General features: G+C 63.0%; 56 protein-coding genes and 4 tRNA genes (1 of these 60 only partly in view). 15 read left to right on the forward strand and 45 right to left on the reverse strand.

Annotated features, from left to right (window positions below):
• The first annotated feature begins 6 nt into the window (after positions 1–6).
• Positions 7–690 carry a hypothetical protein gene (locus tag LSO07_RS21670; RefSeq protein ID WP_151096542.1) on the forward strand — a complete coding sequence of 228 codons (684 nt, stop codon included), beginning with the start codon at positions 7–9 and terminating at the stop codon, positions 688–690.
• Positions 691–716: 26 nt separating this feature from the next.
• On the opposite strand, the gene LSO07_RS21675 is transcribed toward LSO07_RS21670, so the two are convergent.
• Positions 717–1094 (reverse strand): VOC family protein, encoded by a 378-nt coding sequence (locus tag LSO07_RS21675; RefSeq protein ID WP_092606235.1) that lies wholly within the window; start codon positions 1092–1094, stop codon positions 717–719.
• Complete coding sequence (locus LSO07_RS21680; protein WP_070255744.1) at positions 1091–1882, reverse strand: alpha/beta fold hydrolase; 792 nt, start codon at positions 1880–1882, stop codon at positions 1091–1093. Before LSO07_RS21680 ends, LSO07_RS21675 begins: the two co-directional genes overlap by 4 nt.
• A 325-nt stretch (positions 1883–2207) precedes the next feature.
• On the opposite strand from LSO07_RS21680, the gene LSO07_RS21685 reads away from it, so the two are divergent.
• On the forward strand, positions 2208–2591 hold the full coding sequence (locus LSO07_RS21685) for a hypothetical protein (protein WP_225317379.1): 384 nt from the start codon (positions 2208–2210) through the stop codon (positions 2589–2591).
• A gap of 152 nt (positions 2592–2743) precedes the next feature.
• On the opposite strand, the gene LSO07_RS21690 is transcribed toward LSO07_RS21685, so the two are convergent.
• Positions 2744–2819, reverse strand: a tRNA-Asn gene (locus LSO07_RS21690).
• Positions 2820–3079: 260 nt separating this feature from the next.
• Here LSO07_RS21690 and LSO07_RS21695 point away from each other — a divergent pair.
• Positions 3080–3787, forward strand: a complete 708-nt coding sequence (locus LSO07_RS21695) for a GntR family transcriptional regulator (protein ID WP_151096543.1) — start codon at positions 3080–3082, stop codon at positions 3785–3787.
• 109 nt (positions 3788–3896) lie between these two features.
• On the opposite strand, the gene LSO07_RS21700 is transcribed toward LSO07_RS21695, so the two are convergent.
• The 6 genes from LSO07_RS21700 to LSO07_RS21725 all read right to left on the reverse strand — a co-directional run bounded on the left by LSO07_RS21700 (position 3897) and on the right by LSO07_RS21725 (position 10739).
• Positions 3897–5195 carry an NCS2 family permease gene (locus tag LSO07_RS21700; RefSeq protein WP_092606241.1) on the reverse strand — a complete coding sequence of 433 codons (1299 nt, stop codon included), beginning with the start codon at positions 5193–5195 and terminating at the stop codon, positions 3897–3899.
• Positions 5196–5266: 71 nt separating this feature from the next.
• Positions 5267–5668 (reverse strand): GtrA family protein, encoded by a 402-nt coding sequence (locus LSO07_RS21705; RefSeq protein WP_034788967.1) that lies wholly within the window; start codon positions 5666–5668, stop codon positions 5267–5269.
• Between the two features lie 151 nt (positions 5669–5819).
• Positions 5820–7280 (reverse strand): c-type cytochrome, encoded by a 1461-nt coding sequence (locus LSO07_RS21710; protein ID WP_225317380.1) that lies wholly within the window; start codon positions 7278–7280, stop codon positions 5820–5822.
• Positions 7277–8935: a GMC family oxidoreductase gene (locus tag LSO07_RS21715; RefSeq protein ID WP_151096544.1), complete on the reverse strand. Its 1659-nt coding sequence runs from the start codon at positions 8933–8935 to the stop codon at positions 7277–7279. Before LSO07_RS21715 ends, LSO07_RS21710 begins: the two co-directional genes overlap by 4 nt.
• On the reverse strand, positions 8932–9591 hold the full coding sequence (locus LSO07_RS21720; RefSeq protein WP_151096545.1) for a sugar dehydrogenase complex small subunit: 660 nt from the start codon (positions 9589–9591) through the stop codon (positions 8932–8934). The genes LSO07_RS21715 and LSO07_RS21720 overlap by 4 nt, the downstream gene beginning before the upstream one ends.
• 119 nt (positions 9592–9710) lie before the next feature.
• Positions 9711–10739, reverse strand: coding sequence for a hypothetical protein (locus tag LSO07_RS21725; protein ID WP_151096546.1), 1029 nt, complete (start codon positions 10737–10739; stop codon positions 9711–9713).
• Positions 10740–10887: 148 nt separating this feature from the next.
• Between LSO07_RS21725 and LSO07_RS21730 the strand changes: the two genes are divergently transcribed.
• From LSO07_RS21730 to LSO07_RS21740, 3 genes are read left to right on the forward strand one after another with little or no spacing between them, the layout of a single operon-like run.
• Positions 10888–11406, forward strand: a complete 519-nt coding sequence (locus tag LSO07_RS21730; RefSeq protein ID WP_151096547.1) for a GNAT family N-acetyltransferase — start codon at positions 10888–10890, stop codon at positions 11404–11406.
• The gene (locus LSO07_RS21735; protein ID WP_151096548.1) at positions 11391–12134 is read left to right on the forward strand and encodes an aspartyl/asparaginyl beta-hydroxylase domain-containing protein; all 744 of its coding nucleotides are present in this window, start codon (positions 11391–11393) and stop codon (positions 12132–12134) included. Before LSO07_RS21730 ends, LSO07_RS21735 begins: the two co-directional genes overlap by 16 nt.
• The gene (locus LSO07_RS21740; protein WP_151096549.1) at positions 12131–13138 is read left to right on the forward strand and encodes a sulfotransferase; all 1008 of its coding nucleotides are present in this window, start codon (positions 12131–12133) and stop codon (positions 13136–13138) included. The genes LSO07_RS21735 and LSO07_RS21740 overlap by 4 nt, the downstream gene beginning before the upstream one ends.
• 124 nt (positions 13139–13262) lie before the next feature.
• Here LSO07_RS21740 and LSO07_RS21745 read toward each other — a convergent pair whose 3' ends face one another.
• From LSO07_RS21745 to LSO07_RS21755, 3 genes are all read right to left on the reverse strand, one after another.
• On the reverse strand, positions 13263–13883 hold the full coding sequence (locus LSO07_RS21745) for a choice-of-anchor C family PEP-CTERM protein (protein ID WP_151097864.1): 621 nt from the start codon (positions 13881–13883) through the stop codon (positions 13263–13265).
• Between the two features lie 266 nt (positions 13884–14149).
• Positions 14150–14225 (reverse strand) — tRNA-Asn (locus tag LSO07_RS21750).
• 73 nt (positions 14226–14298) lie between these two features.
• Positions 14299–14625 (reverse strand): Dabb family protein, encoded by a 327-nt coding sequence (locus LSO07_RS21755; protein WP_151096550.1) that lies wholly within the window; start codon positions 14623–14625, stop codon positions 14299–14301.
• A gap of 42 nt (positions 14626–14667) precedes the next feature.
• Here LSO07_RS21755 and LSO07_RS21760 point away from each other — a divergent pair, with 42 nt between their 5' ends.
• Positions 14668–15747, forward strand: coding sequence for an alpha/beta fold hydrolase (locus tag LSO07_RS21760; RefSeq protein WP_225317381.1), 1080 nt, complete (start codon positions 14668–14670; stop codon positions 15745–15747).
• A gap of 53 nt (positions 15748–15800) precedes the next feature.
• On the opposite strand, the gene LSO07_RS21765 is transcribed toward LSO07_RS21760, so the two are convergent.
• From LSO07_RS21765 to LSO07_RS21775, 3 genes are all read right to left on the reverse strand, one after another.
• Positions 15801–15876 (reverse strand) — tRNA-Asn (locus tag LSO07_RS21765).
• 135 nt (positions 15877–16011) lie between these two features.
• A tRNA-Asn gene (locus tag LSO07_RS21770) sits at positions 16012–16087 on the reverse strand.
• A gap of 131 nt (positions 16088–16218) precedes the next feature.
• On the reverse strand, positions 16219–17433 hold the full coding sequence (locus LSO07_RS21775; RefSeq protein WP_191909750.1) for an amino acid aminotransferase: 1215 nt from the start codon (positions 17431–17433) through the stop codon (positions 16219–16221).
• Positions 17434–17545: 112 nt separating this feature from the next.
• Here LSO07_RS21775 and uvrB point away from each other — a divergent pair, with 112 nt between their 5' ends.
• Positions 17546–19633: an excinuclease ABC subunit UvrB gene (gene uvrB, locus LSO07_RS21780; RefSeq protein WP_034788988.1), complete on the forward strand. Its 2088-nt coding sequence runs from the start codon at positions 17546–17548 to the stop codon at positions 19631–19633.
• 24 nt (positions 19634–19657) lie between these two features.
• Here uvrB and LSO07_RS21785 read toward each other — a convergent pair whose 3' ends face one another.
• Positions 19658–20155, reverse strand: a complete 498-nt coding sequence (locus LSO07_RS21785; protein ID WP_225317382.1) for a DUF3224 domain-containing protein — start codon at positions 20153–20155, stop codon at positions 19658–19660.
• A gap of 56 nt (positions 20156–20211) precedes the next feature.
• Here LSO07_RS21785 and LSO07_RS21790 point away from each other — a divergent pair, with 56 nt between their 5' ends.
• On the forward strand, positions 20212–21054 hold the full coding sequence (locus LSO07_RS21790) for a helix-turn-helix domain-containing protein (RefSeq protein WP_225317383.1): 843 nt from the start codon (positions 20212–20214) through the stop codon (positions 21052–21054).
• On the opposite strand, the gene denD is transcribed toward LSO07_RS21790, so the two are convergent.
• From denD to LSO07_RS21820, 6 genes are read right to left on the reverse strand one after another with little or no spacing between them, the layout of a single operon-like run.
• Complete coding sequence (gene denD / locus LSO07_RS21795) at positions 21051–22028, reverse strand: D-erythronate dehydrogenase (protein ID WP_151096551.1); 978 nt, start codon at positions 22026–22028, stop codon at positions 21051–21053. The genes LSO07_RS21790 and denD overlap by 4 nt on opposite strands.
• 2 nt (positions 22029–22030) lie before the next feature.
• A complete protein-coding gene (otnI, locus tag LSO07_RS21800; RefSeq protein WP_151096552.1) occupies positions 22031–22822 on the reverse strand; it encodes a 2-oxo-tetronate isomerase in 792 nt (263 codons plus the stop codon).
• Between the two features lie 20 nt (positions 22823–22842).
• On the reverse strand, positions 22843–23487 hold the full coding sequence (gene otnC / locus LSO07_RS21805) for a 3-oxo-tetronate 4-phosphate decarboxylase (RefSeq protein WP_099394294.1): 645 nt from the start codon (positions 23485–23487) through the stop codon (positions 22843–22845).
• Positions 23484–24785, reverse strand: coding sequence for a 3-oxo-tetronate kinase (otnK, locus tag LSO07_RS21810; protein WP_191909751.1), 1302 nt, complete (start codon positions 24783–24785; stop codon positions 23484–23486). The genes otnC and otnK overlap by 4 nt, the downstream gene beginning before the upstream one ends.
• A 20-nt stretch (positions 24786–24805) precedes the next feature.
• A complete protein-coding gene (gene ltnD, locus LSO07_RS21815) occupies positions 24806–25705 on the reverse strand; it encodes an L-threonate dehydrogenase (protein WP_151096554.1) in 900 nt (299 codons plus the stop codon).
• Between the two features lie 14 nt (positions 25706–25719).
• The gene (locus tag LSO07_RS21820; RefSeq protein ID WP_052140695.1) at positions 25720–27048 is read right to left on the reverse strand and encodes an MFS transporter; all 1329 of its coding nucleotides are present in this window, start codon (positions 27046–27048) and stop codon (positions 25720–25722) included.
• 190 nt (positions 27049–27238) lie between these two features.
• On the opposite strand from LSO07_RS21820, the gene LSO07_RS21825 reads away from it, so the two are divergent.
• Positions 27239–28051 carry a FadR/GntR family transcriptional regulator gene (locus LSO07_RS21825; protein WP_034789005.1) on the forward strand — a complete coding sequence of 271 codons (813 nt, stop codon included), beginning with the start codon at positions 27239–27241 and terminating at the stop codon, positions 28049–28051.
• A gap of 8 nt (positions 28052–28059) precedes the next feature.
• On the opposite strand, the gene LSO07_RS21830 is transcribed toward LSO07_RS21825, so the two are convergent.
• Positions 28060–28686: a flavin reductase family protein gene (locus LSO07_RS21830; RefSeq protein ID WP_151096555.1), complete on the reverse strand. Its 627-nt coding sequence runs from the start codon at positions 28684–28686 to the stop codon at positions 28060–28062.
• Between the two features lie 202 nt (positions 28687–28888).
• On the opposite strand from LSO07_RS21830, the gene LSO07_RS21835 reads away from it, so the two are divergent.
• The 4 genes from LSO07_RS21835 (at position 28889) to LSO07_RS21850 (ending at position 32989) form a co-directional block, all read left to right on the forward strand.
• Positions 28889–29950 carry an AI-2E family transporter gene (locus tag LSO07_RS21835; protein ID WP_151096556.1) on the forward strand — a complete coding sequence of 354 codons (1062 nt, stop codon included), beginning with the start codon at positions 28889–28891 and terminating at the stop codon, positions 29948–29950.
• A gap of 293 nt (positions 29951–30243) precedes the next feature.
• Positions 30244–30708 (forward strand): hypothetical protein, encoded by a 465-nt coding sequence (locus LSO07_RS21840; RefSeq protein ID WP_151096557.1) that lies wholly within the window; start codon positions 30244–30246, stop codon positions 30706–30708.
• 74 nt (positions 30709–30782) lie between these two features.
• Positions 30783–32210 (forward strand): Dyp-type peroxidase, encoded by a 1428-nt coding sequence (locus LSO07_RS21845; protein ID WP_151096558.1) that lies wholly within the window; start codon positions 30783–30785, stop codon positions 32208–32210.
• 119 nt (positions 32211–32329) lie between these two features.
• On the forward strand, positions 32330–32989 hold the full coding sequence (locus LSO07_RS21850; protein ID WP_151096559.1) for a glutathione S-transferase family protein: 660 nt from the start codon (positions 32330–32332) through the stop codon (positions 32987–32989).
• Positions 32990–32995: 6 nt separating this feature from the next.
• Here LSO07_RS21850 and LSO07_RS21855 read toward each other — a convergent pair whose 3' ends face one another.
• The 19 genes from LSO07_RS21855 to ndk all read right to left on the reverse strand — a co-directional run bounded on the left by LSO07_RS21855 (position 32996) and on the right by ndk (position 51714).
• On the reverse strand, positions 32996–33301 hold the full coding sequence (locus LSO07_RS21855) for an NIPSNAP family protein (RefSeq protein ID WP_034752016.1): 306 nt from the start codon (positions 33299–33301) through the stop codon (positions 32996–32998).
• Positions 33298–34224, reverse strand: a complete 927-nt coding sequence (locus LSO07_RS21860; protein ID WP_151096560.1) for a WD40 repeat domain-containing protein — start codon at positions 34222–34224, stop codon at positions 33298–33300. The genes LSO07_RS21855 and LSO07_RS21860 overlap by 4 nt, the downstream gene beginning before the upstream one ends.
• Positions 34221–34730, reverse strand: a complete 510-nt coding sequence (locus LSO07_RS21865) for a GNAT family N-acetyltransferase (protein WP_151096561.1) — start codon at positions 34728–34730, stop codon at positions 34221–34223. Before LSO07_RS21865 ends, LSO07_RS21860 begins: the two co-directional genes overlap by 4 nt.
• A gap of 65 nt (positions 34731–34795) precedes the next feature.
• Positions 34796–35341, reverse strand: a complete 546-nt coding sequence (locus tag LSO07_RS21870) for a phosphoribosyltransferase (RefSeq protein ID WP_034752020.1) — start codon at positions 35339–35341, stop codon at positions 34796–34798.
• Positions 35342–35407: 66 nt separating this feature from the next.
• The gene (locus tag LSO07_RS21875) at positions 35408–36721 is read right to left on the reverse strand and encodes an adenylosuccinate synthase (protein WP_151096562.1); all 1314 of its coding nucleotides are present in this window, start codon (positions 36719–36721) and stop codon (positions 35408–35410) included.
• Between the two features lie 3 nt (positions 36722–36724).
• Complete coding sequence (locus LSO07_RS21880; RefSeq protein ID WP_070254058.1) at positions 36725–37885, reverse strand: ATP phosphoribosyltransferase regulatory subunit; 1161 nt, start codon at positions 37883–37885, stop codon at positions 36725–36727.
• 271 nt (positions 37886–38156) lie between these two features.
• Positions 38157–39044 carry a protease modulator HflC gene (gene hflC / locus LSO07_RS21885; RefSeq protein WP_034789029.1) on the reverse strand — a complete coding sequence of 296 codons (888 nt, stop codon included), beginning with the start codon at positions 39042–39044 and terminating at the stop codon, positions 38157–38159.
• A complete protein-coding gene (gene hflK / locus LSO07_RS21890) occupies positions 39044–40336 on the reverse strand; it encodes an FtsH protease activity modulator HflK (RefSeq protein ID WP_070254060.1) in 1293 nt (430 codons plus the stop codon). The genes hflC and hflK overlap by 1 nt, the downstream gene beginning before the upstream one ends.
• Positions 40337–40338: 2 nt before the next feature.
• Positions 40339–41562, reverse strand: a complete 1224-nt coding sequence (gene hflX / locus LSO07_RS21895) for a GTPase HflX (protein WP_034752026.1) — start codon at positions 41560–41562, stop codon at positions 40339–40341.
• A 114-nt stretch (positions 41563–41676) separates the two neighbouring features.
• On the reverse strand, positions 41677–41913 hold the full coding sequence (gene hfq, locus LSO07_RS21900; protein ID WP_008450615.1) for an RNA chaperone Hfq: 237 nt from the start codon (positions 41911–41913) through the stop codon (positions 41677–41679).
• 241 nt (positions 41914–42154) lie between these two features.
• Positions 42155–43501 carry a ribosome biogenesis GTPase Der gene (gene der / locus LSO07_RS21905; protein WP_034752028.1) on the reverse strand — a complete coding sequence of 449 codons (1347 nt, stop codon included), beginning with the start codon at positions 43499–43501 and terminating at the stop codon, positions 42155–42157.
• A 4-nt stretch (positions 43502–43505) separates the two neighbouring features.
• Positions 43506–44651, reverse strand: coding sequence for an outer membrane protein assembly factor BamB (gene bamB, locus LSO07_RS21910; protein WP_070254062.1), 1146 nt, complete (start codon positions 44649–44651; stop codon positions 43506–43508).
• A gap of 85 nt (positions 44652–44736) precedes the next feature.
• Positions 44737–45405, reverse strand: coding sequence for a YfgM family protein (locus LSO07_RS21915; protein ID WP_151096563.1), 669 nt, complete (start codon positions 45403–45405; stop codon positions 44737–44739).
• 54 nt (positions 45406–45459) lie between these two features.
• Positions 45460–46821 (reverse strand): histidine--tRNA ligase, encoded by a 1362-nt coding sequence (hisS, locus tag LSO07_RS21920; RefSeq protein WP_151096564.1) that lies wholly within the window; start codon positions 46819–46821, stop codon positions 45460–45462.
• A gap of 83 nt (positions 46822–46904) precedes the next feature.
• Positions 46905–48179, reverse strand: coding sequence for a flavodoxin-dependent (E)-4-hydroxy-3-methylbut-2-enyl-diphosphate synthase (ispG, locus tag LSO07_RS21925; protein WP_034789045.1), 1275 nt, complete (start codon positions 48177–48179; stop codon positions 46905–46907).
• Positions 48180–48217: 38 nt separating this feature from the next.
• Positions 48218–49126 (reverse strand): helix-turn-helix domain-containing protein, encoded by a 909-nt coding sequence (locus tag LSO07_RS21930; RefSeq protein ID WP_318526600.1) that lies wholly within the window; start codon positions 49124–49126, stop codon positions 48218–48220.
• An 82-nt stretch (positions 49127–49208) separates the two neighbouring features.
• Positions 49209–49985, reverse strand: a complete 777-nt coding sequence (pilW, locus tag LSO07_RS21935; RefSeq protein WP_225317384.1) for a type IV pilus biogenesis/stability protein PilW — start codon at positions 49983–49985, stop codon at positions 49209–49211.
• An 11-nt stretch (positions 49986–49996) separates the two neighbouring features.
• Positions 49997–51172, reverse strand: coding sequence for a 23S rRNA (adenine(2503)-C(2))-methyltransferase RlmN (gene rlmN / locus LSO07_RS21940; RefSeq protein WP_034752035.1), 1176 nt, complete (start codon positions 51170–51172; stop codon positions 49997–49999).
• A gap of 125 nt (positions 51173–51297) precedes the next feature.
• Positions 51298–51714 carry a nucleoside-diphosphate kinase gene (gene ndk / locus LSO07_RS21945; RefSeq protein WP_034752036.1) on the reverse strand — a complete coding sequence of 139 codons (417 nt, stop codon included), beginning with the start codon at positions 51712–51714 and terminating at the stop codon, positions 51298–51300.
• Positions 51715–51935: 221 nt separating this feature from the next.
• On the opposite strand from ndk, the gene LSO07_RS21950 reads away from it, so the two are divergent.
• On the forward strand, positions 51936–52622 hold the full coding sequence (locus LSO07_RS21950) for a Bax inhibitor-1/YccA family protein (RefSeq protein WP_034752039.1): 687 nt from the start codon (positions 51936–51938) through the stop codon (positions 52620–52622).
• A 59-nt stretch (positions 52623–52681) separates the two neighbouring features.
• Here LSO07_RS21950 and LSO07_RS21955 read toward each other — a convergent pair whose 3' ends face one another.
• From LSO07_RS21955 to LSO07_RS21965, 3 genes are all read right to left on the reverse strand, one after another.
• Entirely contained in the window at positions 52682–53527 is an 846-nt protein-coding gene (locus LSO07_RS21955) for a LysR family transcriptional regulator (RefSeq protein WP_151096567.1), read from the reverse strand.
• A gap of 28 nt (positions 53528–53555) precedes the next feature.
• Positions 53556–54701: a cyclopropane fatty acyl phospholipid synthase gene (gene cfa, locus LSO07_RS21960; protein WP_151097874.1), complete on the reverse strand. Its 1146-nt coding sequence runs from the start codon at positions 54699–54701 to the stop codon at positions 53556–53558.
• Between the two features lie 286 nt (positions 54702–54987).
• Positions 54988–55756: the 3' portion of a cupin-like domain-containing protein gene (locus tag LSO07_RS21965; RefSeq protein WP_151096568.1), read on the reverse strand. It continues 278 nt past the right edge of the window; the window shows 769 of its 1047 coding nt (coding positions 279–1047); its start codon lies off the right edge, out of view — the gene reads right to left on this strand; it ends in the stop codon at positions 54988–54990.

Below are 55756 nucleotides of genomic sequence, written 5' to 3' on the forward strand. Positions count from 1 at the left end.
GATATTTTGTCTTTACTGAAAAACGGGGATGGCCAGGCGCGCAGCCCTGACCTGTTGAGCAAGACCGGCGCGGCTGGCGCGCGCATCGAAGGCAAGGGCATCCTGTCGCAGCTCGAACACGGTATCGCCGCGCCTGTGGCCAGGCCTGTACTGCGCTGGCGCCCCGGCTGGCGGCACTGGGCTGCTGGCGCGCTGTGCCTGGCGCTGCTGATCACGGCCGTGCTCGCGTATGACACGGACGTCCTGCCCCTGCCGCCGGCGCCCGTCACGGCCGTGACTGAGGCTCCGCCCGCAATGCCGGCGCCAACGGTGCCGCCGCACGCGGCGCAGGCGGCCACCATCGTCAATACGGCGGGACTGCCCTTGCCTGCCGCATCCGCCACGGCAGCAAGCGCGCCGCACAAGACGCTACCGCCCGTGCGCCAGGCGGCGGCCCGTCCACCAGGGCCGAGGCCGGTGACCGCGCCCGGCGACAGCGACGTGACCTTGCTGACGGCGATGGTGGCCCATGCGCACCGGCAAGAAAGCACGGCGGTGCCCTTGCGCGACGTGGTTCTGCGCCAGCGGGAGGGGGAACAGGAAACGGCGGAACTGTTGCGGCGCTGTCAGCAGTTGGGCCTGATCGAAGGCATGCTGTGCCGCTCGCGCATCTGCTCGGGCCGCTGGGACAGCGATCCCGCCTGCCATTGATGGGGGTTGCCGGCGGTTGACGAACCTCAGGCGCGTTCGGACACTTCGATCAGGTTGCGGTCCGGGTCGCGCAGATACACGGAGCGGATGGGCCAATTGGCGCCCGTGCGGGCAACCGGTCCCTCCTCGATGGCAATCCCCAGCGCCGCCAGGTGGGCGATGAACGCGTCCAGCGGCACGGCGGCGATGAAGCACAGGTCCAGCGAGCCGGGCGTGGGCAAGTCCGCCTTGGGCAGGAATTCCTTGCCGGCCTCATGCAGGTTGATTTTTTGCGCGCCAAACTTGAACGCATGGCGGCCGGCGCCAAACGTTTCCAGCTGCATGCCCAGCACGCGCGTATAGAAATCGATGCAGGCGGGCTTGTCGCGGGTGGTCAATACCAGGTGATCCAGGTGGTCTATCATACAGTTCTCGGGTGAGTGGCCGCGTCCATGCGGCCTTGCAAAAAGCCTTCCATCAGCGCCAGCAGTGCCTGCGGCTGCTCCTGATGCGGCGTATGGCCGCACTGCTCGACAATGGCGGGCACGGCGTTGAGCGCCTGCGCCACGATCGTGTCGACCTGGGCCGCGCTGCCGTACTGGTCCTCGCTGCCCTGCACCACCAGCGCCGGACATTCGACGGAGGGCAGCAGGTATTCGATGTTCCAGAACTGGAAACCATAACTGAGCCAGGTATCCGACCAGGCCTTGAAGATGGTCTCCGTCTTGTCGCCATGGTATTTCGCCAGCGCGCGCAGCTTGCCCGCGCCAAACGCCGCATCCGCCACGCGTATGCCATCGAGCGTGATGCCCTCGACAAACACGTGCGCCGCTTCGGTGATGATGCCGCGCAAGCGCGGCGGCTGCTGCGCCGCATAGATCAGGGCAATGCTGCCGCCATCGGAGTGGCCGACGAGAAAATGGTCCTGTCCCGGCAGCAGTGCGGCGAGCACCTGCGGCAGCTCGCACAGCGCGTAGTCGTGCAAATAATGGAGTTGGCGGCGCGCCGCCAGCGGCGACGACTGCCCATAGCCATGGCGGTCATACAGCAAGCCGCGGCACCCCGTCGCCTGGCATAGCTGCGCGGGAAAATCTTTCCACATCGCACAGCAACCGAGTCCCTCGTGCAGGAATACCAGGCAAGGCTTGGCGGGGTCGCCTTCGATCAATTCGTAATAGATATCGGTTTCGGCGCTCAGGTTCAGTATCGGCATGGGCTAGGCTCGCATCGGCAGGTCGGCTGGGCCTATTGTGCCATTGTCCTGCACGGCATGCGTGGCGCCCCGTAAAAATAGCCTGCTGGAAAAGATATTCCCGCCTGCCTGCAAGGTGTTTGCGCCAGCACAAGTGAGCGCCGTTTTTCCGGCGGCGCCGCGCGCTTTTTGCCCGCGCGTTTGCCTAGAATGGCTTACTCCAACAGCATGGAGCAGACGGCTACCTTATCAGCCAGGACGTGACACTGGCCGTCACGGCAACAGATAAGGCGTCTTGCCGCACGACGACAGGCGCGGCGTCCAAACTATCGATCAGGAGTACATCATGGAAATGAAAGTAGAACACCGCACCGGCAGCAACCTGGCACTGGAAGAAACCGATGCGCCGATGGAACAGGAAGGCAAGAGTGCAAAAGGCGCGGCAGCACAAGACTTGAACCTGAGCCCCGCCGCCTTCACCACCTATTACACGTGGACAGCCAATGGCGTGCATCCTTCGGTCAACTTCGCCAATGCCAACGTGAAGGCCAATTCGCGCGTATTGCTCAATATCAGCGAGTATGCCGCGACGCCCCAGGACCGTTTCATCGGCGCCGCCCGCATGGCCGTGTACAACATCGCACCGTATAACGGCGGTTTCCGGGCCTGGGTGGATATCTCGTGGGGCAGCCCGCTGAAGGTGCGTTTCGACGTGTTTGTGGATCCCTGATCCGGGAAACACTGCGCGCGCCCCCGCCACCAGCGGGCCGGCATCGCGCACGTCGCCAAGGCACTGAAGCAATGGCCAGCGCGAACGGGAAACCGTGCGCGCATGACAAAAGGGCCACGTGTTGCCACGTGGCCCTTTGCTGCTGCTTGTTCTGGCTCCCCGACCTGGACTCGAACCAGGGACCTGCGGATTAACAGTCCGTCGCTCTACCAACTGAGCTATCAGGGAAAGGAGGCCGAATTATATACGTCAAAATTTCCCATGTCCAGTTTCAATCTGCATGGCCAGCAAAACAGGCCGCCAGCGAGCCAGCCTCGCCGGATGGCAGGGTCCGTCTGCGCTGCGCCACGCAAGATAGTAGAATAGCCAGGCCTTAGCGACACGCAAGGCGCACAACCGCATGCCGGCAGCGGGGCGTCAACCACGCCGCCACGCGGACATGCGCTTGCAAGGTTCGCCTTGCCCCTGGCTTACTGCTCTCATCCGACATGACAGAATCAAGCGCAACCCTGGTGGACCAACCCGGCAGCGGCGACAGCTCGGCGGAAATTGCCGAGCATATGGCTGCCGCCATCGTGGCGCGCCAATTGCCGCCGGGCACGCGGCTGCGCGAGGAGGCGTTGTGCCGGCTGTATGGCGTCAGCCGCACCAAGATCCGCGCCGCCCTGCTGATACTCTCGAAAGACAAACTCATACGCATGGTGCCCGACAAGGGCGCCTTCGTCAGCCAGCCAACGGAGGCGGAGGCACGCGACATCTTTGCCGCGCGGCGCATCATCGAGGCGGCCCTGGCGCGCGAATTCGTCGCGCGGGCCAAAGCTGCCGACTACCGGATGCTGGAGCGGCACCTGAAAGCGGAACGCCAGGCGCTGGCACGGGACACGCCGCTGCGCTCGCAACTGCTGGGCGACTTCCACGTATTGCTGGCCGATATCGCCGGCAACGCCGTGCTGCGCGACATCGTGCGCGAACTCGTGGGCCGCAGCTCGCTCATCACCATGCTGTACCAGTCCGGCCACGACGCGGCCTGCTCGTGCGACGAACACGGCCGCTTTCTCGACGCGGCGCGCAGCGGCGACGCCGACCTGGCGGCGCGCCTGATGGTCGAGCACCTGGCGCATGTGGAAGCGGCGTTGCGCTTCGACGGCAGCGCCAGCGACGACAGGAAAGACCTGGTGGCCGCGCTGCTGATGTAGGCCCCGTCATCAAAAAAGGCCGCCCCTGCGGATGCACGGGCGGCCTTTTTGCGATTGCCGCTTTTTCGATAGCAGTACCGGACGCGCGGCTCCGGCCCTGCCCTCCCCGCTATTCGCCCAGGTAGATGAACTTGAACAGGAAGATGGCGGCGATGATGTAAGCCACTACGGACACTTGCTTGCCCTTGCCCGTCAACAGTTTCAATACCGCATAGGTGATGAAGCCGAACGCCACGCCGCTGGCCACGGAATAGGTAAACGGCATCATCAGCGCCGTAATGGCGGCAGGAATGCTTTCCGTGCTGTCATCCCAGTCGATGAAGGTCAGTTCGCGCAGCATCAGGCAGGCCACGTACAGCAGCGCGGGCGCCGTCGCGTACGGCGGCACCGTGTGCGCCAGCGGGGCGAAGAACAGGCTGCCCAGGAATAGCAGCGCGACGGCGACGGCCGTCAAGCCCGTGCGTCCGCCCGCTTGCACGCCGGCCGCGCTTTCCACGAAGGCCGTCGTGCTCGACGTACCCAGGCAGGCGCCGGCGGCAATCGCCGTGCTGTCGGCCAGCAAGGCCTTGTTCATGCGTTCCATCTTGCCGTCTTTCAACAAGCCGGCGCGGTTGGCCACGCCCATCAGGGTGCCCGTCGCATCAAACAATTCCACCAGGAAAAACACCAGCACCACGTTGACGATGCCGATCGACAGCGCGCCCATGATGTCGAGCTTGAACAGGGTCGGCTCGATGGCGGGCGGCGTCGAAACGATGCCGTTGAACTGGTTGCCGCCAAAGAAGAAGCTGGCGACGGTGATGGTGAGAATGCCGATCAGGATGGCGCCCGGCACTTTCAGGCGGTCCAGCGCGACGATGATGAAGAAACCGAGGATGGCCAGGATGGGCGCCGCCTGGTGCAAGTCGCCCAGGGCGATGATGGTGGCCGGGTTCGACACCACCACGCCCGCGCTTTTCAGGGAAATGATGGCCAGGAACAGGCCGATACCGACAGTGATGGCCGTGCGCAACGCGGGCGGGATGCTGTTGATGATCATTTCGCGCACCTTGAACAGGCTGACGAGGATAAACAGGCAGCCGGAAATGAAGACGGCGCCCAGCGCCACTTCCCAGCTCATGCCCATGCCCTTGACCACCGTGTACGAGAAGTACGCATTCAGGCCCATGCCCGGCGCCAGCGCGATCGGGTAGTTCGCATACAGGCCCATGATCAGGGTGCCGATGGCGGCCGCCAGGCAGGTGGCGACGAAAACGGAGTCTTTCGGCATGCCCGCGTCGCCGAGGATGGACGGGTTGACGAAGATGATGTAGGCCATCGTCAGGAACGTGGTCAGGCCGGCCAGCAGCTCCGTGCGCACATTGGTCCCGTTGTCCTTCAGTTTGAAATAGCGTTCCAGGAACTGCATGATTAACCCCTTGTTTTGGTAAAACCGGGCGCCTGCGTGTGGCCAGTGCGCCTCTTTTTATGACGAAGTGACTACTTTCCCGCTGCGCCGGCCGGCTTGAAGGCCCACCAGCGGCTGCCCGCGAAATTCCAGACCAGCCCGATGCCCGTCGCCAGCACCTGCGCCAGCCAGTAATACCAGCCCAGCTGGTGTACCAGCAGCCACATCAGGCCCGTATTGATGCACCAGCCGATGCCCAGCAGGGTGAAATACTTGGAAGCCGCCTCGCCGTGGCCCTTGTCGCTTTTAAACGTGAAAAAGTAATTGAGGAGGTAGTTGACGACGGAACCGAGGATGTAGCCGATGCCGGACGCGGCGGCGGCGCTGATGCCGGCCCATTCCACGCCGCCCCACAGCACGCTGTATTGCACAGCCGTGCCGGAAGCGCCGACGGCGGCGAAACGTAAAAATTGGTGATGCAGGGAATGGGACATTGTCAATTTTCAAATAAGACGAAAACAATCGCCAGGATCAGGCCAGAATAAAAAATGGCTACGATTGCTCGTAACCATTTTTCAGCCTGCATTTTACTGCAAGTTGCGCCCAACGTTCATATTCGCCGCCGCTGCGGCGTCGCTTCTACCCTTATCCCTTGCGCTGGCGGCGCCGGCGCAGCCAAACGAACAGCGCGATCAGCAGCAAGATTCCCACGATGCCGCCCGGTAGCATGAACGGCTGTGCACGCGCCAGCACGGGCTTCTCGCCGCCGCTGCGCGCCTGCGCCACGTAGGCCGGCGTGACGGATACATCCGGGTTGCCGTACTGTTTCAATACGTAATTGGCGATCGAGGCGATCTGCTCGTCCGTCAATGGCTGCACGTAGGAACGCTGGTCGAAACGGGGCATGAACGCTTCGTGTTCTTCCCCTTCGATCTTGCGCTCGACGCCGAACAACATGGCCGAGACCAGATTGGCCGGCGTGTTGCCGCCCGTCGCCGTGTTGTGGAACAGGGCGGGATACGCCTGGCCCGTGCTGCCGGCGCCGCTGGCCGAATGGCAACTGGCGCAGTAGCCGGAAAACAGCACGGCGCCACTGTTGAGCGAATGGTGCTCGGTGGACCCGGCCATGCCGCGCAGCAGCGGCTCTTCGCTGGCGGCGCTGCCATGGCTGAAGGCAGCTTTCGTTTGCCCCGGCGCGCGCACGGGCGGCACCGTGCGCAGCCAGGCCACGATGGCGGCCACGTCGTCGTCGCGCAAAAATTGCAGGCTGTTCTGGATGGCTTCGGCCATGCCGCCCGCCGCCTGTCCCTTGCCTTCCACGTGGCCCGTCTTCAGGTAGGCCGTGAGTTCAGCATCCGTCCACGCGCCGATGCCGCTGACCTTGTCGGACGTGATGTTCGGCGCATGCCAGGAACCAAGCGAAGCGCCGGCCAGGGTCTGGCTGCCGATTTCCGCCATCAGCGCGTTGCGCGGCGTGTGGCAGGCGCTGCAGTGCGCCAGGCCTTCGGCCAGGTAGGCGCCGCGGTTGATCTGCGCGCTCTTCGCCGGGTCCGGCACGAAGCGTTTATTGTCGAGGAACAAGGTATTCCAGCCCAGCATCGACAGGCGCACATTGAACGGGAATGGCAGGGCCGTCTGGCGCGCCGGCTCGTCGACGGGCTTGACGGCCTGCATGAAGTAGTAATACAGGTCGCCCACGTCCGCATCCGTCAGCTGCGCATAGCTGGTGTAGGGCATGGCCGGATACAGATGGCTGCCGTCGGCGCGCACGCCTTCCCGCAGCGCGCGCGCAAAGTCGGCTTCCGTGTAGTGGCCGATGCCGCCTTGTTTCGACGGCGTGATGTTCGTCGCGTAAATCGTGCCCAGCGGCGAATCGATGGCGTAGCCACCCGCATACGGCTTGCCGCCCGCTGCCGTATGGCAAGCCATGCAATCGGCCGCGATGGCCAGGTAGCGGCCCCGTTCCAGGCGCGCATCGGGACTGGCGGCGGCAGGCGCGGCCGGGCGGTCCGGCGTCAGGGTGACAGGCGGTGCCGGTGGCACAGCGTGGGCGGCCAGCGGCAAGCCGGCCGCCAGCGCCAGGCTCAGTAATAAACGGCGCATCATGCTGCCTCCCTTGCCAGGGTGCGGGCGATGTCGTCGGCCGCGCGCAAGCCGAGCGCGGCCATGCTGAGGGTGGTGTTGACCACGCTGGCCGACGGCATGGCGCCGCCGCCCGGCAACCACAAATTGGCATGGTCGTGCGCGCGGCAATTGCCGTCGACCACGGAGTCAAGACGGTTACTGCCCATGATGACGCCGCCCATGATGTGGTTGTTCGCGTTCAGGCTGTCGGTGATATGGAATTCCACGGCGCCGAACAGCTTGCCGATGTGCTCGAGCTGCGCATGCGCGGCCTTCGCGCCAGCGCGCACGTAATCGCCCACGTCATAGTAAATGTCGGGACAGGCCAGGCCCAGCGGGTCCTTGCGCGTCTTGCTCAGGGTCAAACGGTTATGCGCTTCAGGCAGCGGTTCCAGGCTGATCGACAAGTCCACGCCAAACGCGGCGCGGCGGCGGATTTCATCGTCGAGGTCCTTGCCCACCAGGCCCAGCTTCAACGACTGCTGGGTAGCGGGTCCGACGCGGGTGATATTGTTCAGGATCATCTTGTTGGCCGAATACTGCGCGCGGAAGGCGCCGTCGCGCGGGCCCACCAGGCAGCTGCTCTGCGCAGGACCACGGCCCGTCCAGATCGGTTCATTGGCGAGGAAAGTACAGTGGAAACCCGAGTGGTCCATCATGTTGCGGCCGACTTGATCAGAACTGTTGGCGATGCCGTTCGGATTGTTCTGGTTGGCCGCCAGCAGCAGCAAACGCGGTGTTTCAATGCCGTTGCAGGCAATCACGAAAGCCTTGCCCGTCGCCATATGCGACTGTTTCTTCGCGTCATACCAGTGCACGGCCGTCACGCGGTTGTTCTGGTCCGTGTCGATGCGGTAGACGACGGCCTCGGCCAGCACGCCCGCGCCCTTCAGCTCGGCCCGCTCCACGTGATGGATGCCGTTGTACATGGCGCCGATGGGGCAGATCGGCTGGCAATTGTTATTGCCGCAGCACGTCGGGCGGCCCTGCCATGGGCGCGTCGAACGGCCTTGCGGGATCGGCACGGAGCGGTAGCCGTGCGGGTTGACCACTTCGGCGAAGCGCTTGTCGCCATAGCCCCAGGGCACCATGTCCATCGGGTACGGCGCGCTGCGTTCGCTGGGCGATTGCAGGGCGGGATCGTTGGGGCCGGCCACGCCCATTTCCTGTTCGGCGCGGCAATAGTACGGTTCCAGCTCATCGTAGGAAATGGCCCAGTCGCGCCCCACCCCGTAATCGCTTTTCATGCGCATGTCGGACGGCAGATGGCGCCAGCACGACGCGGCCCAGTGCCAGGTCGTGCCGCCCACCGTGCGCAGATAGCCCTGCTGGAAACTGCTGCCGCTGGGGCCGGACAATTCCACGTAGTTATTCTTCGGGAAATACAGCGGCGCGGGCGCGTTGTCCGCCTGCGGATACAGCCCCTGGAAGTCGGAGCCGACGCGGTTCTCGAACGGCATGTTGCGCCAGTTTTCCACGGCTTGGCCACGCTCGATGCGCAGGCCCGCTTCCAGCATGATCACGGAATGGCCCTGCGCGGCCAGCTGGTCGGCCATCATGGCGCCGACGACGCCAGTACCGACGATGACGACATCGGCGACGACGTCGCCATTACTCTTGAATTGGGGTGATTTCATTTTGCTTGCTTGCCTTTCGGTTCGGGAGTGCCGGTGGTGGCCGGGGCCGGTACGGGTTTTGGCGCCACGGGCGCGGAGACGCGCACGGCGGGCGGCGCCTTCAGCCACCACAGGGGGCCGTAATTGCAATAGGTCGGCACGACCTGGCCATCGGCCACCGTGCGGTACATCAACGCTTCCGCATACGCGACGACGATGGACTTCGTGCCCTGCGCCGCGTTGCCGGCGACAGTGCCCGTGTACCAGGCGGCAACGATGGCCAGCGCCAGTTCGCGCAGGCCGGTGTCCGCGGCGCTGGCGGCCGCCAGCAGGGCTTTCGCTTCCTGGCCAGTGACGAGCAGCGCGCCCAGCTGCGGCAAGCGGCTGGCGAATCCGGGCACGTTCGTGCGCATGGCTTGCTCGATGCGCGCCGCCGTGTCGGCGGACAAATCGCGGTGGCCCGTGATCGTTTGCGACAAGGTGTAGAACAGCATGGTGACGGGCACCAGGCCGGGTGCCGGAGTGCTGGCCGGCGCCTGCATGGCGGCGGACAGGGGATTGCTCCAGAAACCTGCCTGCGCCAGCAAGGCGGCCAGGCCGATCAGGGCGTGGCGGCGGCTGATGCGGGGAAGGGATGAAACGGATGTTGCAGATGGTTCGCTGCCTGGATGGTTCATGAGACTCCCGCAAGACTTGTTGTTTTATTGACTTCGATGATTGCGCTACATTGCATTTGCGCATATATGGAACCGGTTCCATATTATCCTACAGAAGTAAATTGTCTGCCAATGTAGTATTACGACTGAGATACTGGCTGGTGCAATTCCTGGATGGATTCAGGCGTGTCGCGCACGCTAAACGCCAGTCCCGGCTGGCCGCCCAGGCGGTAATGGAAGTCGAGCACGCTGCCGCCAGCCAGGGCCGGCTTGCCCGGCAGGGCCAGGGGCAGGTTCAGGCTGCAGTCATGGTCGCCCAGGACGATGTCGCCATGCACGCGGATGCGCGTCAGCAGGCGCGGCGCCTGCTCCAGCACGTCGGGCAGGCGGATGCTGGCGGCCGGCAAGCTATCGCCCTGCTCGTCCTGCCTGCCCTGCCAGGCGCACAAGGCGTCACCATCGAGGGCAAACACGCGGCCCCAGTCGGTGCACGGCTCGCCAGGCGCGCGCCGGTCCAGGCCCAGGTGCACGGTGACGGATGCCGGCAGCAGCGCCGCCGCAGGCGCTTGCGCGTGCAGATTGCGCAGGATGGCCACCTGCGGCTCCTTGCCCAGCGCCGTATTCATGGTTTCGCTGACGATCACATCCGGCATGGCGCCGCCAGCAATGCGGTAGGCGGCCGCGTCGGCGCAAATGTATGCCGTGACATGGCTATCCAGGCCCAGGCTTGCAATCAGTTCGCGCGCATAGGCCAGGGTCTCGGCATGCACGTCGAGGATGGCAAACTGCACCAAGTCCGCATCCAGCACGGCCATCACCGGCAGGGCCAGCAAGGCGAACGGGCCGCAGCCCGCATACAGCACGCGCACGGGCCGGCCACCGCTCACCCCCAGCCGCTCGCGCACGGCCAGCGCCAGGCCCTGGATGAAGGCGGCGCTGCGGTACGGCTCGCGCGCACACAGGCCCGCCTGCACGGGCGAGATGGCCCAGCCGCTGGGAAGAAAGCTTTCGCCGTCGCGCAAACCGTCCTGCCGGTCCATGGGCAGGCGCGAATGGCGTTCGACGAGCTGGCGCAGCTGCACCGTTTCGCCGACCAGGCTTGCCAGCGAGCGCTGCGGATCGCACAGCGCAGCCGCGATGGCGGCCAGTTCCGCGCGTGCCGGATTCATGCGAGACTCCACTGGCAAGGCGGGATAAAGACAGAATGCATGGCGGCTTCCTTGAAATGATTGCAAGTACGCGGAAAAATTGGCAGCATAGCAAATAACTGTACGCCTGTTAATTTATCTCCAGCCGCAAACACCTACCGGAGCATCGATGCACGCCTTGCCGCTTTCCGACCTCACCCTCGTCCTCGCCAGCCTGCCCGCCCCCTACCAGTTGCGCGTCCAGCGCGACGACGACGATGGCTTTGCCGCCGCGCTGTACAGTTCCACACGCGGCGACTTGCGCCAGATGCCGGCCGCGCCCGCCGTCATCGAACAGCTGATCGCCATGCAGCAGCGCATGCAAAGCCACGGCTACCGCCAGGCGTATCCGCACGCCGTGTACCTGGTGCTGCAGCACGGCGATACCCCCATCGGCCGCCTGATCCTGGACCGCCAGGATCAGGTGCTGCACCTGGTCGACATCGCCATCCTGCCCGCCGCGCAAGGCCAGGGCGCCGGCAGCGCCGTGCTGCGCGGCCTGCAGGCGCAAGCGGGCGCGGAGCAATGGCAGATCCACCTTGCCGTCAACAAAAGCAACGCCGCCGCGCGCGCCCTGTACCAGCGGCTGGGCTTTCGCGGGCGCGGGGAAAACGAGGTGCAGGAGCAATTGGAATGGAGCGCGCCATAGTGCCGGCACAGCATATCCCCAGCAGCTGGCTGCAGCTGCCGCTGCACTTCGACGTGGTGCGCATGCAGGGCGACAGCGACCAGTTCGCCGCGGACGAGTGGATCAGCCATTTCAATACGGGCGCCTACGACCAGGGCTGGAGCTGCGTGCCGCTGCGCTCGCCCGGCGGTGCAGCCGACAACATCATGCCCGTCGACGGCGCCGCCTACGCAGGCACGCCGCAACTGGCGCGCTGCCCCCGCCTGCGCGAAGTGCTCGCCAGCTTCGCATGCGAGATCCGCGCCGCGCGCCTGATGGCGCTGGCGCCGGGCGCCATCATCCGCGCGCACCGCGACGCCGGCACGTCGCTGGCCGATGGCCTGATCCGCATCCACATCCCCATCCACACTTCGCCGCAGGTGCTGTTTACCATCGATGGCGAAACTGTCCACTTCACGGCTGGGCACGCCTGGTACATGGACGCCAGCTGCCTGCATGCGGTGCACAACCGGGGCATGACGCCGCGCATCCACCTCGTGCTCGACTGCGTCACCAATGCCTGGCTCGAAGCGCTGTTCGCCTCGGCGGGATTCGTGCCGAAAGCGGCCCACAAGTATGGCGACCCCGGCATCCACGATGGCAATGTGCGGGCCGTCATCGCCCAGCTGCGATTGTCGCCCTCGCCTGCCAGCCTGGCACTGGCCAGGGAATTGGCGGCATTGGCCGACGGCGCCGGGAACGCGGCATGAGCGCCCGACATGGCCTGACCCAGCAGGAAGGCTTGCTGGCCAGGGGTACTGTTGTTCCCTGGCATACGGGCATGGACATGCGCCGCTGGTATCCACTCTTTGCGCGGCACGACGCGCAGACGGGCGAGGTATCCCTCTGCTGGCGCGACCTGGGGCAGCAGCCGTTCAGCGAACCATTCTTTGTCAACACCCTGGCGCGCCAGCCCTGGGATGAGCGCCGCATCTGCCACACGCCGCTGGCGGCGCTGGCCACGCTAGGCGACTGCCTGGCGCCCGATGCCTTCATCTTCCACGTCTCGCGCTGCGGTTCGACCCTGCTGACGCAATTGCTGGCGACCTTGCCGCAATGCGTGGTGCTGTCCGAGCCAACCGTCATCGACTCGCTGCTGCGCCTGCATCACGATGGCATGACGGGCGGCGACAGCATCGCCCTGCTGCGCCAGGCCATCCTGGCACTGGGCCAGCGCCGCACGGGCGAGGAGACGCATTTCTTCATCAAGTTCGATTGCTGGCACATCCACAACCTGGCCTTGCTGCGCCAGGCGTTTCCCGATACGCCCTGCCTGTTCCTGTACCGCGAACCGCAAGCCGTGCTTGCCTCGCACCAGCGCCAGCGGGGGCCGCAGATGATCCCCGGCATGCTGCACCCGGCCCTGCTGCCGCTACCCGCACACCAGCTAGCCCCGGGCGACCATGATGGCTATGCGGGCGTGGTGCTGTCCAGCCTGTTTAAGGCCGCTCAGCCGCACGCCGCCGCGGGCCAATTGCAGCTCATTAACTACAATCAATTGCCTGGCATGGTACTGGACGACTTGCTGCCCCGCTTTCGCATCGCCCCCACCGCCGGACAGCTGCAAGCGATGCGCGAACGCGGCGGCGTGCATGCGAAATATGGCACGGTATTCCAGGGCGATGCGCCGCATGCGGCAAGCAGTCCGCCGGCCACGGCGGAGCAGATACAAGCAGACTATCAGGCACTGGAAGCGCTGCGCATAGGAAATTGAAGCTGCATCAGCGTGCCATCGGCGCTCGCGGTGAAAGGCAAAAAAGCCCGGTGAAGGACCGGGCTTTTTGCGTGGCGACTGTTGCACTGCGTTGAGCGGCAGCGCCTCAGCCTGGAAAAGCTCCTTAACCGCGTTGCGTGCGACGGCGGCGTGCCATGAAACCCATCAGACCCAGGCCGGCAGCCAGCATGGCATAGGTCGATGGTTCTGGCACGGCCGTGACCGATACGTTGTCGAGTGCCGCACCCCACACGCTGTTCTTGTTATTCCCTTGAAAGTACAAGGTGCTGTTGGCCGCGGTGGCAATAAAACTGAACCCTTCGTTTACCCAGCCCATGTTGGAAGGAGACCGGCCCGTGCTGTCAAACGTGAAGCTGTGCACGCCCGTCACGCCCACATCCACCAGCTTGAGGCTGCCTCCGCCTTCGGCATTGCCGGCCAGGCTGAAACTGACGTTGTACTGCTGTCCGATCACGGTGCCGAAAGACTGCGAAATACGTCCGCCAGAATTGCCGTTCAAATCCAGGCTGTAATTGCCCTCCGCATGCTTCCAGTATTGATTGACGATGTCGACGCTGCCACTGTCCACGTTCCAGGCACCCAGACGCCCGCCGCTGTTTATCTGAGCGAACGGGCCGCTAAACGTGCTCGATTCGAAGCCGCCGTTGCTCAACAAGTTAGCGTGCGCCATAGGCGCAACCAGAATCAGTGCAGCTACACCAGCCAAAGCAGTCAACTTACGCATAATCCAATATCCCTTTTATTTTATTCAAGAAATTTATTTTTCTTGAAGTCATCAGCTTAAGGCTGGAAACTTAAAAAATCAATAATATTCTTAAGTTAATAATAAATAATTCGCCAAGCTTCAGCCGTTTTCGCACCGGGGCTCTGGCGATCAGGAAATTGAAAATGATGTGGATGACTCTATGATGTGCCACGCACAAGCGAGCAACCCCGGAAATGCAAAAAGCCCAACCGTCAAGGCTGGGCTTTTCGATACTGCTGATGTTCTGGCTCCCCGACCTGGACTCGAACCAGGGACCTGCGGATTAACAGTCCGTCGCTCTACCAACTGAGCTATCAGGGAAAAGAGGCCGCATTCTATAGCGCCAATTTTCAGTTGTCCAGATTTACGCTAAAAAAATTACGTATGGCGCCATTCAGCCCGGATTTTCCTGCGGATGATAGTCAAATACCAGTACGCGGCCCAGCCATGGCTTGAGCAGCTCCACAAACGCCTGGTGCGCGGCATGGGCCAGGTAAGAGTCGCGCGCGCCGGTATCGGCAAAGCTCAAGCTGAAGCAATCGGTAAAGCCGTCATCGAGACCTTCCGGGCTGACGTTCGGCCCCCATTCGAATTGCAGCACACCGGGGATGCGGTGTTTAAGCTGGGAAAACTCATAGACCAGCTCGGCATGCTTGGCCGGTGTAATGTCCTCAAGAAAATCACACAGGACGATATGGCGCAACGGGATAGAACAGGTCATGGTGGCAGCTCTCCTATGGGGTTGCATTCAGGATAGCGCAAAATGGAAAAACACACAGACAGCGGTCCGCCATGCCGCAAATATTTTCTATATGCAACATGCTATTCGGATAATATCCCCCATGGACACCCCATACCCGTAGATAACCATCCATATCAGCCCATGACAAAAAACAAGCTACTGGCAATACTATTCATCGCCCTGCTGCCATTGTATGCATGCAAAGCACAAGCAGTTGCCATCAACACGCTGCTAACACCGGACATCGGCGGAATCAAGCAGTTTGTGCAAATCAAAACAGATGATTCCAACAAGCCTGTTCTTCTCTTCTTATCGGGCGGGCCCGGAAGTTCGATGATGAAGAATGCGGATGCCTTTACCAGCATCCTGAAAAATAGATTTACGCTGGTGCAATGGGATCAGCGCGATGCGGGACAAACCCTGAAACTGAATCCCTCGCCAAGCCAGCCGTCCGTCGCGCAGATGAAGCAGGACACGTACCAGGTCATCACGTTTCTGCGAAAAGAGCTCAAGCAGGAAAAAATATACCTGCTGGGCAGTTCCTGGGGCAATGTGCTGGGTTTTCATATCGTCGAGCGCCATCCGGAACTGCTGCATGCGTATTTCGCCGTCAATCCCGTCATCAGCCAGATGGCCAGCGAAAAGGAATTGCTGGCCCATTTGAAGACGCATTTCCGGGACGATGCCGTCGCCAGCAAGGAACTGGCGCAGGTGCATATCCCCTTCCAACAGGATGAAGACCTGTTCTACTTGCGCAAATGGCTTTCCCATAAAGAAGGAAAGGCTTTTGCGACCAGCGATGGCTTCAAGGTCGGCTTTCTGCAATGGTCCAAAGCCTGGTCGCCCGTATGGAGCGAAGTGATGCATATCGATTTGCCGAAGACCCTGAAGAAAGTCGACTGCCCGATCTATTTCTTCGTTGGCAAGAACGATATCCAGACCTCCACCCGCATCACGCAAGACTATTTTGAGCAACTGCAGGCGCCAAGGAAGGGGCTGTTTTTATTTGAACAGTCGGGACATCAGATACACCAGGATGAACCGGAAAAATTCCAGCAGGCGATCATCGAGACCCTGCCTGCGCCAATCGCGGCGCGCTGAAATGCAAAAAGCCCAGCCGGTGAAGGCTGGGCTTTTCGATACTGCTGATGTTCTGGCTCCCCGACCTGGACTCGAACCAGGGACCTGCGGATTAACAGTCCGTCGCTCTACCAACTGAGCTATCAGGGAAAAGAGGCCGTATTATATAGGCCAAACTTGGCGCTGTCCAGATTTCCATAGGGAAAATCTTATCTTGCACTGGCGCCCATGCCGGCGGTGCAATAACAAAAAAGGCCACGTTTTTCAACGTGGCCTTCCGAATTCTGGCTCCCCGACCTGGACTCGAACCAGGGACCTGCGGATTAACAGTCCGTCGCTCTACCAACTGAGCTATCAGGGAAAAGAGGCAATATTATATGTCGCTTGTTCCATATTTGCAAGACTGATACTGCATCTACACAAACACGGCCATCGCCGACTTTCTACCGCCATCAGCGCCGCACTTGCATGCAGCGCCGAAGAAGCAAGATCTTAAAGCACTTTGGCGATCGCGTCAATAACGATGTCGATATTGCGCGAATTCAATGCTGCCACGCAAATACGGCCCGTGTCGACGGCGTAGATCGACTGCTCGCGCAGCGACGCCACCTGCTCCTTGGTGAGACCCGAGTACGAGAACATGCCGATTTGCTGACGCACGAATTCGAAGTCGTGGGCCGGCGCCTTGGCTTTCAGCTTTTCCACGAAGGCATTGCGCATTTCGCGGATGCGCACGCGCATGCCGGCCAGTTCCTCTTCCCACAGCTGGCGCAGTTCCGGCGTGGCCAGGACGGTGGCGACCACCTTGCCGCCGTGTACTGGCGGGTTCGAGTAGTTGGTGCGCACGACGCGCTTCAGCTGCGACAGCAGGCGGGCCGCTTCGTCGGCGCTGGCGGCGACGACGCTCAGGGCACCCACGCGCTCGCCGTACAGCGAGAACGATTTCGAGAACGAGTTCGACACCAGCAGCGGGCCGCCCGCGTCGGCGAAGCGGCACACCACGGCGCCATCTTCGGCGATGCCGTTGGCGAAGCCTTGATACGCCATGTCCAGGAACGGCACCAGGCCGCGCGAGGTCACCACGCTGATGATCTGATCCCACTGGGGCACGCTCAGGTCGGCGCCGGTCGGGTTGTGGCAGCAGGCGTGCAGCACGACGATGGAGCCGGCTGGCATGGCGTTCAGGCTGGCCAGCATGCCGTCGAAGTTCACGCCATGGGTGGCGGCATCGTAGTACGTGTAGTTATTCACGACGAAACCGGCGTTTTCAAACAGCGCGCGGTGGTTTTCCCAGCTTGGGTCGCTGATGTAGACCTGGGCACCCGGCGCGAAGCGCTGCAGGAAATCGGCACCGATCTTCAATGCGCCCGTGCCGCCGATGGCTTGCACGGTCACGGCGCGTCGCTCTTGAATTACGGCGCTATCGGCGCCAAATACGAGTTCTTGCACCGCCTTGTCGTAGGCAGCGAGGCCTTCGATCGGCAGATAGGTGCGTGGCGCCGCCTGTTCGATCAGGATGGCTTCTGCCTTGCGTACGCAAGCTAACAGAGGCACCTTGCCGTTGTCGTCATAATAGACGCCAACGCCCAGATTGATTTTGGCGGGATTCTGGTCCGCGTTAAATGCTTCGGTGATGCCCAGGATCGGGTCGCGTGGGGCCATCTCGATGGCGCTAAACAGACTGGCAGAAACAGTTGGGTTCGTCATGATAAGATTGGATTCGATTGGAAGCAGGTTCACAGCGGAGTTGTAGACAGCGCCCCAAAATACAACGCCAGGGCCGCCAGCAGAGCACTATTCTAACAAAGGTCTGATTCACATGCCCGAATTATCTACCGCCAGCGAGGCGGAAAGCGCAATTATCTCTTTCCCGGACTCCCCCTTCAAGCTGCACCAGCCCTTCCCTCCGGCCGGTGACCAGCCCACGGCAATCGACCAGTTATCCGAGGGGATTGCCGACGGACTGGCCTTCCAGACCCTGCTGGGCGTGACCGGTTCGGGCAAGACCTACACCATGGCCAACGTCATCGCGCGCATGGGCCGGCCAGCCATCGTCTTCGCGCCGAACAAGACCCTGGCGGCGCAGCTGTACAGCGAGTTCCGCGACTTTTTCCCGCAGAACGCCGTCGAGTACTTCGTCAGCTACTACGATTACTACCAGCCGGAAGCCTACGTGCCGCAACGCGACCTGTTCATCGAAAAGGACTCGTCGATCAACGAACATATCGAGCAGATGCGCCTGTCGTGCACCAAGTCGCTGATGGAGCGGCGCGACGTCATCATCGTCGCCACCGTCTCGGCCATCTACGGTATCGGCAATCCGAACGAGTACCACCAGATGATCCTGACCTTGCGCGTCAAGGACAGGGTCGCGCAGCGCGACGTCATCGCGCGCCTGATTCAGATGCAGTACACGCGCAATGAGGTCGATTTCGGCCGCGGCACCTTCCGCGTGCGCGGCGATACCATCGACATCTTCCCCGCCGAGCATGCGGAGCTGGCCGTGCGCCTGGAAATGTTCGACGACGAGATCGAATCGATCCAGCTGTTCGACCCGCTGACGGGCAGAGTGCGCCAGAAAATCCCCCGCTTCACCGTGTACCCGGGCTCGCACTACGTGACGCCCCGCTCCACCGTGCTGCGCGCCGTCGAGACCATCAAGGACGAGCTGCGCGAGCGCCTCGAGTTCTTCCGCAAGGAAAATAAACTGATCGAAGAGCAGCGGCTGGAGCAGCGCACGCGCTTCGACCTGGAAATGATGGCGGAAATCGGTTTCACCAAGGGCATCGAGAACTACTCGCGCCACCTGTCCGGCGCGCTGCCGGGCGAGCCGCCGCCGACCCTGGTCGACTACCTGCCGCCCGACGCCCTGATGTTCCTCGACGAGTCGCACGTGTTGACGGGCCAGCTGAGCGCCATGTACAACGGCGACCGTTCGCGCAAGACGAATCTGGTCGACTACGGCTTCCGCCTGCCGTCGGCCCTCGACAACCGGCCCTTGAAATTCGAGGAATTCGAACAGAAGATGCGCCAGACCGTATTCGTCTCGGCCACGCCGGCCGAATACGAAAAGAGCCATTCCGACCAGGTGGTCGAGCAGGTCGTGCGCCCAACCGGTCTGGTCGACCCGCAGATCATCGTGCGCCCCGCCAGCAGCCAGGTGGACGACCTGATGTCGGAAATCGTCGAGCGCATCAAGAAGGACGAACGCGTGCTGGTGACGACCCTGACCAAGCGCATGTCGGAACAATTGACGGAATACCTGGGCGACCATGGCATCAAGGTGCGCTACCTGCACAGCGATATCGAGACGGTGGAGCGCGTGGAAATCCTGCGCGACCTGCGCCTGGGCACCTTCGACGTGCTGGTGGGGATCAACCTGCTGCGCGAGGGCCTGGACTTGCCGGAAGTGTCGCTGGTCGCCATCCTCGACGCGGACAAGGAAGGATTCTTGCGCTCCGAGCGCAGCCTGATCCAGACCATCGGCCGCGCCGCGCGTAACCTGAACGGCACGGCGATCCTGTACGGCGACCGCATCACGGACTCCATGCGCCGCGCCATCGACGAGACGGAACGCCGCCGCGCCAAGCAGATCGCCTTCAATACGGCCAACAACATCATCCCGATCGGCGTCAAGAAATCGATCCGCGAAATGATCGACGGCGTCTACAGCCCGCAGGAAGCGCGCGAAACCCTGCAAGTGGCGCAGGAAGCGGCCAAGTTCGAAGCCATGAGCGAGAAACAGGTCAGCAAGGAAATCAAGCGCCTGGAAAAACTGATGGTCGACCACGCCAAGAACCTGGAGTTCGAAAAGGCGGCGCAAGTGCGCGACCAGCTGCACGTCCTCAAGCAGCAGCTGTTCGGCGCGCCCGGCACCGACAATGTGGCGTCGATCCTGGGCAAATAAACGGCTATCCGTGCCTTGGCTGGCCTACGGCTGCGGCAGCGAATAGTCGATGTCGTAGAAATGCTGGCCATTGACGATGCGGATGGCCAGCGTGCCGCTGATGCCCGTCAGCTGCCCCGTGCCGGAATGCGGCACGATCACGATGGACAGCTGCTGCTTGCCATCGGCCATCGTGCCCGCATGCTGCGCCACGAAGCTGCCTTCCCTGCCCTGCAGGACGCCCGTGATGGCTTCCATGGCGACATAAGCGGCCGCGCCCTTGGTGTCGGTGACGGCATTGAGCATCTCGCCCGTGGCAGTGGCGACCAGGTCGCCGGCATAGACTTTGTCGAGCAGTACCTTGCCCAAGGTCGTGCGCCCGGAGCGCTGCGGCGCCGCGGATGGCGTCATGGTGATGCTGAAACTTCCTGTGGCGTGCACATGCATGCGATGATCCCCTTCTGCAAACGAGGCGGCGCCGGCTGGCGCCACCGATAGACAACATGCGGCCAGCACCAGGCCCGGCAAGCTGTGTGATTTCATGATTCCCCTTCAATCGATGCGAGAGAAGCAGATTAAGGCAGCGCAGGAGACAAATATTGGATAAAACCGACAGCACGCGCAATGTGCTCGCCGCGCGCGGCCAGGCGCCGAAAGGCATCGTCGACCCGCAGGCAGCGGCGCGCCGCATACGGCTGGCGACCTATCCGCCGGCTGGCGCGCTGGCGCCGTTCGTCGAGTACTTCTGGGTCGTGGAATGGGACAGGCGGGGCTGCGCGCCGCAGACGCAGCGCGTGCTGCCCTACCCGAACGCCCACCTGGTTTTCGAGCTTGGGCGCACCGCCATCCATGGCGTGGTGCGCGGCGCATTTGACAGGCCCTTGATTGGTGCAGGCAAGGTGCTGGGCGTGCGTTTTGCGCCGGGCGGCCTGCGCCCGTTCATCACTCAGCCCTTATCGTCGTTCACCGATACGACCATCGCCGCCGATGCCCTGCTGGACATGCCGGCTGCGCAAGCCGAGGCGCTGGTACTGCGGCAAGCCGGCGATACGGCCATGGTGGCGCAGGCACAGGCGCTGCTGCAGGCAAGGCTGCCGCAAGTCGATGACGCCGCCCTGCTGGCCGCCAGGCTGACTGCCGCGGCGGCGGCCCGCAACGGCCCGGCGAGCGTGGCGCAGTTGTGCGAAAAGATGGCCATCGGCGAACGCCGGCTGCAGCGCCTGTTCGCCAACTACGTGGGCGTGCCGCCGAAATGGGTGATCCAGCGCTACCGCCTGCAGGAAGCGATCTGGCGCCTGGCGCAGCCCGATGCGCCCGACCTGGCCAGCCTGGCGCATGAACTGGGCTTTTTTGACCAGGCCCATTTCAGCCGCAGTTTTGCGGAACTGGTGGGCAGTACGCCGCTCGACTATCGCCGCTCGCAGCTGGCGACAGTCGCCTAGCCGGCCGCTTTCATGTCGTCGACATACGCACGGATGATGGCGGCGAAATCCGCATCGGCCGTCAAACCCAGCGCTTCGGCCCGTGCCGCATCCCAGGCGCCGGGCCAGCTCTTGACGATGCGCTCGACGGCAGGATCGGGAGCGTAGCTGATGCGGGCCGCCACTTCGCTGCCGGCCACGGCTTCGAGTGCGGCGATCATTTCGCCCACGCTCACGCTCAAGCCCGGCAAGTTCACCGTGCGGCTGGCGCCAAACGCCTCGCCCGCCAATTCATGGCCGGCGATCAGGGAAGCGATGGCGCCGCGCGGCGACAGCAGCCACAGACGCAGGTCGGTGGACACGGGGCAGACGGCCGCCTCGCCATTCAAGGGTTCGCGGATGATGCCGCTGGCGAACGACGACGCCGCCTTGTTCGGTTTGCCGGGACGCACGCTGATGGTGGGCAAGCGCAGCACGCGACCATCGACAAAGCCGCGGCGGCTGTAATCGTTGAGCAGCAGCTCGCCGATGGCCTTTTGCGCGCCGTAGGACGACTGCGGGTTCAACGCCGTCGTATCCTGCACCACGTCCGGCAGCTGGCCGCCATACACGGCCACGGAACTGGTAAACACCACTTTCGGCTTGTGTCCCAGTTCGCGGCAGATATCGAGCAGCAAACGCGACGCATCGAGGTTGATGCGCATGCCCAGCTCGAAATCGGCTTCCGCCTGGCCGCTGACGATGGCGGCCAGGTGGAAGATCGAGCTTGTCTGCGCATCGATGGTGGCGCGCATCAGGGCACCGTCGGCGATGTCGCCCGTGACGACTGTTACGCGCGCATCGTTGAAGTCATGCGCAGCCACCACGTCGACCAATACCAGCTCGCTGATCGTTTGCAACTGGCCCTGGCTGTCCGTCAGCTGGCCTTGCGCCAGCAACTGGCGCGCCAGGCGCTGTCCCAGGAAACCGGCGCCGCCGGTAATGAGTACTTTCATCTTCATGCTCCTTGTTTGTTGTTGTAAGCGGCGAGCCAGCCCAGGCCATCTTCGGTGCGCCCGCGCGGACGGTATTCGCAGCCGATCCAGCCCTCGTAGCCCAGGTCATCCAGCAGCGTGAATAAATACGGGTAATTGACTTCGCCATCGTCCGGTTCATTGCGGGCCGGGACGCTGGCGATCTGCACATGGCCGATGCCATCGAAGTTGTTCCTGAACGTCATGGCGATATCGCCCTCGACGATCTGCGTGTGATAAAAATCCATCTGCACCTTGACGTTGGACGCGCCCGACTCCAGGCGCAGCGCATGGCCCTGCGCCTGCGTGACGAGGAAGTAGCCGGGCATGTCGCGTCCGTTGATCGGTTCGATCAAGAGCTCGATGCCATGCTCGCCCACGGCCCTGGCCGCGTACTGCAGATTGGCCAGGTAGGTGGCGCGGTGCAGGGCAAGGTCGGCGCCTACGGGCAGCAAGCCCGCCATCATGTGCACGCGCGGGGTGCCCAGCGCCAGCGCGTATTCGATGGCGCGCGCCACGCCAGCGCGGAATTCCGCTTCGCGGCCCGGCAGCGAAGCGATGCCCCGCTCACCGGCCGCCCAGTCGCCCGGCGGCAGGTTGAACAGCACGTTCTGCAAGCCGTGCTCGCGCAGCCAGCCCGCGACTTCCTGCGGCGCGTAATCGTAAGGGAACAGAAATTCGACGCCCTGGAAACCCGCTTGCGCGGCGGCGGCAAAGCGCTGCGGGAAGGGCACTTCATTGAACATCATGGTCAGGTTGGCGGCAAAGCGGGGCATGCGGTATCTCCTTGGGAATCTTATAGTTCGAGTTTGAACGTGTGCTTCAGGTCGGCGATCTGCGCCGCGTCGAGCGGGCGCGTGGGCACGTCGCGCAGCAGCAGGAACAGCTTGGCCGTCTCTTCCAGTTCCTCGGCCGCATACACGGCCGCTTCCAGGCTCGTGCCAGAGACGACGGGACCGTGATTGGCCAGCAGCACGGCCGAATGCTTGCGCGCCATGGCGCCAATCGCGCCCGCCAGCGCCGGGTCGCCCGGCCGGTGATATGGCACCAGGGGCAAGCGCCCCACCTTCATCACGAAATATGGCGTCAGGGGTGGAATGCAGTCGTCATGGTTCAAGCCGCACATGCACGACACGGCCGCCGAATGCGTCGAGTGCAAATGCACGATGGCGCCGGCACTGCCCCGCTCCGCATACATGGCGCGGTGCAGGAACGCCTCTTTTGACGGCGGCGCGCCGCTGATCAAGTTGCCGTCCCAGTCCAGCTTTGACAATTGCGCCGGATCGAGCCGCCCCAGGCTGGCATTCGTTGGCGTGAGCAGCCAGCCGTCGGACAGGCGCACGCTCAGGTTGCCGCTGCTGCCGGCCGTCAAGCCCCGCTCGAACAGCGACTTGCCGAAGTCGACGATCAGCTCGCGCTGGCGCGATTCCGTGGTGCTCATGCCAGCACCTGCCAGGCCTTGCTGAAGAAATCCACCGTGCCGAAATTGCCGGACTTGAGGGCCAGCGCCAACGGCGCCGCGCCATCTTCGCCCAGCGCCGGCAAGGCTTGCGTCCACGGCACGCCAGGATCGATCTCTGGCCCGATGCGCAAACCCGCCACGCCCAGCGCTTTTACTACCGCGCCCGACGTTTCGCCGCCAGCGACGATCAGCTGGCCCACGCCGAGGCGCACCAGCCCTTGCGCAATGGCGGCCAGGGTTTCCTCGACCAGGGCGCCGGCCCGCTCCACGCCCAGTTGCGCCTGCACGGCGCGCACGGCGTCCGGCGTGGCCGTGGCGTAGATCAGCACCGGGCCTTGCGCCAGGTGCGTGCCGGCCCAGGCCAGGGCTTGCTCCACGACGGCGTCGACCACCTCGCCACCGGCCGCCAGCTGCAAAGGGTCGACGTGGAACGATGGCGCCAGTTCGCGCAAGTGCGCCACCTGCTGCTGCGTGGCAACGGAGCAGCTGCCCGAGATCACGGCACGCAAGCCCGTCGGTGGCGGCAAACGTCCCGCCTGGCCCGCAGGCGATGGCGCCAACTGGCCCCGCTGGCGGAAATTCTGTGGCAGTCCCAGCGCGATGCCGGAGCCGCCCGTGATCAGTTTCAAGTCAGCGCAGGCGGCGCCGATGGCTTCCAGGTCGCGGTTCGAGACGGCATCGACGACGGCGAAATGGCAGCCCTGGCCACGCAAGTCCGTGAAGCGCTGGGCGATGGCGGCGGCGCCCTTCTCCACCACGGAGAAATCGGCCAGGCCTACCTTGGCTTGCACCTGCTGCTGCAGCACGCGTACCAGGTTCGAATCCGTCATCGGCGTCAAGGGATGGTCGCGCATGCCAGATTCGGCCAGCGGCACGTCGCCGACGAACAGGTTGCCTTTGTAGATGGTGCGGCCGTTGGCGGGGAACGCCGGGCAGGCAATCGTAAAATCCGTGTCGAGCGCCCGCATCAGCGCCTCGGCCACGGGGCCGATATTGCCGCGCGGCGTGGAGTCGAACGTGGAGCAGTACTTGAAATAGAACTGCCTGCATCCGGCCTGCTGCAGCCAGGCCAGCGCGGCCAGCGATTCAGCCACCGCCTCCTCGGGCGCATTCGTGCGCGACTTGAGGGCGATGACGACGGCGTCGACATCGGCTGGCGGCGGACCTTGCGGCACGCCGATCAGCTGCACCGTGCGCATACCGGCCTTGACCAGCATGCCGGCCAGGTCGGTGCCACCCGTGAAATCGTCGGCGATACATCCCAGTAGTACGGTCATGATTGTTCCTTTTTATTCAGTTACGCTTTCGCCGGCAGATCGATGCCCGGGAAAGTCTTGATGACGGCCGAGTCGTCCTCGCCGCCAAAGCCTGCCGCCGACGCCTGCATGAACATCTGGTGCGCCGTGGCCGACAGGGGCAGCGGGAACACGCTTTTTTTCGCGTAATCGAGCACGATGCCCAAATCCTTGACGAAGATATTCACGGCCGACAGCGGCGCGTAGTCGCCTTTCAAAATATGCGGCACCCGGTTCTGGAACATCCAGGAACTGCCGGCGCTGTTCGAGATCACTTCGTACAGGGCGTTCGGATCGCAGCCGGCGCGCAGGCCCAGCGCCATCGCTTCCGCGGCGGCGGCAATATGCACGCCGGCCAGCAACTGGTTGATCATCTTGACTTTCGAACCCTGCCCCGGCTGTTCGCCCAGACGGTACAGCTTTGCACAGATGGCGTCGAAAATCCCGCCGCAAGCGTCGAACGCCTCGGGCGCGCCGGCCGCCATCACCGACATCTCGCCGGCAGCCGCCTTGGCCGCGCCGCCGGAAATGGGCGCGTCGATGAAGCGCAGTCCCATGGCCGCCAGGCGCGCGCCGAGGGCCTCGGCAAACTCGGGCGCCACGGTGGCGCAGGCGATCACCACGCTGCCCGGCGCCAGGCTGGCCGCCGCGCCGTGTTCGCCAAACAGCACGGCCTCCGTCTGCTGCGCATTGACGACAACGATCAGCAAGGCTTGCACCTGCGCCGCCAGCGCGGCGGGAGACGGCGCCGCATGGGCACCCTGGCCGGCCAGCGTCTGCACGGTTTCGGGACGCACGTCGCAGGCATGCACGTCGAAGCCCGCGCGCAGCAACGATTGCGCGATGCCCATGCCCATAGCGCCCAGGCCGATCACGCCCACTTTTTTGATTGCTACGTTCATCTTCTACTCCAGTTTTATTTGTTCACCAGCTTGGCCGGCACGCGCATGATGATGATGGCGCCAATCACCAGGATGCCGGCCAGCAGGTAGATGGCGATGTCGGTCGACTGTGTCAGGTCCTTGATGGAACCGATCATGTACGGCGCCGCGAAACCGGCCAGATTGCCCACCGAGTTGATGGCGGCGATGCCGGCAGCGGCCGAGACGCCACCGAGGAAGGCCGTCGGCAGGCTCCAGAACATGGGCGAGGCGGCGAGGATGCCGCCGGCGGCGATCGTCAGGAAGAAGATGGCCCAGCCCGTGTTGTGGGCGCCGGCCAGCGCGCTGCAGACGATGGCGGCGGCGCCCACCACGAGCGGGATGGCCATGTGCCAGCGGCGTTCGCGGTATTTATCCGAACTGCGGCCCAGCAGTATCATCGACGCCACGGCTACCGAGTACGGGATCGCCGTGAACAGGCCGATATTGAGCACGCCCGTCACGCCGGCCGCCTTGATCAGGCTGGGCAGCCAGAAGGTCAGCGAATACTGGCCCATCACGCAGCAGAAATAAATCAGAGCCATGACCCAGATGCGCGGGTCGGCAAACATGGCGCGGATCGACGGGTGCGAGACCTTGCCCTGCGCTTCCGTGGCGATGCGCTGTTCGAGGATGACTTTTTCATCTTCCGTCAGCCACTTCGCGGCGCGGATGCTGTTATCGAGGTACAGCAGCACGGCCACGCCCATCAGCGCGGCGGGAATCGCTTCGAGCACGAACATCCACTGCCAGCCCGCATAGCCGTGCCAGCCGGCGAAGGTTTCCATGATCCAGCCCGACAGGGGGCCGCCGATCAGGCCCGCCACGGGAATGGCGGCCATGAAGGTGCACACCATGCGCGCGCGGCGCTCGGACGGATACCAGTAGGTCAGATACAGGATGATGCCGGGGAAAAAGCCCGCTTCGGCGATGCCGAGCAGGAAGCGCATGACGTAGAACTGGGTTGGCGTGGTAACGAACATGAAGGCGCCCGAGATGATGGCCCAGGTGATCATGATGCGGGCGATCCACACGCGCGCGCCGATCTTGTGCAGCATCACATTGCTGGGCACCTCGAACAGGAAGTAGCCAAGGAAGAACACGCCCGCACCCAGGCCATACACGGTTTCGGAAAACTGCAGGTCGGCCAGCATTTGCAGCTTGGCGAAGCCCACGTTCACACGGTCGAGGTAAGCGACGATGTAGCACAGCATGAGGAAGGGAATGATGCGCCAGGTCACCTTGCGGTAGACGGCGTCATCGATGGTTTTCTGGCTTGCGGCCGCGCCGGCCGGCTGGCCCGGCATTGTCTGTGACACTTCCATGCTTGTCTCCTGATCACTGGGGGATCGACCGTGCCGGGTTTTTATGGTCCACCGGTGGTGGCTGGCAACTTGTCTAAAATTTGTATGGATGTATATTATGTGTGTGTTTTATGTGTGTCAAGCTGTATATTCCATATAATGGCAAGCAGGCAATCCCCATTTGAAAACCGTTAGCGCAAGGATGCACCCGATGGACCGCACGTTCAGCTTCACCCTTCCCGCGCCGGAGCCCGCCGCGGGCAGCTTCACCACCGGCACCCTGGGTGCGCGCGTGGCGGCACGGCTGCGCCAGCAGCTCCACCACGATGGCCTGGCCGGCGGCACGCGTTTGCCGTCGGAGCAAGCCATGGCCAGCCACTTTGGCGTCAGCCGCACGGTGCTGCGCGAAGCCATCGCCCTGCTGCAGGCGGACGGCATCCTCGTCACGCGCAAGGGCAGCGGCACGTTCGTGTGCGCGCAGGATGGCGCGAAGGCCGGGGAGCGCGGCGATGCGCTGACGGAGCAATCGGTGCAATCGCTGCTGAACCTGATCGAAGTGCGCCAGGGACTGGAAGCGGAAATCGCCGCGCTGGCAGCCGTGCGGCGCACGCCGGGCCAGCTGGCCGACATCGAACACGCGCTGCGGCGCATTGAGGAAGCCGTGGCGGCCGGCGTCGATGGCGTGGAAGAAGACGTGCGCCTGCACCTGTGCATCGCCGAGGCGACGGGCAACCCTTACTGGCCGAAGTTTGTTGCCATGTTCGCCGACCCGATCCGCTCGGCCGTCAAGGTAACGCGCGCGAATGAAGCGCGGCGCACGGACTTTTCCATCGAAGTGCGGCGCGAACATGAAAAGATCGTGCAGGCGATTGCCGACGGCGACCCGCAGCGGGCGCGCCAGGCGGCCATGGAACACATGCAGCATGCGGCCGAACGCGTGCGCCTGGCCGACCGCGAATTCTGGCGCGGCGACGGCGGCGCGCTGGCCCGCACCCTGGGACGCGATCCCATCATGCAGAAATAGATCCTGGCTCAGGGATAGCTGGGGCGGCGCATGTGGAACAAGCTGTCCGGTCCGATCTCGAAATAATCGGCCGGACCGCCGCCGCGCAATATCGGCGCCGCTGCCGCGGTGTCGTACACGCCATCGGTCAGCAGGTGGCGCGCGATATGTACGCCCACCACTTCCCCCAGCACCAGCCAGCTGCCGACACCAGCGCCATTGACGCCCTGCAGCTCGATGATCTGCGTGCGCCGGCATTCGAAGGAGACAGGGCTTTCGGCCACGCGCGGCACATTCACGATGCACGAGGCGGCCGGCGTCAGGCCGGCCAGCGCGAATTCATCGACCTCGGGCGGCGCCGGCGCGCAGCTGGCATTCATCGCCTCGGCCAGCGGCCGGGTTGCCAGGTTCCACACGAATTCACCCGTCTGCTCGATATTGCGCAAGGTATCCTTGCGGCCGATGCTGGAAAAACCGATCAGCGGCGGGTGGTAATTGAAGGCGTTGAAAAAGCTGTACGGCGCCAGGTTGATCACGCCCTCGCCGCTGCGCGAAGCGATCCAGCCGATGGGCCGCGGTCCCACGATGGCGTTGAAGGGATCATGCGGCAGGCCGTGGCCCTGTGCAGGTTCATAAAAGTGAATGTTGTCGGCCACGCGCGTTCCTGAAGTCCAAGTCAAAGGCGCCCGGGATGGAACGCCTGGAGCGACAGCTTACTGGATTTGCCGCTACCGTGTTGCCAGCCCGCCGGCGCCAGGCACGCTCGCGCACAGACTGCCAAGGCACAATTGTATGGCGCGCCGCACCACGCCTCGCTTATGATGGGACAACTCAACCCTTATCATTACGCTACCACCCATGCATACTCTCACGCTGCACCAGAAAGTGTTCTTGCTCCTCCTGAGCATCGTCACCATCGGCTTCGGCTGGATACTGGCGCCGTATGCGGGCGCCATCTTCTGGGGCGTCGTCCTGGCGATCCTGTTCGCGCCCGTGTACCGCTGGCTGCTGCGAAAAACCAGGGGCCGTGCCGGCCTGGCGTCGCTGCTGACCTTGCTGCTCATCGTCGTCATCGTGATCCTGCCGCTGTCGCTCATTTCCGTGTCGCTGGTGAACCAGGCGGCCAGCGTCGTGGAAATGGTGCGTTCGGGCGAAATCACGGTCGCCATGTTCTTCGATAAAATCATGGCAGTGCTGCCGCAATGGCTGATCAACTTGCTCGAGCGCTTCCACCTGACCAGCCTGGCCAGCCTGCAGGACAAGCTGGCCGAGGGCGCCACGCAGGTGAGCCAGGTGGTGGCCGTGAAAGCCATCAATGTGGGCCTGTACACGTTTGAATTCCTCACCAGCCTGTGCATCATGCTGTACCTGCTGTTTTTCCTCATGCGCGATGGCTCCGCCCTGTCAGCCCGTATCAAGGGCGCCGTGCCGCTGAGCCGAAAATACAAGCAGCGCCTGTTCACCAATTTCACCACGGTGATCCGCGCCACGGTGAAAGGCAACATCCTCGTGGCGATCGCCCAGGGCGCCCTCGGCGGCCTGGCGTTCTGGTTCCTGGACGTGCCCGCGCCCCTGCTGTGGGCCGTGCTGATGGCCTTCCTGTCGCTGCTGCCGGCCGTCGGCGCCGCCCTCGTCTGGGCGCCCGTGGCCGTCTACTTCCTGGCCACGGGCGCCATCTGGCAAGGCGCAGGCCTGGCCGCCTTCGGCGTCTTCGTCATCGGCCTGGTCGACAACGTGCTGCGCCCCATCCTGGTCGGCAAGGACACCAAGATGCCCGACTACGTGGTGCTGCTGTCGACCGTGGGCGGCATGGCCCTGTTTGGCCTGAACGGCTTCGTCATCGGCCCCGTGGTGGCGGCCCTGTTCATCGCCTCGTGGGATCTGTTCGTCTCGGCCAGCGAATTCCAGGCCGAGGATTGAGGCGTGGCAATCGGGAGCGTCAGCGTCCCATCCTGCAAAAATAATGGCGACGGAACCCGGCTTGCCGGCGGCGCCCCTTGCGCTTCCCGAAACAGGCTGGAACAGCACGGCGGCAGAGTGTCCGCCTGCGCTGTCCAGCCTCAGCAACTATCCACATGAGACCGGATTTCATATCGACTATCATGTTGCAACAGTGCGTAATTAGCAACAAATGTGAAAATATAGCTTTTGACGCAGTAGGCGCCGCGGCGTAGTGTCGGTCCTCCCGACAACCACGTAATGAGGAGCCTCCCATGGCAAATCCACTGTGCTTAATGATGCCGGCGCTACCCGGCACCAATCCGACCGCCATCGCCGCAACATTGGTGGAATTCCAGGCGAAGATCAATGCCGCCCTTACCACTATCGGTACCGTGCACTTTGCCCGCTTCACCCTGCTGGATCGCTCCCAGCCCAATCTGCTGCCCAACATTCAATCGGCGGGCACTTCCGATAGCCTGATCATCGGCGTGATCACCGAGTATGACGGCAACTTCAACGACTACATCGAAGATTTCGTGGGCCAATTGGGCGAGGTATTCGACGCGCTGCTGCAATTTGTCGTGGGCGGCAAGGCGCTGATTCCTGTTGCCAACCATGTGGCCGCATTTGAAGCCTTCATCACGGCCAACGACGCCGCGCAGCACGTGCCCAATAACGGCCTGTATAGCGCCTATCCGCAGACCGTCCAGAAAATCATCGCCGCATTCCGAACCTGAGCCGAAAGCCACGCCGGGGCTGCGCAAGCGGCCCCACCACCCTGCCAGCCACCACCCCAGCCCCCGGAGACAGCATGGCCGATTCCACCATCGATTACGACGACGTGCAAGGCACGATCCTGCGCGGCTACCGCGTCAACCTGGCGCGCCATTTCATCTTCAGCATCACGGATGCGGCGCAGGCACGGCGCACCATCGCGGCTCTGCTCGACGGCAGCGACGGCTTGCCGTCCATTACCACCGCGCGGCACATCCACCCCAAGCCGCCCTGCTTCCTGAATCTCAGCTTTACCGCTCCCGGCCTGTCGGCGCTGGGCGTTGCCGCGACCGACCTGACCACCTTTGACCAGGCATTTCAACGGGGCGCGGCCGATCCGGCCAGCGTCACTGCCGTGGGCGACGTAGGCGACAGCGCCCCCGAACACTGGCTCGGCAACCTGGGGCCGGCTACCCAGCATGGCCAGGTGCATGCGCTGCTGAGCCTGTGGGTCAGCGAATCGACGGAAGTGCTGCAGGCAACCTCGGCCACACTACGCCGCGCCTTTGCCACCGGCTGGCGCGAACTGTATGCGCACGACGGCGTGGCCCTGCCAGACAACCGCGTGCATTTCGGCTACCGCGACAGCATCGCCCAGCCCGACGTCGATGGCGCCCCGCAGCGCAAGCGCGAACACGACCCTGACCCGCTCAACAGCGTGAAGACGGGGGAATTCCTGCTCGGCTATCCGAATGAAAACGGCGGCACCTACCAGGTGCAGCCGCCGCAGCTATCCACCAATGGCAGTTATGCCGCCTTCCGCATCTTGGAGCAGGACGTGCCCCTGTTCGACAGCATCCTGAGCCAGGGCGCGGCCAGTTCCGGACTCACGACCGAAATGGTGGCCGCCAAGATGTGCGGACGCTGGCGCAACGGCAATCCGCTCGTGCTCAGGCCGGACGAGGCCGGGCCCGTGCTGCCGGACGCCAGCCTGAACCGCTTTCACTATGTCGATGGACAGCCGGACCTCGATGACACGCTGGGCCTGAAATGCCCGATCGGCGCGCACATCCGGCGCAATAATCCGCGCGACGAAGCCGTCGTGGGCGCCTCCGCTCGCCACCACCGCATCGTGCGGCGCGCCATGCCCTACGGCAGCGAATATGATCCGGCAGCGCCCATCGCAGCGCAGCGCGGCCTGGTCGGCTATTTCATCAATGCCAGCCTGCGCAATCAGTTCGAATTCCTGATGAAGCAATGGAACAATGACGATGCCTTCGTCAAATCGGCCGTCGGCCCGGCCGGTCCCGAGGCGGGCGATGCCACGTTCAACATCAGCGGCCAGGACGTATTCCTGGGCATCAACGACCCGGCCGTCAGTTCCTTCACCTTGCCCGGCGTGGGCGCGAAGGGAAGCGGCAATACCGAACTGCAGCATTTCTCGCGCAGCGTCATCACGCGTGGCGGCGTGTATTGCTTCTTCCCCAGCATCACGGGATTGCGCTACCTGGCGAACCTCGGCTAGGCGGGCGCGCCACGGGGGCAAGCGGGAACGGCGCGGACCGCTTGCATTGATCCTGTCATTGCACTATCGTTGGCACACGCGCGTGTTGCCAACCTTTCACAATGACAGGAGTTCCCACCGTGTCGCTGATCCTCTACGGCCATCCCTTTTCCTCGTACACGCAGAAGGTGCTCATCGCCCTGTACGAGAACGCCATCCCGTTCTCCTTCCGCTGCCTGGCGCCGGACATGCCGCAGCACCTGCAGCAATGGCTGGAACGCTGGCCGCTGCGCAAATTTCCGCTGCTGGTGGACGGCGAGCGCAACGTCGCCGAGACCAGCATCATCATCGAATACCTGCAACTGGCCCATCCCGGCCCGCTGCGCCTGCTGCCGGACGATCCGATGCAGGCGCTGGACGTGCGTTTTCTCGACCGCTATTTCGACCTGCACGTCATGACACCCGTACAGCATGCCGTCGGTGCAGCCCTGACCGGCGACCCGGTGAAGACAAGGGAAGGCCGCGCGTTTGCCGGCGAAAAGCTGGACCTCGCCTACGCCTGGCTGGAAGAGTACCTGGCCGGCAGGACGTGGGCCGCCGCCGACCACTTCAGCCTGGCCGACTGTGCCGCCGCCCCCGCGCTGTTCTACGCGGACTGGACCCAGCCGATTCCCGCAACGCTGCCCCTGCTGCGCGCCTACCGCGCGCGCCTGCTGGCCCGCCCATCGTTCGCCCGCGCGGTGGAAGAGGCGCGCCCATACCGCCACCTCTTCCCCCTGGGCGCACCACAGCGCGACTGACCCTGTTCAGGCAAACACGGGGCGGAAAAAACTGCGCTCGTAGCTGACGATGCAGCGCGTCTCCTCGGCGTAGCGGAAGGCGGCCTGGCATTCGGCGTCCTGCATCGAGTCGCTGCGGTACTGCTCGTACAAAGCCAGGCTGGGAAACGAGAACATGGCCAGCGCCACGTTACTGGCGCCTTCGGAGGGTAAAAAGTAGCCGTGGTGCTGGCCGCCGAAACGTTCGACCAGCGGTATCCACAGCTTGCCGTAGGCTTCGAATTCCCGCAATTTATACGGGTCGATGATGTAACGCAGGTAACAGGTGATCATGCGCTTTCCTTGTGAAGGTTCAGATCCATCAGCATGCCAGCTTCCCAGGAACCGATGGCGGCCAGTGGCGAGCCAGGCAAGAAGTCCAGCGCGCAGGGATAGGCAACGGCGTGTTCGGCAAGCACGCCGAGTCCCGGCCAGGCGTAGAACAGCAGCTTGCCCTTGCCGATGCGCCCCAGCGCGCTGCCGTCGGGCAGCCAGCGCAAGGCGTCGCCCGTACCGCCGCCCGCCTCCACGGCCACCGTGGCCAGCCGGCGGCCATCGTCCAGCGCATGCACGGACAGACATTCTTGGCCTTCAGCGTAATGCAGCACGGCCAGGAGCGTGCCATCGGGCGACGGCGTGCACGACGCCAGCTTCGGCAGCGACAGCACCACGCGGCCGGCGCCCGCCTGCAGCGGCCAGTCCCACACGCTGCAATAGTCGGGCAGCTGCACTTGCCCCTCTTCCACCGATTTGACGCCATGCAGGAGCAGCAAACGCCGTCCGCCATCGATAGCCCACATGCCGCGCAGCATCTCGCCCGGGTGCGCCTGCGTGAAGAGCGCCTCGCCCGTTTGCGCGTCGCGCACCCGCAGGCGGCCATCCCAGCCGCCGTCGGCAAGATACCGGCCGCACGGCGACCACGCGGGACCGCAGCCTTCGCCATCCTTCTTGTTCTGGAAATTGAACAGCAATTGTCCCGCATCGGCATCCACCACGGCAATCTGGCCCGTCGTGCTCTTGATGGCCAGCCGGCTGCCGTCGGGCGAAAAGGCCATGCCCGACATGTGCGCGATGAATTTGCCGCGCCACAGCTTCTGGCGCGCCGCCACGTCCCACAGCACCAGGTCGCGCCCCAGCACGGCCAGGCGCGTGCCATCGGGTGAAAACCGCACGCCGTAGCTGCAGCCCAGCTTCAAGGGCTTGCGCATCGCCGTCACGGGCGCGCCAGGCGGTACACGACGCAATCGAGGTCGTAATGGCGCCCCATGCCCACGTATTGCATGCCCAGGCGCGTCATGACCTTGATCGAGGCGGCATTGTCGGGATGGGCCACAGCCACCACTGCGGGCGCGCCGACGACATCGAAAGCATGTGCGACGATGGCGGCAGCCGCCTCGCTGGCATAGCCCTGGCCCCAGCCTGTACGCGCCAGGCGCCAGCCGATTTCATGCGGTTTAGTCGTGTCGCCATCGAGATGCTGCAGGCAAGCCATGCCCACCATCTCGCCATCATCGAGGCGTATCAGCGCCCACCACGAATAGCCCCACTCGGCCCAGCGGCCCGTGATGCGCGTGACGGCCGCGCGCGTATTTTCTTCCGTCTCGGGCTGGCCCGCATTCAGATAGGTCATCACCTCGGGATCCGTGTTGAGGGTGCGCATGCGCTCGTAGTGCTGCTCGGTGATGGGTTCCAGGCGCAGGCGCGCCGTCGTCAGTATGGTCATCGCATTTCCTTGGACGAAAAAAAAGACGATACACGATCGTCTTTTTTTTGCAAGCGCACACGCGATTACTTGCCTGCTTCGCCCTTCTTGATCCACGCCGCCAGCTGGTGCGGACGCAGGCCGTCGTAGTCTTCGAACGGCTGGTGGATCCACGGATTGTGCGGCAGTTCGTCCAGGAAGTAGTCAGGACGCACGACGGAGCAGCCTTTCAGCCAGATCACGGCCGATTTGACTTCGGTCACGTCAGGGAAGTTTTCCTTCAGGTGACGCGTGACCTTGTCCAGGGTGACGCCCGAATCGGCCAGGTCGTCGACCAGCAGGATGCGGCCAGCCAGCGGGCCCTTGGTCATGGTCATGTACTTGGCGATATCGAGGTCGCCGCGCACCGTGCCCGCGTCTTCGCGGTAGGAGCTGGTCGACAGGATGGCCAACGGCAAATCAAAAATGCGCGAGAACACGTCGCCGGGACGCACGCCGCCGCGCGCCAGGCACAATACCTGGTCGAATTTCCAACCCGATTCGTAGACCTTGAGCGCCAGGCGCTCGATCAGGCGGTGGTATTCTTCCCAGTTGACCCAGAGATGTTGATCGTTCGATTGTGGGGTAGTCATGATAGTGGAATCTTATTATTAGCGTGATTAAAAAAATCCGCCTTGCGGCGGATTGTGTCCAGCAGCTTACTCGAATGGGTGGCGCAGCACGATCGTTTCTTCACGATCCGGACCGGTCGAAACCATGTCCACCGGCACGCCGACCAGTTCTTCGATGCGCTTGATGTAAGCGCGCGCCGTTGCCGGCAGGGCCGCCAGCGATTTCGCGCCGACCGTGCTTTCCGTCCAGCCTGGCATCTCTTCGTACACAGGTACGCAACGGGCGGCTTCTTCGGCGCCCGATGGGAAGATGTCCGTGGCCACGCCGTCGATGGTGTAGCCGGTGCACAGTTTCAGCGTTTCGATACCGTCCAGTACGTCCAGCTTGGTCAAGCACATGCCCGTCACGCCGTTGATCTGCACGGAGCGGCGCAGCAAGGCAGCGTCGAACCAGCCGCAGCGGCGGGCGCGGCCCGTCACGGTGCCGAATTCATGGCCGACTTGCGCCAGGTGGTGGCCGACGCCCGCATCCGTTGGCAATTCCGACGGGAACGGGCCAGAGCCGACGCGCGTCGTGTAAGCCTTGGTGATGCCCAGGATATAGTGCAGCATGCCAGGACCGACGCCCGAACCGGCGGCGGCATTGCCGGCCACGCAGTTCGACGAGGTGACGAACGGATAGGTGCCGTGGTCGACGTCGAGCAGGGAACCCTGTGCGCCTTCGAACAGCAGGTTCGCGCCGGCCTTGTGCGCCTTGTACAGCGCGCTCGACACGTCGGTGACCATTGGGCGCAGGCGCGGCACATAGGCCAGCGCGTCGTCGAGGGTCTTCTGGTAATCGATGCGCGGAGCTTTCAGGTAGTGCTCCAGCACGAAGTTGTGGTAATCGAGGTTTTCCGCCAGTTTTTCAGCGAAACGGCTCTCGTTCAGCAGGTCGGCGACGCGGATGGCGCGGCGCGCCACCTTGTCTTCGTAGGCCGGGCCGATACCCTTGCCCGTGGTGCCGATCTTGGCCGCGCCGCGCGCAGCTTCACGGGCCAGGTCGAGTGCCGAGTGGTAAGGCAGGATGATCGGTGCGGCGTCCGACACTTTCAGGCGCGAGGCGACTTCGACGCCGACGGCTTCCAGCTTGTCGATTTCGCGCAGCACGTCCGGCACGGAAACGACCACGCCGTTACCGATGTAGCAGGCGACGCCTGGACGCATGATGCCCGACGGGATCAGCTGCAGCGCGGTTTTCACGCCACCGATGACCAGCGTGTGGCCTGCATTGTGGCCGCCCTGGAAGCGCACCACACCTTGGGCGTGATCGGTCAACCAATCGACGATCTTGCCTTTACCTTCATCGCCCCATTGGGTGCCGATGACAACAACGTTCTTTGCCATAATTTTCTTTGACATCACTCAACCTAAGTTTTTAAGAATCCAGCTACTACCATTATCGGCAAGTACCAGCACGCGATCGCACTCGAACTCGTCTTGTTCATTACTGTGACCCGGCATACTCTGGATCACGACCTCGCCCGCCTTGCGCAACTCGGCGATTTTTTCCTTCAATTCTGGCGCGCTGCCCCACGGCGCGCGGATCGAATGCTTCCGTTCCGCGGTCGGCAACAGGCGCGCCAGTTCGCGCAAATCGAGCGAGAAGCCGGTCGCGGGACGAGCCCGGCCGAACGCTTCGCCGACGTGGTCATAACGGCCGCCGCGCGCAACCGCGTTCGGCAAGCCAGGTACATACAGCGCAAACATCGCGCCACTTTCATATTGGTAGCCGCGCAGGTCGGCCAGGTCGATCGCCACTTCGGCGCGGCCCAGCGCGGATCCTGCCAGCGCGGCCAGTTCGGCCAGCGCCTTGAGCACGCCCGGCAGCGGCGGCAGCACTTCGCGCGCACGCGCCAGCACGTCGATGTCGCCATACAGGTTCGGCAAGGCCAGCAGCGCATCGCGCGTCACGGCGTCATAGCCGGCCGTGAGGGCGCGCAGGCCCGGCGCATCTTTCGCGCGCAGCAGGGTGTACAGCGCAGCTTCGTCGCGCTCGGCATTGGCGTCTTGCGCAATGATAGCGCGCAACAGGCCGACGTGCGACAAATCCAGGCGTACCGCGTCGAATCCGGCCAGTGCCAGCGAAGCGAGCGCCAGTTCCTGGATCTCGGCATCCGCTTCCAGGCCGGCGTGGCCATAGATTTCGGCGCCGATCTGCAGCGGCTCGCGGGTGGCGTGCAGGCCCGACGGACGGGTATGCAGCACGCTGCCGGCGTAGCACAGGCGGGTGACGGTGGCACGGTTGAGCAGGTGCGCGTCGATGCGCGCCACTTGCGTCGTCATGTCGGCGCGCAGGCCGAGCATGCGGCCCGACAGCTGGTCGACCAGTTTGAACGTGCGCAGGTCGGTATCCTTGCCAGCGCCAGTCATCAGCGATTCCAGATACTCGAGCAGCGGCGGCATCACCAGTTCATATCCGTATAGACGGAAATTATCCAGCATGAGGCGGCGCAGCTCTTCGATCTTGCGCGCTTCCGACGGCAGAACATCGGCAATATTTTCGGGCAAAAGCCAATTCGGCATGAGGGAGCGAGATACGGAAGAAAGTTGAAAAAATGCATCATGCGAGGCAGCGGCAGGCGCGCCAGGCAAGAGGCCGAACCTGATATTTTACGCGAAAACACGGGCCTTTAGGGATAAGTTGTCCGAAACGCTGCCGCACAGCCCTAAAAACACCGCATTTTACGCCTTCCCGCAACAGCATGGCGGACACAAAAAAAACGGGGCCGGCATTGATGCCGGCCCCGCTGCTGCCGCACCCGTCCTTGCGGCCGGGCGCAGTCTCGATGCTGCCTTACTTCTTGGCCGAACCGGCTGCGCCGCCGCCCTTGAAGTACTTGAAGAATTCCGAACTCGGATCGACCACCATCACGTCGCCCTTGTCCTTGAACGTGGCGCGGTAGGCTTCCAGGCTACGGTAAAACTTGTAGAACTCCGGATTCCTGCCAAACGCTTCCGCATAGATCTGCGATGCCTTGGCATCGCCCTCGCCGCGGATCTTCTCGGCTTCGCGATACGCTTCGGCCAGGATCACCGTGCGCTGCTTGTCGGCGTCGGCGCGGATTTTCTCGGAGTCGGCCGAACCGGTCGAACGCAGCTCATTGGCCACGCGCACGCGCTCGGACTTCATGCGCTCATACACGGAGTTGTTGATCTGCTCGACGTAGTCGACGCGTTTCAGGCGCACGTCGACGATTTCCACGCCGATGGCCTTGGCTTCCGCCGAGACCTTCGCCAGGATCGCTTCCATCACCTTGCCGCGCTGACCCGAGATCACTTCGCGCACGGTGCGCTTGGTGATTTCATCGTTCAGCGCTGCCTTGACGATTTGCGACATGCGGTTGCGGGCCGGCTTTTCATCGCCGCCAAAGCTGCGGAAATACAGGCGCGGGTCGGCGATGCGCCACTTCACATACGCGTCGACGAGGATGTTCTTCTTTTCGGCCGTGATGAAGCGTTCCGGTTCCGGCGTATCCAGGGTCAGGATGCGCTTGTCCAGGTACAGGACGTTCTGGAACGGCGGCGGCAGCTTGAAATACAGGCCCGGCGTGCTGATGACTTCCTTGACTTCACCGAGGGCGAAGACGACCGCATACTTACGCTGGTCGACCACGAACACGGTCGAGGACAAGAGCATGATCGCGATAAAGCCCGCGATCAGGGCGGCTACGATACGGTTCATTAGCGGCTCTCCCGTTCACGCGAAGAGCGGCTGTCGCGGCGCGTATTGACTTCTACTGTCGGCATGGCTTCCTGTGGCAAAACGGTGTTGGCTGCGGGTGTCGCGGCAGCACGGGCGGCGGCAGCGGCGGCATCGGTGGCAGCCGTCTGGGCGATCAGCTTGTCGAGCGGCAGGTACAGCAGATTGCTGCCCGTCTTCGCGTCAACCATGACCTTGCTGGCACTGCTGAACACTTGCTGCATCGTTTCGAGGTACATGCGGTCGCGCGTGACAACCGGCGCCTTCTGGTACTCGACCAGCACCTGCTTGAAGCGCGAAGCATTACCGGCGGCGTTCTCGGTCACCATCGCGCTGTACGCGGCCGCTTCCTCCATCAGGCGGAATGCGGCGCCGCGGGCTTTTGGAATGACGTCGTTGGCGTAAGCCTGGCCTTCATTCTTCTGGCGCTCGCGGTCCTGGCCTGCCTTGACGGCATCGTCGAAGGCGGCTTGCACCTGCTCCGGCGGCTGCACGGCCTGCATCGTCACGTTGGTGATGACGGCGCCGACCTTGTAGCGGTCGAGAATCTGCTGCATCAGCTGCTGCGTATCGTAAGCCACCTTTTCGCGGCCCTCGTACAGCACGAAGTCCATCTTGCTGCGGCCGACGACTTCGCGGATCGCCGTTTCGGCGACCTGGCGCAGGGTGTCTTCCTGGTCGCGCGTGTTGAACAGCCACGCCACGGGATCTTTCAGGGTGTATTGCACCGCGAACTGGATATCGATGATGTTTTCATCGTCCGTCAGCATCAGCGACTCGCTGGCCTGCTTGTTGCGCAGCGACTGGCGGTAACCCACTTCCACCGTGCGCACCTGCGACACGTTGACGGTTTCGTCGGTCTGGAAGGGATACGGCCAGCGCCAGTTGAAACCGGCCGGCGTGGTGTGGCTGTACTTGCCGAACGTGAGCACGACGCCGTTCTGGCCCTCTTGCACGATGAAGGCGCCGCTGGCGAGCCAGATGAAGACGGCGATCACGCCGACCACGCCGGCGGTGATGCCGGCGCCCTTCATGTCGGGACGCGGACCACCGCCGCCACCGTTGTTATTGCCGCCGTTGTCGGGACGGTTCTTCTGTCCGAAAAAGGCGTTCAGGCGCTGATTGAAATCACGCCACAACTGATCGAGGTCCGGCGGACCTTCGCCGGGCTTTTTGCCTTCTTGGGCTTTCTTGCCGTCGTCCTTGCGATTGCCCCAGCGGGGATCGTTCAGGGACAACTTCAAGCCTGTTTTTTTGAGTAGGGAGACAAGCATAACTATCGTGTTCCGACTTGGGAGTGGGTGGAAATCCTATCGTCCTCGCCAGGCTCTTCGTCCTGGTCCGGGGCGGCGCCATCGTGCTGGTCGTACTGACCGTCAAACTGATCTTCCTGCGGTGCTTCATCGTTCTGGTACAGGTGGGCCGAACCGGGCGCCTTCCTGGCCATCTCGACTATCGCATCGCGCAGCAGGTCGAGCCCGCTGCCCTTCTGCGCACTGACGAACACGCGACTGATCGTAGCATATTCGTCGCGCTCCACCGAAGGCTCCAGCCCGGCCGCATCGATCTTGTTCCACACGAGGATTTGCGGAATATGATCGGCGCCGATCTCTTTCAAGACCAGGTTGACCTGCTCGATCTGCTCCATGCGCACCGGCGACGCGGCGTCGACGACATGCAGCAGCAAATCGGCATGGATGGTTTCTTCGAGCGTGGCGCGGAATGCCGCCACCAGCTGGTGCGGCAATTCGCGCACGAAGCCGACCGTGTCGGAGATCACCACGTTACCCACTTCCTGGCCCAGGTAAACCCGGCGCGAGGTGGTGTCGAGGGTGGCGAACAACTGGTCGGCGACGTACACGCCGGCCTTGGTCACGGCATTGAACAGGGTCGACTTGCCGGCATTGGTATAGCCGACCAGGGACACCGAGAATGTGTGATTGCGGCCGCGCGCGCGGCGCTGCGTTTCGCGCTGCTTGTGCAGCTTTTCCAGACGGGCGCGCAAGGCCTTGACGCGGTCGCCGATCAGCCGGCGGTCGGTCTCGAGCTGCGTCTCGCCTGGACCGCGCAAGCCGATACCGCCCTTTTGCCGCTCAAGGTGAGTCCAGCCGCGGATCAGGCGCGTGGCCAGATGCTGCAGCTGGGCCAGCTCGACCTGCAGCTTGCCCTCGTGGCTCTTGGCGCGTTGCGCGAAGATGTCGAGGATCAGGCTGGTACGGTCGAGCACGCGCACATTCAGGCGCTTTTCCAGATTGCGCTGCTGGGCGGGTGAGAGGGCATGGTTGAAAATGACGATTTCCAGGCCATCGTTGACGACGACGTCGCCAATTTCATCGGCCTTGCCGCTGCCGACGAAATACGCGGAATCGGGACTGGATCGCTTGGCCGTGATGGTGGAAATCGGGTCCGCGCCAGCCGAACGCGACAACAGCATGAGTTCCTCCATGCTGGCGGCGAAGTCGCTGTGACCGAAGTCAACGCCGACTAGTGCCGCGCGCATGATGGCATCTGATGAGTTGCGGCGGACGCCGACGCCGATGCAAACGCATCAGCGCCGCTGGCGCGGACGGGGGCGATAGAGGGTGAAAGGCGCTGGGCCGTCAAGCTCAACGCTTTACTCCGCTTCAGATTCAATATTGAGATTGACGGCACGGGCCGGCACCACTGTCGAGATGGCATGCTTGTACACCATCTGTGTCACCGTATTGCGCAGCAATACGACATATTGATCGAACGATTCGATATGGCCCTGCAATTTAATGCCATTAACCAGGTAAATCGAGACAGGAACATGCTCTTTGCGTAATGCATTGAGGAATGGGTCTTGTAACAGTTGCCCTTTGTTGCTCATAACAGCTCCGTTGTTTATGTTGTTGTGTAAGAATTGGAGGCGACTCGCTTGATTTCAAGTGCTCTCACACCTTTCAAAGAAAGAAAGATGCGTCATAGCTACTGTAACCTGTTTTCGCGATCGCTGTCGCGCATGGCGCATTAACACTTTATTATTCTCGTGCAAAAGCCATTGAATTGGCTGTCGGCGCCGCATTATCTCTGCGGCGCCTTAATATGCACTTAATTCAGCATTTAAATCATTATTTGCTTGGCGTGCGTGCAAACGGGTTTTTACCCGTGCGCAGTTCGATGCGCAGCGGCGTGCCGACCAACGCAAACGTATCGCGGAAATGTTTTTCCAGATAGCGTTTGTAAGGATCGCCAACGGCGTCGAGCGCATTGCCGTGAATGACGATCACAGGCGGGTTCATGCCACCCTGGTGAGCATAGCGCAGCTTCGGACGAATCGACCCCTTGCGGCGTGGCTCCTGCTTCTCCACGGCCTCGATCAGGGCACGCGTCAGCTTCGGTGTCGACAGGTCGCACATGGCGGCCGCATACGCCGCGTTGAGCGACTTCATCAGCGGACCGATATTGGTGCCCTTCAGCGCCGAAATGAAATGCATCTGCGCGAACGACAGGAAATCGAGCTTGCGGTCGATATCGATCTTGATTTCATCGCGCTCGTGCGATTGCAAGCCATCCCATTTATTCACGGCCACCACCAGCGCGCGGCCCGATTCCAGGATAAAGCCGGCGATATGCGCGTCCTGTTCCGAGATATCCTGCTGCGCGTCGAGCATCAGCACGACCACGTTGGCTTCGGAAATCGACTGCAGCGTTTTCACCACCGAGAATTTCTCGATCGCTTCAAACACCTTGCCGCGGCGGCGGATACCGGCCGTGTCGATCAAGGTGTATTGCTGGCCATCGCGCTCGAACGGGATTTCGATCGAATCGCGCGTCGTGCCCGGCATGTCGAAGGCGATCACGCGCTCTTCGCCCAGCAGCGTGTTGATCAAGGTCGACTTGCCCACGTTCGGACGGCCGACGAGGGCGATCTTGATGCCGCGGTCGGTCTTTTCCAGCTCTTCAGGCTCATCTGGACGCTGCGCGAACGCCAGGTCCAGCATCACTTCGACGAGGTCGTTGACGCCGTCGCCGTGCGCCGACGAGATCGCATACGGATCGCCCATGCCCAACTCATAGAATTCGGACACGACGGCCGTGTAGCGCATGCCTTCGCTTTTGTTGACCACCAGCAAGACCGGGCGGCCGCTCTTGCGCAGGAAGTCAACGATGGTCTTGTCATGCGGGGTCAGGCCCTGACGGCCGTCCACGATGAACACCACCACGTCGGCCTCGGCCACGGCCTGCTTGGTCTGCAGTGCCATCTGGTGCATGATGCCTTCCTTGGCGACGGGTTCGAAACCACCCGTATCGATGACCAGGAAGGGACGTTCGCCGACACGGCCTTCGCCATAGTGACGATCGCGCGTCAACCCAGGCAAATCCGCCACCAGCGCATCGCGCGAGCGGGTCAGACGATTGAATAAAGTCGATTTCCCAACATTGGGTCGACCTACTAGTGCAATTACCGGCTTCATTGTATTACTCGACCGCGAGAGCGGTCACTGTCCCTGATTGGGTTTGAAAAATCAAATTCGAACCGGCAACAACGGGAGCCGAAACAATCGGGCTACCGTCGGTGCTGACACGACCTATTAATGCGCCATCTTCCCGTGACAGGAAGTGGATGTAACCTTGATAGTCACCGACGGCAACGCTGCGGCCGTAGGAGGCCGGCGTCGACAGGCGGCGGCGCGCCAGCGCCTCATTCTTCCAGGCGCTCTGGCCGCCTTCGCGGCTGAACGCCACGACGGCGCCCTGGGCGTCGGCAACAAACACGAAACGCTGGTCGACGGCCACGCCCACATCGGACGAGATCGGCTTGGTCCAGCGCGGCACGCCCGTGGCGGCATCGAAGCAGCCCGCCTTGCCCTGGTACGTGACGGCGCACACTTCGCCTTCGAATACCACCGGTGCGCCGGCGATATCGGAAACGCGTTCCAGTTCGGTGGCGCCGCGCGGTTCGCTGACGACGATCTCCCAGCGTACCACACCGGTGGCCGCCGTCAGAGCCAGCAGCTTGCCACCCGGCTGGGCCACGTAGATGTTCGCGCCGCCCAGCACCATGCCCGGCGCATTGCGCAAGGTCAAGGCCGGCGTGGCGCGCTGCACCGTCCACTTGCGTTCGCCCGTCTTGGCGTCGAAACCGACGATGCGGTTGTCCACGCTGCGCACCACCACCACGCCCTGCCCTACGACGGGCGCCGTCAATACTTCGCTGGACGCCTGCGCCTTCCACAGCTGCTTGCCGTCGGCATCGAACGCCAGCACGGCGCCCTTGGCGGCGCCTACGGCCACCAGCGTGCCATCGCTGCCGGCGCTGGACGTGATGTCGCTGCCGGCCTTGACGCGCCACGTCTCACGGCCGCTGGCCGCGTCCAGGCGCGCCAGCGCGCCATCGGCGCTGACCACGTACAGGCTGTTGCCGGCCAGCGCAGGCGTGAAGGCGTACACGCCGGCCTTGCCGATCGAATACTTCCAGGCGTCGCGCACGGCGATGCTCGATTTTAACTCGACCAGCTTGGCCGGTTCGACTTTCGGATCTTTCGAGGCGAACGGATTCCAGGACGAGCAACCGGCCATCAGGGCCAACAGACTTGCAGCTACCAGCTTTTCAGTGACACGCATAAGTGTTATCCAACCTTTTTCTTGTACTTGTAAGGGCAAGACCGGCGGTGCAAAGCGCCACGCGGCCACGCCGTCAGTGTTCCTGTCAGGCGGCAGCCTTGTCAGCCTTGGCCTTGTCTTCCGGTACCGTACCGCCGATCGCTTCCAGTTTGACCTGGATCAATTGACGGCCTGGATTGTTCTTGTCCGTCGCTGCCAGCGCGGCCAGGTAAGCCGTGCGTGCCTCGGCCAGCTTGTTTTGCGCCACCAGGATGTCGCCCTTGCGGTCGGCCACGGCGCCGGCAAATTGCGCCACGGAAGCCGTCGCCAGCACTTTCAGCGCTTCATCGTAGGCTTTTTCGTCCAGCAGGACGCCGGCCAGGCGCAGCTTGGCGATGGCCTTGTACTCTTCCGTGCCGTGCTCGCCTACCCATTGCAGCTGGGTCTTGGCCGTTTTCAGGTCATTCGCGTCAAACGCCACCTTGGCCGCGGCCAGGGCGCTCATCTGCGCATACGCCGTGCCGCTGAAACGCGATTGCATGTCGCCAGCCGCGCGCATCACCTTGGCGGTGTCCTTGGCGGCGATGGCGTTTTGCAGTTCGTCGTACAGCTGGCCCGCTTGCGCAGCCTGCGTGCGCTGGTAGTACTGCCAGCCAGCCCAGCCGCTGTAGCCTGCCAGCGCCACGATCAGGACCCAGGAGGTCAGATTGCCATTGCGCTGCCACCAGGCCTTGAGGGTTGCCAGTTGTTCTTGTTCTTCGTGATCGTATGCCATGGGTCGTCAGTTTTAATGAGTAGTTGATCGAGGGTAGTACGGTCTTGCTGCAAATCAATGGTGGTGATGCACGTGGCCGCCAGGGCCGTGATCATGGCCGCAATCGTGGTCGCCGATGATCTGGTCCACCACGTAATCGACGACATCGTCGAACGGCACCGTGCTCTGCTGCGCGCCGGCATCGGCTTCGCGCATGGCTTTCACCGTAGCGACGTTATTGGCGATTTCATCGTCGCCCATAATCACGGCAAACGCCGCGCCGCTGGCGTCGGCCTTTTTCATTTGCGTCTTGAAGCTGCCGCCGCCGTTGCTCGCAGCGCAATGTAGCACAACGTCCAGGCCCGCATCGCGAATCCGCTCGGCCAGCACGAAGGCTTGCAAGCCTGCCTGCTCGCCCTGGTGCACCAGGTAGACGTCGCACTGGGCCGGCTGCTCGGGCTCGGCCGCGTCTTTCATCAGCAATACCAGGCGTTCGACGCCCATGCCGAAACCGACGGCGGGCGTCGATTTGCCGCCGAACATTTCCACCATGCCGTCATAGCGGCCACCGGCGCAGACCGTGCCTTGCGCGCCCAGCTTGTCGCTGACCCACTCGAACACCGTGCGGTTGTAGTAATCGAGGCCGCGCACCAGGCGTGGATTGATGGTGAACGGGATGTTGTTGTGGTTCAATATCTTCTGCACGCCGTGGAAGTGGGCCAGCGATTCCTCGCCCAGGTAGTCCAGCAGCTTCGGCGCGCCATTGACCAGGTCCTGCATGGCAGGGTTCTTGGTGTCGAGGATGCGCAGCGGATTGCTGTGCAGGCGGCGCTTGGCTTCTTCGTCGAGCAGCTCGCTGTGGCTTTCCAGGTAGGCGATCAGGTCGGCGCGGTGGCGCAGGCGCTCGGCAGCATCGCCGATCGAGTTCAGTTCCAGGCGGATGCCTTCCAGGCCCAGGTCATCCCACAGGCGGCGCGACAGCATGATGATCTCGGCGTCGATATCCGGGCCCGTGAAACCGATGGCTTCCACGCCGAACTGGTGGAACTGGCGGTAGCGGCCCTTTTGCGGACGCTCGTGGCGGAACATCTGGCCCTTGTACCACAGACGTTTCGGGCCTTCGTAGACGAGGTTGTGCTCGACCACGGCGCGCACCACGCCGGCCGTGCCTTCAGGACGCAGGGTCAGGTTGTCGCCGTTCATCGAATCGGTGAACGAATACATTTCCTTTTCCACGATATCGGTCACGGCGCCGATGGCGCGCGCGAACAACTTCGTTTCTTCCACGATCGGCGTGCGGATTTGCTGGAAGCCATAGCTTTGCAGCACGGATTGCGCCGTGTTTTCAAACAATTCCCACAGCGGGGCATCGGCTGGCAGGACATCGTTCATGCCCTTCACGCCTGTAATTTTTTCTGCTTTTTTATTTTCGGACATAGTGTTCTTCTTTGCTTTAACTTGATTGTCGGATGACGCGCTTCGCGCCTCGGCGGCCCCGCTAATCCGACCTACCCGACCGATTACGCGGCAACCGGCGCGGTCTTGCCATAATGGCTTTTAACATAATTCAAGACGATGTCCTGGAATTCCTCGACGATGCGTTCGCCGCGCAGGGTGACGACTTTTTCGCCGTCGACAAACACGGGCGCGGCAGGCGACTCGCCCGTGCCGGGCAGGCTGATGCCGATGTTCGCATGCTTCGATTCGCCGGGGCCGTTGACGATGCAACCCATGACGGCCACGTTCATCGCTTCCACGCCCGGATACGATTTCTTCCACTCCGGCATCTGCTCGCGCAGATACGTCTGGATGTTGTCAGCCAGCTCCTGGAAGGTGGTCGACGTCGTGCGGCCGCAGCCTGGGCAAGCGATGACCATGGGCGCGAACTTGCGCAAGCCCATGGTTTGCAAAATTTCCTGGCCGACGATGACTTCGCGCGTGCGGTCGCCGCCCGGTTCGGGCGTGAGCGAAATGCGGATGGTGTCGCCGATGCCTTCCTGCAGCAGCACGGCCAGGGCCGCGGTGGACGCCACGATGCCCTTGCTGCCCATGCCCGCTTCCGTCAAGCCCAGGTGCAGCGGATAGTCGCAGCGCTGCGCCAGTTCGCGGTACACGGCGATCAGGTCCTGCACGCCCGAAACCTTGCACGACAGGATGATCTTGTCGCGCGCCAGACCCAGCTCTTCGGCGCGCACGGCGTTTTCAATCGCCGACGTCACCAGCGCTTCATACATGACGGCTTGCGCCGGCCACGGTTCGGCGCGGCCCGCGTTTTCATCCATGATGCGCGCCAGCAAGGCCTGGTCCAGGCTGCCCCAGTTCACGCCGATGCGCACCGGCTTGTCGTAGCGGCAAGCCGCCTCGATCATTTGCGCGAATTGCGTATCGCGCTTGGCGCCCTTGCCCACGTTGCCCGGGTTGATGCGGTACTTCGACAGCGCGCGCGCGCAATCGGGGTAATCGTTGAGCAGGGTATGGCCGTTATAGTGAAAGTCGCCCACCAGCGGCACGTCGATGTCCATCTTGTCGAGCTGCTCGCGGATGTAGGGCACGGCCGCGGCCGCTTCCGGACGGTCCACCGTCAGGCGCACCAGCTCCGAACCGGCACGCGCCAGTTCCTTGATCTGGATCGCCGTGCCGATGGCGTCGGCCGTATCCGTGTTCGTCATCGACTGCACCACCACGGGGGCGTCGCCGCCCACCCAGATCTGGCGCTGGCCGTGCGCGATCAGCACCTTGCGGCTGTCGCGACGGCCGGATGGACCGGAGCCGATCGCTGTTTTCGAGGTAGCCATAATATTATCTTCTGAGTTTGCTTGAACGGTTACTGCAATTATTTGATGCTGACACGGGAAATCGTGCCGCCGGCAACGGTCGGCAGATCCAGCTTGGCGCCGCGCAAGGTTGCCTGCACGACACCCGGCTTGCCTACCACCAGGGTGGCCGGTCCCGTAATATCGAACGTTTCCGTGCTGCCCGCCTTGACCATGCGCGAAATCAGCGGCGTGCTGCCGGGACGGCGAATTTCCACCCAGGAATCCTGCTCGACCTTCAGCACCAGCGCATTCGCGCCCACGGCAGCTGCAGCCGCGGGCGGCGTGGCGGCAGCCGTCGCCGCTGGAGCGGGCGCGGGCACGGCGGCTGGCGGCACTACGGCAGCGGCCGGCGCCGAAGCGACGGCGGCCGGTGCGCCCGTCTGCGTATCGTTGCCTGGCGGCGGCGGCACGGAAATCAGGGGCACGGACGGCGACTGCACGGGCGTCAAGTCCTGGCCCGGCTTGATCAGGGTCGTTTCCACGGGGCCCACTTCCGCATGCGCCGTTTCTTTCCCGGCCTGCGAGGACAGCAGGCTGGCGGGCACATAACCGAGTTTATACGCGCCAAAGGCAGCCGCCACGACGACAGCCACGGCGCCGGCGATCCAGAGGGGAGTCTGGTTCGACGAGCGCTGCGTCATCGACGGGAAGCGCGATTCGGAAAACGTGGCGGAAATTTCACGCCGCACGGGCGCGGCCGGGTCCTGCTGCGCCGGCGCCGGATGGACTTCGATCATGGCCACCAGCGGCGCCGCGTCGAGACGCACCACCTTGGCGTAGGCGCGCACGAAACCGCGCACCACGGCCAGATTCGGCAAAGCCGCCATGTCGCCCTCTTCCAGCGCGATCACCTGGCGCGGCGCCAGCTTGAGCTGGTCGGCCACCTGCTCCACCGGCCAGCCCAGCGCTTCGCGCTGCGCTTTCAACTGTGCGCCTGCCAACGCAAGATTGCCCTGGGGCTGCTGCTGAGGCGTTTCTGCCCACTCTGAATTCATTGGTATCCCTGTCTCACTCATCAAACGCCCCATTTTGATAAGCAGCATATTCGGGGGAGCCGGAATGGTGGTTGCGCAACAGCGCCCCCAGGCCAGCTTCCGCACCCGCATCCCCGAGCTTATGCTGCACCTTGATCCCGAGCCACAGCACATCGGCCGTCTGGCCCTCCATTGTCGCTACTTTACCGAGCCGCTCAAGGTAATGAGCCGCTTGCCGGTAGTCTTGCTGTTGGTAATACACGCGCACCAGGCCGGCATAGGTAATTGCCGCGCCAGGTGCGATGCGCTCCGCCTTGAGCCAGTAGCCGGCGGCGCGCGGGTAATCTTTCATGACCAGGCTGCACGCCGCCGCATTATGCAGCGCCAGTTCAGGCGTGCCATAGGCGACATCTTGCAATGCGGCATCAAAATACGCCAACGACTGCGCCGCGCGCCCGGTCTGGCACAGAAACAGGCCATAATTATTGCTCAACTCGGGATTGTGGGGCGCAAGGCGCAATGCGTAAAGAAAATCTTTTTCAGCAGCCACGGGTTGGCGCATAGCAGCAAAAATCAGGGCGCGCATGCCGCGCACCTGGGCGTTGCCCGGTACCAGCTGCACCGCCTGCTCCGCTTCCGCCAACGCCACCACAAACTGGTCTTGCATATAATAGGCGCTGGCCAACTGCAAGCGCAAGGCGGCGCGCTGCTCGACAGATGCAGCCTGCTCCTTGTCTGCGGTGGAAGCACAGCCGGCCAGCAGCACGCCCAGGCTGACAACAGCCACGGCACGTACGCCAGGATAAGCCATGCTTCCCCGCATCAGGAGCGGATCTCCACGATCTTGCCGAAATTGGCGCCAAATTTTTGTTGATACTCAGTCATCTTTTCCATGCGCTCCTGCACCCGGGTGCGGTCCTTGACTTCACCGGCCAGCTGGCCGCAGGCCGCATCGATATCGTCGCCGCGCGTCTTGCGCACGGTGGTGATGATGCCGCCATCCATGAGCACCTGGGCAAATGCCTTGATGCGCGGATTTTTCGAGCGGAACAGGCCCGACTCGGGGAAAGGATTGAACGGGATCAGGTTGAACTTGCAGTTCACGCCGAACTCGCGGTCTTGCACCAGCGCCAGCAGTTCGCGCGCATGCTCGTCGCTGTCGTTGACGCCGTCCAGCATGCAGTACTCGAAGGTGATGAAGTCGCGCGGGGCAAATTCCAGGTAGCGCTTGCAGGCCGCCATCAATTCCTTCAGCGGGTATTTCTTGTTCAGTGGAATCAGCCCGTCGCGCAAGGCGTCGTTCGAGGCGTGCAGCGAGACGGCCAGGGCCACCGGCACTTCCTGCGACAGCTTGTCCATCATCGGCACCACGCCCGACGTTGACAGGGTCACGCGGCGGCGCGACAGGCCGTAGGCGTTGTCGTCAAGCATCAATTTCAGGGCAGTGACGGTCGGCTCAAAGTTCAGCAGGGGCTCGCCCATGCCCATCATCACCACGTTGGTGATCTGGCGCTCGCCTTTCGGGCCCGGTTCGATGCCCTTGGTACGGCGCAATTCGAATTCCGCCATCCACAGCTGGCCGATAATTTCGCCCACGGACAGGTTGCGGTTGAAGCCTTGCTTGCCCGTCGAGCAGAAACGGCAGTTCACGGCGCAGCCGGCCTGGGTCGAGATGCACAGGGTGCCGCGGTTTTCTTCCGGAATGAACACGGTTTCCACGGCATTGCCATTGCCTACGTCGACCAGCCACTTGCGCGTGCCATCCGTCGACGTGTGGTCGCTGATGATGGCCGGGGCGCGCACTTCGGCGCGCGTGGCCAGCTTGTCGCGCAGCGACTTGGCCAGGTCCGTCATGGCGTCGAAATCGGAAGCGCCGAACTGGTGTATCCAACGTTGCAATTGTTTCGCACGAAACGGTTTCTCTCCCAACTCGGCGCAGTAGGCGATGAGTTGCGCGGGATCGAGGTCCAGCAAGTTGGTGAGGGTCGTCGTATTCATGATCTTGTCTATTCTAAAAATCCGTCCCCGCGCGCATCCGGAGCGAAAACTCCACAGCGCAGCGGGAACAGGGGGTGATAAGTTATTTCACAGATAACGCCAGGAAATAACGTTATCTAAGGCAATTAAGCCTTCAGTTCTGGGAAGAAGTAAGCGATTTCCACTTTAGCAGCTTCGACAGCGTCGGAACCGTGTACGGCGTTAGCGTCGATCGAATCGGCGAAATCGGCGCGGATCGTGCCTTTTTCTGCTTTCTTCGGATCGGTCGCGCCCATCAGGTCACGGTGGGCCAGAACGGCGTTTTCGCCTTCCAGGGCTTGGATCATGACTGGACCGGAAACCATGAAGTCGACCAGATCCTTGAAGAAGCCGCGTTCTTTGTGCGCTGCGTAGAAGCCTTCGGCTTGTTCGCGCGACAGTTGGGTCATGCGTGCTGCAACGATTTTCAGGCCAGCGTTTTCAAAACGGGAGTAGATTTGACCGATTACGTTTTTTGCAACTGCGTCTGGTTTGATGATCGACAGGGTGCGTTCGATTGCCATGTGTGAAAACTCCAATAAAAAGTAAGGTTTAAAACGGTAAATTGATAACTCAATCAACCTTTGATTTTACCATACTCCACCCCATATCACCCAGACAGGCAGGGGGCATCTTGCCGCGCTGCCCCCGTTTAATGAAATCTTAAGCTGCTTTTTTGGCAAATTCCGGCCCTCATGCTATCCTTGGGTAAAGCAGTAATTTGAATTGACAACACGGAGGCACTATGAATCAGAACATGCAACGCACCTTTGACCTATCGGGGGGCATGCAGCAAGTCCGCCATCAGGTCTTGCGCAACACTTACTGGCTGCTGGCGCTGTCCATGATCCCGACCGTGCTGGGCGCCTTCATCGGCGTGCAAATGCATTTGCCGATGCTGACCGGCGGCATGGGTTTCATCATCTTCATGGCCGTCGCTTTCGGCTTCATGTACGCGATTGAGAAGACCAAGAACTCGGGCCTCGGCGTCGCCGTCCTGCTCGGCTTTACCTTCTTCATGGGCCTGATGCTCACGCCTATCCTGACGCGTACCCTGGGCTATTCGAATGGCGGCATGCTGATCATGACGGCATTCGGCGGCACGGCCACCATCCTGGCCGTGATGGCGACGATCGCCACGGTCTCGAAGCGCGACTTCTCGGCCATGGGCAAATGGCTGTTCGCCGGCGTGATCGTGCTGATCCTGGCATCGGTAGCGAACATTTTCCTGGGCCTGTCGGCACTGTCGATCGTGATCTCCATGGTCGCCATCGCCATCTTCTCGGCCTACATCCTGTATGACGTGCAGCAAATCATCAACGGCGGCGAGACCAACTACATCTCGGCCACCCTGCGCATCTACCTGGACGTGTACAACATCTTCACCAGCCTGCTCTCTTTGCTGGGCTTCGCTGGCGGCAGCCGCGACTAAGCGCTAACGCACGAAAATAAAAGCCGACCCTCGGGTCGGCTTTTTTACGTCTGTCGCCTCTATTTGCCCCTTTCCGCCACCTCCAGCAGGCAGGCGCGGGCGCGGTCCAGGGTCGGGTTGTCGCGCTGGGCCGCATACACGGCGTAGGCGGAATGCGAGAATTCGGGCGCGTCGCGCACGCGGTGCAAGAGCCCCGCATCGAGGTAGGGCTGGGCCGAGCCGATGCGGAAGTAACTGGCCCCGCCCACGTCCAGCAGGTAGACGAGGGCCAGCGGCCCCAGCGAAATCGAGACGGGCGGGCTGCTCAGCTCCGGGTAGGCCGCCTGGTGATTGGCCGCGAAGCTGGGGCCCCAGTCCACATACACATACGTGTCGGCATGCATCTGCCCATCAGCGCGCGTGGTCACCATCACCAGCTTTTCCTCGGCCAGCAATTCGCTGGCCAGACCCGGGCGCTGCGGCGGGTTGTACAGCACGGCCAGGTCCAGCGAGCCGTCGTGCACGGCGTCGAGCAGGCGCGCGGGGCTGTCGACTTCCGCGCGCAAGGCGATCTGGGGACAGTCGCGGCTCATGCGTATCAGCCAGTCGCCGAGCAGCGGCTGCCACAGGCTCAGCTCGCAGCCGATGCTGACGGCGTCGTCGCGCCCCGGCGGCAAGGCCACCTGGTGGCGCGCCCGCTCCCACACCTGCACCATGGTGGCCGCATGGCGCATGAAGCGCTCGCCGGCCGACGTCAGGCGCGCGCCCGCCTTGTTGCGCACGAACAGCTGGCGCCCCAGTTGCTGCTCCAGCGAGCGGATGCGGGCGCTGACGGCCGTCTGCGTCACGTGCATGCGTTCAGCGGCCATGATGAAACTGCCGCAGGACGCCACTTCCAGGAAGGTACGCGCTTGATTGATATCCATCAATCCATCATATCAGTTGCCGCACATCTCAACTGACACGCTCGTAGCCGCCCAGCACGCCCTGCTTGGCCAGCACCCATTGCCACAGCTGCAGGTCGCGCGCGCGGAAGGCGCCGGCGCAGGACAGCAGATAGTAGGACCACATGCGGTGGAAGCGCTCGCCCAGCTGGGCGGCAAAGCGCGGCCACGCCTGCTCGAAATTCGCATGCCAGGCCATCAGGGTCTTGTCGTAGTCGGCGCCGAAGTTATGCAAGTCCTCGGCCACGAACAGATCATCGATGGCGTCGCCGATCTGGCCGAGCGACGGCAAGTCGCCATTCGGGAAGATGTATTTATCGATCCACGGATCGCACGTGGAATGGCGCTTGTTCTTGCCGATCGTGTGCAGCAGGAACAGACCGTCGTCTTCCAGGCAGCGGTGCGCCACTTCCATGAAGGTGCGGTGGTTCTTGTGCCCCACGTGCTCGAACATGCCGATGCTGACGATGCGGTCGAATTTTTCATCCGTGTCGCGGTAGTCCTGCAGGCGGAAGTCCAGGTGCTCGCCGCCCGGCATGCCGCGCGCATATTCTGCCTGCTCCTTCGAGATCGTCACGCCCACGCACCGCACCTGGTATTTCTCCGCCGCATAGCGCATGAAGCTGCCCCAGCCGCAGCCGATATCGAGCACGCGCATGCCCGGTTCCAGGCGCAGCTTGCGGCAGATCAGATCGAGCTTGGCTTCCTGCGCCTCGGCCAGGTTGCCGGCATCCTTCCAGTAGCCGCAGGTATACGTCATGCGCGGATCGAGCATGGCCGCATAGAAGGCATTGCCCAGGTCGTAGTGCTCCTTGCCCACCATCCAGGCGCGGCGTTCCGTCTGCAGGTTGAACAGGCGCGCGGTCAGCGCATGGAAGGCCAGGCGCATGGGGCGCACGTCGTCGGCCACCCTGGCGCGCAGCAAATGGCAAAAGAATTCGTCAAGCTGGTTCGCATCCCAGTCGCCATCCATGTACGCTTCGCCCAAACCAAGGTTGCCGCTGGCGAAGGCGCGCTCCGGTACGCCAGGTTTGCGCAGCTGCATGTCCCAGGCGGCGCGGCCATTCAAATGGATGTCGGCCTTCGCCAGCAGCTCGGCCGCCTCGCGCGTCAGCCGCGTGTCCAGCGTGATTCTCGATGTGTGCTGCAACTGCATAGATGCTTGTGTCGTGTGCTGCGTGTTCATGCCCTGCCGCCTCCAGATGGTTGTCGGTGCTGGCGCGCCGGCGAGTCCACTCCGCGGCCCGGCGCCGCGCCAGCCATAAAATTATCCGCCCGCCATCGCCATCTGGATAATGAAACATCATGGCCATTCATATCAAAATATTTGCTGTGAAATGATTTGAATCAATTTTTTCATGGAAATATTTTTTGCACGAAACGCTCTGAAGCATGAAAAAAGCCGCCTGTACGGCGGCTGTTCGCGGCAGCTTAGCCCACGATCAAAAGTCGTGATTCGGCGGATACTTGCTGTAAAAATCGTTATCCCATTTGAAATTGGTAAACGCCACCGTCATCGATATGTCGAGCGCTTCGACGAAATGCCAGCAGCCGACGGGCAGGAACAGTATCTCGCCCGGCGCCAGCACGCATTCGCGCACCTGCACGTCCGCCATCAGCGGATAGCGCTGCAGGTCGATATCGCGCCCGTCGATGGGCGTAAAACAGTGGCGCTGGTTGTACACCCGCGCCACCTCGCAGGCGGCCATGATGCGCAGCCGCTTGCGCCCTTGTACCTGCGCCATGAAGTTGTTCGTCAGGTCGTGGTGGAATGGCGTCACCGTGCCGGCCGGGCCAAACCATAAAAAACCCGTGGGGCCGCCACTCTGCTCCAGGTATTCGGGCAGCTGGCCGATATCGTCCCACAGCTCGCGCAGCGCCTGCCGGTTCTGCGAATTGTTATTCGCCGTCATGTAGAAATCGTTGGTCGCGCCGCTGCCCTCGACCAGGCTGGCGTACTCGCCAAACGCCATCTTGCGCTTGTGGGCCACGCTGTTCATTTCGTACTGCGCATCCGCCTCGCGGCCGAACTGCACTTCCACTTCGCGCTGCGCGTAATGCTCGCGGAAATAGGCCGGGCTCCACTTGGCCATGGCGGGCCAATCGTCCATCATGCCCGTGATGATCACGGGCTGGTTGGTGGAATAGAACTCCGTCAGGAACTCGTGCGCCGTCAGTTTCTCGCGGCGGGGAATCTCGGGTGGACGCAAC

This window comes from Janthinobacterium sp. PLB04, assembly GCF_021165895.1.
GTDB classification, from domain to species: Bacteria; Pseudomonadota; Gammaproteobacteria; order Burkholderiales; family Burkholderiaceae_D; genus Janthinobacterium; species Janthinobacterium lividum.

Coding starts and splice junctions, on each gene's coding strand:
- LSO07_RS21675 (WP_092606235.1), bottom strand. CDS start 1,094: ATGATAGACCACCTGGATCACCTGGTATTGACCACCCGCGACAAGCCC.
- LSO07_RS21680 (WP_070255744.1), bottom strand. CDS start 1,882: ATGCCGATACTGAACCTGAGCGCCGAAACCGATATCTATTACGAATTG.
- LSO07_RS21685 (WP_225317379.1), top strand. CDS start 2,208: ATGGAAATGAAAGTAGAACACCGCACCGGCAGCAACCTGGCACTGGAA.
- LSO07_RS21695 (WP_151096543.1), top strand. CDS start 3,080: ATGACAGAATCAAGCGCAACCCTGGTGGACCAACCCGGCAGCGGCGAC.
- LSO07_RS21700 (WP_092606241.1), bottom strand. CDS start 5,195: ATGCAGTTCCTGGAACGCTATTTCAAACTGAAGGACAACGGGACCAAT.
- LSO07_RS21705 (WP_034788967.1), bottom strand. CDS start 5,668: ATGTCCCATTCCCTGCATCACCAATTTTTACGTTTCGCCGCCGTCGGC.
- LSO07_RS21710 (WP_225317380.1), bottom strand. CDS start 7,280: ATGATGCGCCGTTTATTACTGAGCCTGGCGCTGGCGGCCGGCTTGCCG.
- LSO07_RS21715 (WP_151096544.1), bottom strand. CDS start 8,935: ATGAAATCACCCCAATTCAAGAGTAATGGCGACGTCGTCGCCGATGTC.
- LSO07_RS21720 (WP_151096545.1), bottom strand. CDS start 9,591: ATGAACCATCCAGGCAGCGAACCATCTGCAACATCCGTTTCATCCCTT.
- LSO07_RS21725 (WP_151096546.1), bottom strand. CDS start 10,739: ATGAATCCGGCACGCGCGGAACTGGCCGCCATCGCGGCTGCGCTGTGC.
- LSO07_RS21730 (WP_151096547.1), top strand. CDS start 10,888: ATGCACGCCTTGCCGCTTTCCGACCTCACCCTCGTCCTCGCCAGCCTG.
- LSO07_RS21735 (WP_151096548.1), top strand. CDS start 11,391: ATGGAGCGCGCCATAGTGCCGGCACAGCATATCCCCAGCAGCTGGCTG.
- LSO07_RS21740 (WP_151096549.1), top strand. CDS start 12,131: ATGAGCGCCCGACATGGCCTGACCCAGCAGGAAGGCTTGCTGGCCAGG.
- LSO07_RS21745 (WP_151097864.1), bottom strand. CDS start 13,883: ATGCGTAAGTTGACTGCTTTGGCTGGTGTAGCTGCACTGATTCTGGTT.
- LSO07_RS21755 (WP_151096550.1), bottom strand. CDS start 14,625: ATGACCTGTTCTATCCCGTTGCGCCATATCGTCCTGTGTGATTTTCTT.
- LSO07_RS21760 (WP_225317381.1), top strand. CDS start 14,668: ATGGAAAAACACACAGACAGCGGTCCGCCATGCCGCAAATATTTTCTA.
- LSO07_RS21775 (WP_191909750.1), bottom strand. CDS start 17,433: ATGACGAACCCAACTGTTTCTGCCAGTCTGTTTAGCGCCATCGAGATG.
- uvrB (WP_034788988.1), top strand. CDS start 17,546: ATGCCCGAATTATCTACCGCCAGCGAGGCGGAAAGCGCAATTATCTCT.
- LSO07_RS21785 (WP_225317382.1), bottom strand. CDS start 20,155: ATGAAATCACACAGCTTGCCGGGCCTGGTGCTGGCCGCATGTTGTCTA.
- denD (WP_151096551.1), bottom strand. CDS start 22,028: ATGAAAGTACTCATTACCGGCGGCGCCGGTTTCCTGGGACAGCGCCTG.
- otnI (WP_151096552.1), bottom strand. CDS start 22,822: ATGCCCCGCTTTGCCGCCAACCTGACCATGATGTTCAATGAAGTGCCC.
- otnC (WP_099394294.1), bottom strand. CDS start 23,487: ATGAGCACCACGGAATCGCGCCAGCGCGAGCTGATCGTCGACTTCGGC.
- otnK (WP_191909751.1), bottom strand. CDS start 24,785: ATGACCGTACTACTGGGATGTATCGCCGACGATTTCACGGGTGGCACC.
- ltnD (WP_151096554.1), bottom strand. CDS start 25,705: ATGAACGTAGCAATCAAAAAAGTGGGCGTGATCGGCCTGGGCGCTATG.
- LSO07_RS21820 (WP_052140695.1), bottom strand. CDS start 27,048: ATGGAAGTGTCACAGACAATGCCGGGCCAGCCGGCCGGCGCGGCCGCA.
- LSO07_RS21825 (WP_034789005.1), top strand. CDS start 27,239: ATGGACCGCACGTTCAGCTTCACCCTTCCCGCGCCGGAGCCCGCCGCG.
- LSO07_RS21835 (WP_151096556.1), top strand. CDS start 28,889: ATGCATACTCTCACGCTGCACCAGAAAGTGTTCTTGCTCCTCCTGAGC.
- LSO07_RS21840 (WP_151096557.1), top strand. CDS start 30,244: ATGGCAAATCCACTGTGCTTAATGATGCCGGCGCTACCCGGCACCAAT.
- LSO07_RS21845 (WP_151096558.1), top strand. CDS start 30,783: ATGGCCGATTCCACCATCGATTACGACGACGTGCAAGGCACGATCCTG.
- LSO07_RS21855 (WP_034752016.1), bottom strand. CDS start 33,301: ATGATCACCTGTTACCTGCGTTACATCATCGACCCGTATAAATTGCGG.
- LSO07_RS21865 (WP_151096561.1), bottom strand. CDS start 34,730: ATGACCATACTGACGACGGCGCGCCTGCGCCTGGAACCCATCACCGAG.
- LSO07_RS21870 (WP_034752020.1), bottom strand. CDS start 35,341: ATGACTACCCCACAATCGAACGATCAACATCTCTGGGTCAACTGGGAA.
- LSO07_RS21875 (WP_151096562.1), bottom strand. CDS start 36,721: ATGTCAAAGAAAATTATGGCAAAGAACGTTGTTGTCATCGGCACCCAA.
- LSO07_RS21880 (WP_070254058.1), bottom strand. CDS start 37,885: ATGCCGAATTGGCTTTTGCCCGAAAATATTGCCGATGTTCTGCCGTCG.
- hflC (WP_034789029.1), bottom strand. CDS start 39,044: ATGAACCGTATCGTAGCCGCCCTGATCGCGGGCTTTATCGCGATCATG.
- hflK (WP_070254060.1), bottom strand. CDS start 40,336: ATGCTTGTCTCCCTACTCAAAAAAACAGGCTTGAAGTTGTCCCTGAAC.
- hflX (WP_034752026.1), bottom strand. CDS start 41,562: ATGCGCGCGGCACTAGTCGGCGTTGACTTCGGTCACAGCGACTTCGCC.
- hfq (WP_008450615.1), bottom strand. CDS start 41,913: ATGAGCAACAAAGGGCAACTGTTACAAGACCCATTCCTCAATGCATTA.
- der (WP_034752028.1), bottom strand. CDS start 43,501: ATGAAGCCGGTAATTGCACTAGTAGGTCGACCCAATGTTGGGAAATCG.
- bamB (WP_070254062.1), bottom strand. CDS start 44,651: ATGCGTGTCACTGAAAAGCTGGTAGCTGCAAGTCTGTTGGCCCTGATG.
- LSO07_RS21915 (WP_151096563.1), bottom strand. CDS start 45,405: ATGGCATACGATCACGAAGAACAAGAACAACTGGCAACCCTCAAGGCC.
- hisS (WP_151096564.1), bottom strand. CDS start 46,821: ATGTCCGAAAATAAAAAAGCAGAAAAAATTACAGGCGTGAAGGGCATG.
- ispG (WP_034789045.1), bottom strand. CDS start 48,179: ATGGCTACCTCGAAAACAGCGATCGGCTCCGGTCCATCCGGCCGTCGC.
- pilW (WP_225317384.1), bottom strand. CDS start 49,985: ATGGCTTATCCTGGCGTACGTGCCGTGGCTGTTGTCAGCCTGGGCGTG.
- rlmN (WP_034752035.1), bottom strand. CDS start 51,172: ATGAATACGACGACCCTCACCAACTTGCTGGACCTCGATCCCGCGCAA.
- ndk (WP_034752036.1), bottom strand. CDS start 51,714: ATGGCAATCGAACGCACCCTGTCGATCATCAAACCAGACGCAGTTGCA.
- LSO07_RS21950 (WP_034752039.1), top strand. CDS start 51,936: ATGAATCAGAACATGCAACGCACCTTTGACCTATCGGGGGGCATGCAG.
- LSO07_RS21955 (WP_151096567.1), bottom strand. CDS start 53,527: ATGGATATCAATCAAGCGCGTACCTTCCTGGAAGTGGCGTCCTGCGGC.
- cfa (WP_151097874.1), bottom strand. CDS start 54,701: ATGCAGTTGCAGCACACATCGAGAATCACGCTGGACACGCGGCTGACG.